A 57,116-nucleotide genomic window follows, 5' to 3' on the forward strand; every position below is an offset into this window, starting at 1 on the left:
GCGACGCCCCTTGCCTTCGTGTCGCGCGGCGGGTAGAAATACGGACGGCCTTTGAGCCGGTCATCCAACATGCCGAATACTTTTATCATCACATGGAACAATGACACCCTTTGAGCTTTTGCTGATCAAGCTCACCGTAACCCCGGTGATGATGCTCGCCGTCTCGCTGGCGGCCAGAAGATGGGGAGGATTCGTCGGCGGGATCATCTCCGGCCTCCCCCTGACGTCCGCCCCGATCATGTTTTTCCTGGCCGTCGAGCAGGGGGCTTCCTTTGCCGAGCGGGCGGCGTCGTCCGCGCTGTCCGGGCTGACGGCCGTATTGCTGACCTATCTCTTCTATCTCCACGTCACCAGAGTCGCCTCGGTGCTCATGGGCTGCCTGAGCTCGCTGGCCTTTTTCGCCGCCTGTTCCCTGCTGACGTTCCAGGCTCCCTTTTCGGGCTGGGCCATACCGGCGGACCTGCTGTTGATCGGCGCGCTCATCCGTTGCACCGGTGTGACCGGCGATAAACCGGCAGCGTCCCCCAAAACCCCTTCGTGGAGCATCCCCCTTCGCATGGGTGCGTCCACCGCCTTGCTGCTCGCGGTCACCGCCCTGGCGCATCTGATCGGCCCGCACTGGAGCGGCCTGCTCTCCCCCATCCCGGTGGTCGCCTGGCCGTTGACGGTCTTTCTGCACAAGCTGAACGGCAGGCCGGAAATGGTCGCGGCCGTGCGCGGCAACGCCATCAGCGCCCTCGGGATCATCCTGTTCTATGTGGTGGTCAGCGGGTTCATGGTCCGGTTGGGCGTATTCGCGGCGTTCTCCCTCGCCCTGCTCTCCGCCGTGGCCGCCACCCTCGCCCTGATCATGGCGCTCAGAGCCGTCCGCGCGCGAACGGCCGCGTCGCACTGACGTACGGCGTCACGGTCGGTCCCGACAGACGAAAAGCGCGGTAAACCCGCCCTCTTCACCCAAAAAACGGAATTACTGGACCAGCAGCTTCTGGCCCGGATGGATGGTCGACCGCTTGCTCAGTTTGTTCAGCTTGCACAGCTGGTACAGGCTCATGTCGTGCCTGCGGGCGATCTCGATCAGGGAATCCCCGCTCTTGACCACGTAGGTCTCGGGCTTGAGGGTCTCGCGGTACTGGGCCATGAGCGGGTGGTAGCGTTCGGCGAACTCCTCGGCCGCGCCCTCGGGCAGGAACAGGACGTGCTGGCCCGGCGGGATGACCTCGCCCAGCAGCTGCGGGTTGAGGTCGCGGATGTCCTTGTAGTAGGTGCCCGCGGCCTTGGCCACCAGGGTCAGGGGCGTGGGGTACTTGGCCCGCAGTTTGACCCGGTCGAACTTGCGCGGCTTGTAATAGTCCTCGGGGTGCAGGTCGAAGCCGTAGCGCGCCGGGTCGTTGAGGATCAGCTTGGCCGCGATGGCCCGCAGCACGTAGCGTTGGGTCTCGTCGGGCAGATGCAGTTTGTAGTAGTCCTTGACCTCCTGCTTCCCGATCTGCCTTTCCAGCCCCTGTTCGCCCATGTTGTAGGCCGCACAGGCCAGGGTCCAGGAGTCGAACCGGTCGTGCAGGTCCCTGAGGTAGGACGCGGCCGCGCCCGTGGCGAAATAGAAATTACGCCGCTCGTCCACGAAGCGGTCCACGGTCAGGTCGTAGTTGCAGGCCGTGGAGGAAATGAACTGCCAGATGCCGCGCGCCCCCCGGCTGGACCCGGCCCTGGGCTTGAGCGCGGACTCGATGACAGCGATGTACTTGAGGTCGTCGGGCATGTTCCGCCCGCGCAGCACGGTCTGGATGTGCGGGAAGTACCGGCCCGTGCGCTTGAGCCAAAGGATGACCTGGGCGCGGTCCCAGAGCATGAGCAGGAGTTCCTTTTCCAGCCGCTCGCGCACCTCGGGCAGGTGCAGGGGCACGAACTCGCCGCAGAAATAGAGCGGCCCCTTGATGCGGATGGCGGATTCCAGCGACGGGAAGGCAGCGGTCCGCATGGGCGCGAGCATCTCTATGTCCCCGGCCCGGGCAGTGCCGTGCAGGGGCGCGAGCAGCGCGAAGCAGAAGAGGATCAATCCCGCCGCCAGCGGGAGAGCGGGGTGCCGCCTGGGCATGTATGCTCCCGTCAAGGCCGGGCAGGGGAACCCCCTGCCTGTGGCCGATTACAGTTTTGATTTCAGGACGATGTCCGTGATGGGGCCGCGCGAGCGGTCGCCCTTGAGAACCATGTGCGCATAGTTCTTGTACCCCTTGAGCTTGCGGACTGTCCAGTTCAGTCCGTTGTTCGACTCGTTGAGGTACGGGTTGTCCACCTGCCGGGTGTCGCCCAGGCAGATGCACTTGACGCCTTCGCCCATGCGGGTCAGCAGGGCGCGGGTCTCGCCGCGCGACAGGTTCTGCATCTCGTCCACGATGACCACCGCGTTCTCGATGTTCATGCCGCGCAGAAAGGCCACGGGCTGGACCTCGAACTTCTTGGGGTTGAACTTGAACGAGTCGCTGGTCGGGTCCATGAAAATGCGGTTGGCGGGCCGGATGTCGTGCAGCTTGATGAGCAGGTCCTGGATGTACTTGATGTACGGCAGCATCTTCTCCTCGATGTCGCCGGGCAGGTAGCCCATCTTGGCCCCGATCTCGACCACCGGCTTGACCAGGTAGATCTTGCGGTACGGGTTGTCCTTGCGCTCCAGCATCAGGTACAGGGCCGCGGCCAGGGACAGGAAGGTCTTGCCGTAGCCCGCCTCGGACTGGATGGAGACCAGGTCGATGCCGTCGCAGAGCATCAGCTCCAGGGCCAGGTTCTGGTACACGCTGCGCGGTTTCACCCCCCATATCTCGTGGGTGTAGCTGATCTCCTTGGGCCCCTCCGGGCCGTGGAAGACCGGGGTGCCGTTCTCCCAGCGGAAACAGTTGCGCACCGGTTCCTCGCCCTCCTCCACAAATCCGGTGTAGCGCTGGGACTCGGACCTAAACGGATCGGAGTCGCGGTATTCCTCGCTGGGAATGCCGTAGCACTTGGCCTTGATCTGGAGAATGCGGTCGTTGGTGATCAGCGTCGCCTCTTCCGGCCCCACATGGAGGATCTCCTTGAGGATGCGGTCGTCCATCACGGGGTCCGTGAGGGTCTCGGCAAAGTCCGGGGGGAAGATGTTGACGGCTTCGTCTTCGAGGATGGCCCGCACCGCCTGGGAGACGATGTGGCCGATGCGCGGGTCTTTCTTCAGTCCGTCCAGCTCGCCCAGGACGGTGTAGGGAATGTAGATCTGGTTTTCCACCCCATTGCGTAGGGCGATGATGCATTTGGGGTTTTCAATAAGGACGTTGGTGTCGAGGACAAAATGCTTCTGGGCCATAATCCCCCGTCCGAGGTTGATGTTGATTCCAGGGTTTCTCACGACTTGGCACCCGTGGCCGGGAATCAGCGAATCAATTTCATTGTATGCCTCCGCTTAGGTTCAACCAGTTATGCAAACAATGACCAGTTTTCACGAGAAAGTCTAGAGACAAGATGCCCGACCGCACGCCGAAACGTCATGGCGAAACGGTGACGATCCGATGGAGCGGAGCGGCGGGCCGCTGTCCTTCAACCGTCCGCAAACCCTTGTGAACCCTGGCTTTGCCGAGCGTTCGGCGGTTTTTCTGCCCATGCTATCCAATTGGAATTGCGAACTAATATTAATTCGGGAAATCCGCTCTCCCACCCTAAGCATTCGCGCCTCGCGTCCGATAAGAGAAGCAACCCGGAACTCCCGGTCAACTCCAGGAGGCGGGCAACCAATCCGCAGGCAAGCGGGAGGACGCGGTCGCACGGATGCGGCCGGGGCTGCGCAGCGGATGAGGGGAGACCTTGGGGAAGGGCATATGCCGCCCTTCCCGCTGACTTCAATAACCCAGGGAGGGGTTAATGAAGGGTTATGACGACAGCCGCGGGCGGACCGCGGCCCATATGGAAACCGAGCGCGTGCTCGACGCCTTCGACGAAGTGGACACCGGGCGGCACCGGGATTCCGCCCAGGAGCGCGCCGACAAGATCGCCAGGCTCAAGGCCGAGGTGAACGCCGGTAGCTACGAGCCCGACGTCATGGACATCGCCAGGCTGCTGACCTCGGCCATGGACCCGACGCTCTAGGAACCAACTCAACGGCGCACGGGGCCGGGGCGGGAATAATCCCGCCCCGGCCCCGTGCGCCGTTGATTATCCACTTGTTCGAGAAAATCAGCATATGATTGCCGCTTCGCGGCGTTTATCGGGTGACTTCGCCTCCGGCGGGCAAGGGTCATAACCCTTGCATCCCATTATGCGCCTGCGGCGCGGGCTGTTTATTTTTGCCGTGACTCCGGGGAGTTGACCGGTGCGGGATAATCTGGTGAGTTGTGGGGCTCGACGAGAACCGCATCAACGCCCCCGGAGGAACGACCATGGGCTCCGCACCCCGTATGGATTGGAACAAGCTGCTCGACGCCACGCGCACGGACTGGAACAGCGAACAGAAAGGCCCGCGCAGCCCCTTCCAGCGGGACGTGGACAGGATCATCTTCAGCGACGCCTTCCGCCGCCTGTCGCGCAAGACCCAGGTCCATCCCCTGAACGAGAACGACCACATCCACTCCCGGCTGACCCACAGCCTGGAGGTGGCCACCGTGGGCAAGAGCCTCGGCGAACTGGTCGGCGGCTTCCTGGCCGAAAAGGGCGAACTGCCCGACGGCATCACCCCCATCCACCTGGGCGAGATCGTCCAGGCCGCCTGCCTGGCCCACGACATCGGCAATCCGCCCTTCGGCCACAGCGGCGAGGCGGCCATCAAGGACTGGTTCAAGACCCGCTCCAACATCGACGAGTTCCTCGCCCCCGGACTGCTGACCGACTTCACCAAGTTCGACGGCAACGCCATGGCGGTGCGGACCATGCTCAGCACCGGATTCTACAAGGAGGGCATGAACCCCACCTACGCCGTGGTCGGCGCCCTGCTCAAATATCCCTGGCCGTCCACCTTCGACGCGGGCAAGGACAAGTTCAGCATCTTCCGGACCGAGGCCGACACCGTCCGGACCGTGGCCCGGGCCCTGGGCCTGATCGACAAGGGCGAGCGGTTCGCCCGCCATCCCCTGGCCTTCCTCATGGAGGCGGCCGACGACATCTGCTACCGGATCATAGACATGGAGGACGCCACCGAACTGGGCATCCTGCCCGAGGGCTTCATGTACAAGCAGTTTGCCGGGCCGCTTGACCTGGACGCCACGCCCGAGAGGGCGCAGCGCTATCGCAAGCGGCACTTCCGACAGCGCAACAGCATCATCCGGGCGAATCTCATCGGCCGCGCCACAGACGACGCGGTCGAAGTGTTCAAGGCCCGCTACGACGCGGTCATGGACGGCTCCCTAGACCACTCGGCCAGCCTGATGGACATGTCGGACGGCATCTGCCGGACCATCCACGACGCGTACAAGGGAATCGAGGATCGGCTGTTCCTCTCCCGGCGCAAGGCCGTGCTGGAAATGGGCGCGCAAAACGCCCTCGGCCTGCTCCTGGACCGGACCATGGTCGACGTGGACAACACGAAACAGCCGCCCGTGGTCGCGATCAACCCCAAGGTCCAGGCGCTGCTGGGCAAGGAGCTCATCGACGACATCCCCGGGGACGAGCTGTACGACTACCGGCTGGTCATGGCCATCGTGGACTACATCTCCGGCATGACCGACCACTACGCCACCGACCTGTGCCGAAAGCTGCTGGGATTGGGATACTGAACACGCCTTGAAAACGAGGAAACGGCCGGGCCGGAACGATTCCGGGACCGGCCGCTTCGCGTGAGGAGGTGCAATGCCCAGCCCTTCCTTCTGCCGACCACAAACAGGACATTCACACTTGCCCACTCCATAGCACGGTGGCGATTTTCCCGCCGTTATAATCTGCTCCGGGAGGGCACGTCGGCGAGACGAACGAAGAATCCGGACGGCCGGGCCGCCCGGATTCCGGTTCACGTATCCTTTGACCGCACTCAGAAGCGGTCGAATTCCCCGCCCTCTCCCGAGGGGAGCGCGGCCGCCTTCTCCTGGACCAAACGGGTACTCGTCCGGCCCGCCGAACCGGACTGCTCCACCCGGAAGAAGCCGACCACCTGCTGCAACTGCTCGGCCTCGCCCGCCAGGGTCTCGGAGGTGGCGGCCACCTCCTCGGCGGCCGAGGCGTTCTGCTGCACCACGCCGTCCAGCTCCTGAAGCGCGCCGTTGATCTGGCTCGCCCCCTGGTTCTGCTCGGCCGAGGCGGCGGCGATCTCCTGGATCAGTTCGGCCGTGCGGCGGATATCCGGGACCATGTCGGCCAGCATCTTCCCGGCCTGCTCGGCCACATGGACGCTGGACGCCGACAGCTCGGATATTTCCCCGGCCGCCTCGCCGCTGCGTTCGGCCAGCTTGCGCACCTCGGCGGCGACCACGGCGAATCCCTTGCCGTGCTCTCCCGCCCGGGCCGCCTCGATGGCCGCATTGAGCGCCAACAGGTTGGTCTGGCGGGCAATCTCCTCGACAATGGATATCTTCTCCGCGATCTTCTTCATGGAATCCACGGTGCTGGCCACCGCCGCGCCGCCGTGCTCGGCGTCCTCTGCGGCCTTGAGCGCTATCTTCTCCGTGGTCCTGGAGTTATCGGCGTTCTGCTGGATATTCGAAGTCATCTCCTCCATGGAGGATGCGACCTCCTCCACGGCCGCGGCCTGCTGGACCGAGCCCTGCGACAGGCTGTCGGACGAGGAGGTCAGCTCCACGCCGCCCGAGGCCACGCTGTTGCTGCTCGCCTGGACGCTGACCACCACGTTCTTGAGCTGGGTGAGCATCTCGTCCATGGCCCCGGACAACTGGGCCAGTTCGTCCCTGCCCGTGTCGCCGGCCACCTGACCGAGCTCGCCGCGCGCGATCTTCTGGGCGAACTCCACGCTGGCGTGCAGGGGGCCGATGATCGACCGGGCGATGAGCATGCACACCGGGACGACGATCAGGGCCAACCCCAGAAGGACCGCCATCCCGATCCACATGACCAGGTTGCGGGTGAATCCGTTCAGCGCCTCGGCTATGGCGGCCTTCTTGCTGTTGATCTCGTCGATGTAGATGCCGGTGGCCAGCATCAGGTCGTCCGTGCCCGGCACCAATTGCACATAGGAGAGCTTGGGGGACGGTTCCTTCTCGCCCGGCTTGGGGAACCAGTAGGTCACGAAGCCGCCGCCGTTCCGGGCCTTCTCCATCATTTCCTTGATGTAGGACGTGCCCTTCACGTCCGTGTTGTTCAGGCGCATCTGCCCGATCAGGGACTTGTTCACGCCGTGGGCCACCAGGGTTCCGTCCAGCCTGTATCCGAAGTAGTAGCCGTCCTCTCCGAAACGGACCTTCTCGATCTCGCTCTGCAGCACGGCCCACCGGTCCTGGCCGGTGGCCCCGGACTTGGCCAGGGCGTCGCCCGCCTTGGTGACCATGGTCTGAACCGAATACGTCAGCGTCCGCTTGAACCCGTCCATCATGGCCTTTTCCGCCTCGGAGGTCCCTGTGGCGGACAGGTTGACCATGCCCCACCAGAACCCTCCGCTGGCCAGGGCGGTCGACAGGACCAGCAACGCCAGCAACGCGAAAATCCGCGTCTTGATCCCAAAATTCCTCAACATAGGCAGTCCTTTTATTTCAGACGTGTATTACATAAACACTTATGCATACATCATCCATACAACAAAATAACCATTATATACATTAGAACTGGCCTCTTGCTGCAACAAATTCGATACAACAGACCGGAGTGCCCTAAAACAGAGACCCCGGACAGGTGATCACCTGTCCGGGGTCTCCCCGATAATCTTGAGTGTCGAGTCTTACGGACGCGTTTCCACGTACCAGCCGCTCGACTTGGTCAGCAGGTCCTGGACCCTGCCCACCAAGGCGTGGGGGTCGGTCAGATACCCTTCGAGCAGCAGGGCGGACTCGTAAAGCTGGTTGGCGGCCTGGTCGATGAACGGATCATTCTCGTCCTTTTCCAGGATGGCCAGCATGTTGCGGATGAGCGCATGGTCCGGATTGATCTCCAGAATCTTCTTGGGGATGGAGGTGTCCTTGCTCATGACGCGCATGATCTTGTCCATGGACGAGGTCACGTTGCCGTCCGGGTTGGCCAGGCAGACCGGGGACTCGGACAGCCGGGTGGACGCCTTGACCTCGGTCACGGCGTCGCCGAGCGCGTCTTTCATGCGCGCAAGCAGCTTGTCCAACTCGCCCTTCTGCTCTTCGTTCAGCGGCTCGGGCTTGTCCTCCTTCTCCATGGACTCGAACTTGTCGAGCTTGGCCATGTCCGCGTGCTCAGCCGAGACCAGGGCACAGCCCTCGTATTCGCGCAGGGCGTCCATGACGAATTCGTCGATGGGCTCGTACAGGTACAGGACCTCGACGTGCTTGCGGCGGAAGACCTCCAGGTGCGGGGACAGGGCGAGCGCCTCGCGGCTCGGGCCGTAGGCGTAGTAGATTTCCTTCTGGTCTTCCTTGGCGCGGGAGATGTAGTCGGCGAACGAGGTCAGCGCCTTGTCGTCGTCGAGCGCCGAGGAGTTGAAGCGGACCAGCCCGGCGAACTTGTCCTTGTTCAGGAAGTCCATGTAACCCGCCTTGAACAGCTCGCCGTGGGCGCGCCAGAACTCGCTGTAGCGGTCCGCGTCGTCCTTGGCCAGCTTGGTCAGGTGGTCGAGCACCTGCTTGACCAGGGTAGAGCTGATCTTGCGCATGAGCAGGTTGTCCTGCAGGGTCTCGCGCGAGATGTTCAGGGGCAGGTCCTCGGTGTCGACCACGCCTTTGACGAAGCCCAGGTACTCGGGGAGCAGGTCCTTGTTCTGTTTCTCGATGAGCACGCGGCGCACGTACAGGTCCAGCCCCCGGTTCTCGCGGCCCAGGCCGAACGGGTCGTTGCCGTGCTTGGGGATGAACATCAGCGCGTTGAACTGCACCGGCGCGTCCACCGAGGTGTGCAGGGTGTCGAAGGGGTCCTCCGAGTCAAAGGTCAGGAACTTGTAGAACTCGGCGTACTGCTCGGCCTTGATCTGGAACTTGGGCTCCCGCCACAGGGCCTGGATGGTGTTGACCCGCTCGTCGCCCACGAAGATGGGGAAGTTGATGAAGTTGGAGTGGGTCTTGACCACATGCTTGAGGTGCGCCTCGTTGGTGAACTGCGAGGCCAGGTCCTCCTTCAGGCTGACCGTGATCTCGGTGCCGTGGGGACGGTCCTCGTCCAGCTCCTGGAGCTTGTAGTCGGTGCGGCCGTCCGAGGTCCAGGCGATGGGCTTGGCGTCGGCGTCCATGGACCGGGTGGTCACGGTGACCTCGTCGGCGACCATGTACACGGAATAGAAGCCCACGCCGAACCGGCCGATGAGCGAATCCAGCGACTCCTTGCCCTCTTCGGCGAGCCGGGCCACCTCGGCCGTGCCCGAATGCGCGATGGTGCCGATGTTGCGCATCAGCTCGTCGCGGGTCATGCCCACGCCGGTGTCGGTCACGGTCAGGGTCTTGGCCTCGGCGTCGCAGGTGATGCGGATCTCCGGGGCCAGGTCGTCGGTCTCGCCCGAGGCCTGGGTCTTGAACCGGGCCTTTTCCAGGGCGTCGGACGCGTTGGATATCAGCTCGCGGAGAAATATCTCCTTGTTGGTGTACAGCGAGTGTACAAGGATATCGAGCAGTTGGCTGACCTCAGCCTTGAACTTGTGGGTGGTTTTCTTGCCCATGAAAAGATACCTCCGTACGGGATGAGATGCGCGCCCGCCGGATGCGCGGCTATCGCGCACCCGGCGGGACTTTTTCGATAGAGAGAGTATGTTCGGGAATGGCGTCCCGGGAACAGGTCTTAAGTAGATACGGATTTGATCTTGTCAAGCAGGTATTTTTCCATTTCGCGCCGATCCTTGCGCAAACGGACCATTTCGGCCTCCATGACCGCCAGCTTCTCCTTGAGCTCCCGGTTTTCGGCCCTGAGCGCCTCTGTCTCCTGCATGGCCGTGGAGATGCGCAGGGCGGTCTCCTCCAGCCCCTCGCGGATATCGGCCACATCGGCCCCGCTCTCGGCGGCCAGCACCGAGCGGATGCCCTCGCCCACGGACTTGGCGATCTCCATGCCGATGGCCGCGGCCATGGTCATGACCTGATCCATGGACCCCACGGCCTGCACCGGCGCACCGCCGCCGCCCGTGGAAGCGGGCACGGCGTCGGCCTGGAGCGGGTATTCCTGGGAGAGCCGGTCCATGACGTCGCGGGCCGTGTGGCCCTCTTTCAGCAGCCTGGAGATGTTCGCGAAGATCTCCACCGCCTCGGGCTTGAAGCGCTTCTGGCGGCCCCGGCCCACGCTCGGCAGATGCTGGGCGAACCGGTTCTTCCAGTAATGCACCGTGGATTCGGGCAGGTCGAGCTCGCGGGCGATCTCGGCTACGGAAAGGACTTTCTTGCCAGTCATGTCACGCTCCCTTGGCTAGCTTGCGGTCTTTGTTGTTCTTCATTGGAGTACCGGAATCACCAGCTTTCGACAAGAAAAAACAGACTCCATCATACTCATTTCACAATGATTTTTCATATCCACAACAAACCGCAGCCTGTTGTGGTTGATATTCTTGAATTTTTCTAGACTTTTTCGTGGAAATTCGGCCCGACACCCCATCCCACGCGGGTTTGCACTCGGGGGCGGAACGCTTTATGGTCGCGAAGCCCACGCAAGGAGCCCAAAGGACACCGCCATGAAATCGCCGCTCGACTCCAAGATCCTCTACACCGCCGTCCGGGTGGTCCTCGGTCTGCTCTTCGTCTACGCCGGGACGCTCAAGCTCATGCATCCAGAAGGGTTTGCCGTGACCATCAACATCTACGGCCTGGTCTCCTGGAAGATGGCGGGGTTCCTGTCCTACGCCATACCCTGCGTGGAAATCCTGTCCGGGCTCGGCCTGATCCTGGACGTGCGCGGCGCGTTACTGATCGTTGTCGCACAGTTGTTGGGGTTCATGGTTGTCCTGCTCTACGCCCTGTATCTCGGCCTCGACGCCGACTGCGGCTGCTTCGGCACCCCCAAGAACACCGACAACGCCCCCACCGGCCCGCTCGTGGCCTTCCTCCGCGACGCCGTCATGCTCGCCGGCTGCGCCCTGCTCTACGTCCAACGCCGCACAGCCGGGTTCCGGCCCTGGGCTATCGGGCGGCTGTTCGGGCAAAAGAAAGACCGTTAGAGAAAGCCGCTTCGCGGCGGTTGTCGGATGATTTCGCCTCCGGCGGCCAAAGGGGCGAGCCCCCTTTGGAGTCCCTGTGTCGCCTGCGGCGAAGGGTGGGCGCTGGAGTCGGGAGTAATTGCGCGGAAGGTTTGGATGAGCGCGGTCGGGACGGTAGCCTACGCAGCCCAAAAAAAACGTAGGTTAAGCGAAATCGAGAAGGCAGCGTATCGGAACTCCCACCCTGACAACATCCGCACCATCCGCGAAGCGGCACAAAAAGTTTAGGAAGGAAGAGGGGATGGGGGTCCGGGGGAAAGGGAGAGGGAAACCCTTTTCTCAAAGGGTTTCCCTCTCCCTTTTTTACGCACTATACGAGGCGCTACTGGACGAGTTGCCAGGAGCCGTCGGGTTGGCGGTAGGCCTTGGCGTAGACGGTTTGTGTGGAGCCGTCGGCCATACGGGCCTTGATGGTCACGTCGCGTTCGACGCGGCCGTCGTTGTATGCGCGCGGCGGTTCGGGGATGGCTTCGTAGCGGGTGCGGGTATCGGGGTTGACCCACTGGGTGGTATAGCCGGACGGCGTGGTTTCGAGGGTATTGGCCAGCTGCGCGCGGTCGGCCTTTTCCATCTCGTTGCCCACGATGTAGCCGGCGAGCATGCCCACGCCCGCGCCGATGGCCGCGCCGGACACCTTGTTCTTGAAGGTCAGGGCGCCCAGGGTGGCACCGGCCAGGGTGCCGATCCCGGCGGCGTTCTGCGCACGGGTGGTCTGGCAACCGGCCAGCAGCGACAGCATCAACACCAACGATATGGCGGTCTTCATAAAAGTGGTCTTCATGGTTTCATCCTCCTTGCAGCCTCACGGCCTGTTCACGATTCCAGGCCGCTCGGGCTGTGCTCTCGTACAGACAAGAGCACAGCCCGTGCCACGCAGTAACAAACTGAAATTACTTCAGATCACGTGCGCATAGAAAGGCTCGTGCGCGCAAAATGCGCACCGGGACGCAAGAATCGTCCACGACTCGGAGGGAGATGGGGAAGGCGCGGCGGGCTCAGCGGCCGCCAAGGCCTTCCAGCAGGATGGACACGTATTCCTCGACGCCCTCTTGGCTCAGGGGGCCGAATCCGATCATCTGGCGATAGACCATGGGGGCGTAGATGAGATCGATCATCAGGTCGACGTTCACGTCGTCGCGCAATTCGCCCCGCGCCATGCCCCGGTGGAGCATGGCCGCGACCTCCTTGCGACGGACGCTGAGGAAGCAGTCCCAAAAATCCTTTTGAAAATCCGGGTCGCTCTGCCCTTCGGCCAGAAAATGGACGAGGGCCTGCCCCTGGGGGGTCTGGTGAAAACGGGTCAGGGCGGAGAGGTGTTGCAGCAGGTCGCGGCGCGTGGAGCCGGTGTCCGGGATGGGCGCGTGCCGGTACTTGCTCTCCAGAAAGGCTTCCAGCACGAGATGGGCCTTGCTTGGCCACCACTTGTAGATCGTGGCCTTGCCCACCTTGGCGCGGCGGGCAACGGCCTCGATAGAGATATCGCGGAGGGATTGTTCCCCCAACAAGTCGAGCACCGCCTGGATGATGGCCTCGCGCGACTGTTCGCTACGCGGTCGGCCCGGCCCCCGGCGCTCGGCTTTGCCTATGGTCACGAAACGGTCGCCTCCTCACCCGTTTGCGGCTCAAAACGATACAGGATCAGGGCCAGGAGGCTCAAAGCGGTGCCGCCCATGGCGACGGCGGTCCACCCGTGCACATGGTAGAGCAGGGTTCCCAGCACAGACCCGAGCGCACCGCCCGCAAACATGATGGTCATATAGATGCCGTTGGCCCGCCCGCCGATGGCGGTGGGCACGGAATACACGATGCGCTGACTCAGTATTTGGTTGGTTTGCACTCCCGCGTCAAGCAAAATGGTACAGATCAACAGCCCCGCCAACATGGCCTGCGCGGCGGCGAATCCGGAAAGGGCGAACACGGCCGCCACCAGTCCCATGGCCCCCAGGGTCGTCACGGCCGTGCGCCCCCTGTCGGCCTGACGCCCCGCCCAGGGAGCGGCCACCACGCTACCGGCTCCGGCCAGGGCGAACAGACCGATGCCGTAGGAGCCCATGCCGAACCGGTCGGCCAGCAACAGGGGAATCGCGGTCCAGAGGATGTTGAAGACGCAGAACAGCAAGGCTTGGTAGACGGCCCGGCGTCTCACCGTCGGCAGGTCGCGCAGCAGCCGGACCATGGAGGCGAGAATGCGTCCGTAATGCATGCCCCCCTGCGGCCTGCGGACCGGCATGGCGAAGGCGAGCGGCACGGTGCAGCAAAGCAGCAGGGAACCGGAAAGGTAGAAGACGCCCCGCCATCCCAACAACCCGGCCAGGAACAGGGTTGCTGGCCGTGCGAGCATGATGCCGCCGAGCAGTCCCGCCATGACGATTCCCACCACGCGGCCCCGGCGTTCAAGCGGCGTGAGGTGGGCGATGGTCAACATGAGAATCTGCCCCGCAGCCGAGCAGAGCCCGAGAATGAAGGACGACAGGAAGAACACGCCGCTGGTTTGGGCCGAGGCCACCCCGAACAATCCGGCGACCGCACCGGCCAGACACGCCAGGACCAGGGCGCGGCTCTCCACCAGATCCGCCAGGGGGACCAGCAGGAAAAGCCCCAGGCCATAGCCCACCTGAGCCACGCTGACCAGAGATCCTGCCAGTTCGGGCGTCACGCCGATGGCCGGAGCGATGGAGGCGACCAGCGGCTGCGCGTAATAGAGATTCGCCACCAGCGCGGCGATGACCAGGGTGAACAGGGAGACCGTGATCCTGGACAGCTCTTTTTCCATGCCCGGCCCACTTGATGTATTGGTTGATGACATAACATTCCTCATTGAGCGGTGTATTCGCCCGTTTGCGGCGCAACGGACGAATCGCACCCGTTTCCGCCTTATTGTAAAACTGAACGTTCAGTTTTATAATTAGCCACACAGCAGAAGTCAACGGCAAAGGATGAAATGCTTGCATCTCGTCTCTTAACCCCTTGAATGACGACTAAAAATCCATCGACAGCCATGCCGTACGGTTGGGATCGGACGCGCCCCATACCCCTGCCTACCCGTGTGAGATGCAGGCGCTTTGGGTAAACACTCCGGCACGCATCGCCCCATGAAGAAGGCCGCCCCGAAAGGCGGCCTTCTCAAGCTCTGGGAGGATCGTCGCGGGGAGGCTACGCCAACCGCAGCTCCCGGGGCATCTCGGGCATGGCGCCGGATTGCCCGCAGACGTGGGCCGCGACCTTGGCGGCGTAGCGGTTGATCTTGTCCAGGGGCCACTGCTTGAGATGGCCGAGCACCAGGGCGGCGGTGAAGGCGTCCCCGGCCCCGATGGTGTCGACCACCTTGATCGGCTCGCCGGGCAGATCGGAGACGGTGTCCGGGGACAGAAGCAGGCTGCCCTTGTCGCCCCGGGTCAGGACCGCGAGGTCGAGACCGTGGCGCTCCATGAGCGCGCGCAGGGCGGGCTGCTCGCCCGGAGGCAGGGAGAAAAGGCGGGTCACGATGTCGAGTTCCGCGTCGTTGATCTTGAGCACGTCGGCCGCGTCCAGGGATGCGGCCAGGGTCTCGGGGGAATAGAAGTCCTGGCGCAGGTTGATGTCGAAGACCTTGAGCCCTTTCCTGGCCGCTGACAGGAAGCGGTGGATGGACCGGCGGGAAATCTCCCCGCGCTGGGCCAGGGAGCCGAAGCAGATGGCGTCCGCATTGGCGGCCAGGGTCAGGGCGGATTGGTCCAGGGTCAGAAAATCCCAGGCCACATCATCCGGGAAGACGTAGGTGGCCACGCCGTCCGCGTCCACGCGGGCGTCCACCGTGCCGGTGGGATGATCCGGGTCCAGGGACACGGCGTCGATGTTCAGCCCCAGGCAGACGAGCAGGGACAGGGCTTCGCGGCCCAGGTCGTCGTCGCCCACGCGGGACACCGGCACCCCGGCCCCGCCCAGGGCGTTGACGTGATAGGCGAAATTGGCGGGCGCACCGCCCAGCAGGCGGGTCTGGGGCAGCACGTCCCAGAGGATTTCCCCCAGCCCCACGGCAAGAATCGGATGCATGGCTACCCCGCTTTTTCCACGATCAGTTTGAGCCGCTCCCGCGCCCGCCCGCGCAGGGGCGAATCCGAGGACGCGGTCCGTTCCATGAAGGACACCAGGTTGTCGAGGGCGTTTTCCATGTACGGATGATCCGGCCCGAGCGAACGCTCGTAGGCGGCGAAACCGCGCTCGAAACAGTCGAACGCCTCTTCGGTCCGCCCCCGGTTGTCCAGGAACAGGGCCAGATTGCACAGGGCCCGACCGGTCTCGGGATGGTCCTCGCCGTAAGCGCCGCCGTAAATGGACAGGCTCTTGCGGAAATGGGCCTCGGCCTCGGGGTCCTTGCCCAGCCGCTCGAAGAGCAGCCCGGCCAGGTTGTGGCTGGACGCGGTCTCCGGGTGGCGCTCGCCGTATAGCTCGGCGGCCAACTCCAGGCTTTGCAGCGCGTGTTGCAACCCCTGCCCGGGGCGGTCCAGGGCGTCCATGAGCAGAGCCAGGTTGTGCAGGCAGGAGGCGGCGGCCGGGTGGCGCTCCTGATCGGCTGCGCGGAGCACGGCCAGGCAGTCGTTCAGGGCCGCCTCGGCCCCGGCGAGGTCGCCCCGCGCCTGCCTGACCATGGCCAGCCCGTTCAGGACCGGGGCCGTGGCCAGGTTGTTCTCGGTCAAGATTTCGCGTTGCAGGTCCAGGCAGGCGTTGAACGCGGCCTCGGCTCGGGCCAGATCGTTCCCGGCCCAGTAGACCGTGGCCAGCCCCTCGAGGTCGGCGGCGATGTCCGGGTGGTTGCCGCCCTTGAGGGCCACATCCACGTTCATGGCCGCTTCCAGGAGTTCGGCGGCCTCCTGGTGGCGCTGCTGGTAGTAGAGGGAGAATCCGGTCTGGTGCAGGACCCGGTTGGCCGCTGCCGTGTGCACGCCGAGCTCGGCGACCAAGTCGCGGCAGGCCAGGACGTGGGGCATGAGCCACCGGACCATGGGCCATTGCTGCGGGTCGGCGTCGGGCAGGGCCAGGTTCAGGGCGTAGATCGCCCGCCCGGCCCATTCGGCGGCCTGTTCCGGGTCAAGGGAGCGGCGCAGGGCCTGGCGCACGTCTCCGGGCAGGGCGAATACCTGGTGGTCGGCATCGGCCATGACCAGATCGCGGCCCACCAGCGGGTCCATGAGCGCAGTGGCCGCGAAAAAGGCTGCGGCCGGGTTGACCAGGGCCGGGTTGTGCGGGGTGCCGTCCACGGACAGGGCGAAATCGTAAGGCAGGGGGGCGTCGGCCAGCATGGCGGCCATGAAAAGGGTTTCGGCCCCGCCCGGGGCCTCCCGTTCCACCTCCCGGACCAGGTCCAATACGGTCTCGGGGCTGCGGTCGTCGCGTGTATCCGTCACGGAATGCTCCTTGTTGACAAATCTTGCTCTGACTATCCGGTTTGCCGGGGGAATTCAAGGCGAGGCGTGAAAAAGGGCGCTGCCCGGACCGGCCGGACAGCGCCCTGCAAGGCGTTTATCGGGAAGCGGCTAGCGCTTGACCGAGATGAGCGTGTTCAGGACCGAGTCCGAGGTGGTGATGACCTTGGTGTTCGCCTGGTAGCCGCGCTGGGTGACGATCATGGTCGCGAACTCCTTGGCCATGTCCACGTTGCTCTCCTCCAGGGACTTCTGGCTGATGGTCCCGCGCCCCCGGTCTCCGGCCTCGCCGAGCATGGCCTCGCCCGAGGCGTCGGTGGCCAGGAAGTTGGTCCCGCCGTCGCGCTTGAGCCCCCAGGGACTGTTGAACTTGTACACGGCCACCTTGAACATCTCCTCGGTCTGGCCGTTGGAGAAATGGCCGCTCATGACCCCGTTCTGGTCCACGCTGATGGAATCGAGGTAACCCCAGGAGTAACCGTCCTGGAGGTGATACATGGTGGCGGACGGCTTGTCGTAGCTGGTGGTCACTCGGGCGTCGCGCTTCATGTTGTCCATCTCGATCAACAGGTCCGCATTGTTGCCGATGGAGGCGGCCGTGCCGCCGCCGCTGGTCCGCCAGGAGCCGTTGGCCGAGCTGATCCCGAAGTCGTAGCTGATGGTCCGGGTCTCGCCGGTGGCGCCGCCGTTGCTGCCAAAGGTATAGTTGAACTGCGCCAGGCCGTCGTCGCTGAAACTCGCCGGGACCCAGGAGGACAGGCTTTTGCCGCCCGCTCCGGAGGTGGCCGTCGGGTCCAGGGTGTAGGCCGACTGGTTGACCAGCACCCCCCGGTCGTTGAAGGTCAGGACCCCCATTCCGGCCAGCCCGGCAGCCGATGTGCCGTAGGCCGACGAGCCGTCCGACTCCCCGGGGAAGGCGATGACGTATTCCCAATAGGTGTAGCCCGGCACCGCGTTGGACAGGTTCGAGGTGGACACCGGGTCGAAATAGACGGTCATCTCGTGGCGGCCGCCGTTCTCGTCGAACACGCTGATGGACGTGGAGTACTGCGGCCGGGTATTGCCGAAAGGCGTGGCCGCGTTGCTCAGGTTGGCATTGTACGCCTGTACCATGGCGAAGAACGGATTGTCTTCATTGGAGATCTGACTGGTCGCCGTGCGGTCGAGCTGGGTGACCAACTCCACCGAAGAGGTGGCCAGCGGCTCGGACCGGACCACGCGGGCGACCTGGCCGTCCACGGTGATGTCCTCGTAGGGCAACTGGATGTCGGACACGCTCGTTCCCCACGTTTTGGTCTCCCGGTCGTAGGCGAACCCCTGCAACCGGTACCCCTGGGGGTTGACCAGGTAGGCCTCGGTGTTGAAGCGGAATCCGCCCGCCCGGGTGTAGCGCATGGTTCCCGAGGAGTCGCTGACCCCGAAGAACCCCTGACCCGAGAGAGCCAGGTCCGTGGACGCCGTGGACGAAGACAATGGCCCGTCCGTAAAGATGCCCCGTATGGCGGACACGCCCACGCCCATGCCCATCTGGCTGATGCGCGAAGCCCCGGAATCATACGTGGCGCTGCCCGAGGCCACCTGTTGGCTCATCAAATCGCCGAACAGGATGTTCGAGCGCTTGTAGCCGATGGTGTCGACGTTCGCCAAGTTGTTGGCCAGGACTTGCATGCCCTGGCTGTGGGCTATCACGCCTGTGGCGCCCACATACATGCTTCCAAAACTCATACTTCCTCCGATCCGGCGCTCGCCGGATTCGCGGGAACCACCGGGATACCCATTCCCGGCAATAAATTCCCGACGCCTTCTCGGAAGTGTAAACAGCAAGGGGTGTGCCATTAAGAAAACTTTATGTTTCCAGAGAGTAAGCGTCGGTCCGGGCGCGGCACATCCTGCCGGGACGCGTGCCGGTCCGCCCTTTTCGCGTCCCCGGCCAAAGCCCCCGGCGCGGGCGGGCGAGGGGACGGGCCAGCCGATCTTTCCCTTGCCAGATACCGGCGGCGCGCGTAGTCTTGCGCGACTTCGAACCCCGAGTGACACCAAACGAAACCATGGAGATATAGTAATGAAACGGATTCTTCCCCTGCTCGTCGTCGCCATCCTGGCCCTGGGCCTGAGCGCCTGCAACCAGGAGCAGCCGATCAAGATCGGCATCGTGGACGAGGCCGCCGCCTTCAAGGAAAACAAGCTGGCCACCGAGGCCATGGCCCACCTCCAGGAGATGGGCAAGCCGCTGCAGCAGAAGGCCGAAGCCGCCTACAAGGCCATGCAGGCCAACCAGACCGAAGAGACCGTGGCCGCCTACAAGCTGGCCATGGGCGAGCTGCAGAACACCATGAACGCCGAGCAGCAGCGCATCGTCGCCATGGTCGACGCCAAGTTCAACGAGATCCTCGAGAACTACCGCAAGGAAAAGGGGCTGGCCGTGATCCTGAGCAAGCAGGCCGTGATCGCGTCCAGCGAGACCGTGGACATCACCAAGGACATCGAAGCAGCCATGAACAACGTGACCATGGACTTCTCCCTGCCCGAAGCGCCCCAGGCCGAGGCTCCCAAGGCCGAGGCTCCGGCCGCCGAACAGGCCGCCCCGGCGGCTCCCGCCGAGGAAGCCGCTCCGGCCCCCGAGGCGAAGAAAGAAGCGGAATAACCGCCCTGCGCATGAAAAGGCCTGTCCGCCATATGGCGGACAGGCCTTTTTTTATTGCTGTCTGCAACTCAGCCGTCGTCCCGGAAGCGGACCATGAGGTCCCGGGTCCGGCCCAGGCTGTCGTTGAAGTCGTCGAACCGCTCACGCAGCGGGACCAGGTCCCCTTTGCGCCCGGCATACTCCATCTCCAGGGCCAGCCTGCCCAGCGTTTCGGCGCGAACAACCCCGCACATGCCCTTGAGCGAATGGGCCAGCTTGGTCGCCCGGCCCACGTCTTCGGCACCCAAGGCCTCGGCCAGTTCGGCCACGCGCTTCGGGCAGTCCTCAAGAAAGGCATCGATGAGTTCCACTGCCAGTTCCCGGTCATGGGCCAGGCTGGACAGGAACTGCTCGATGTCGAACAAATCCCGCGTCATTGCTCCCCCTTCGGTTCCAGTAGAAAAAGCAGCTTAGCATCCGTGAATGGGGTTGGAAAGTGGTTTTCCTGCCTGTATAGGTCAAAAACAGGGAATAACCGGCTCAAACGCAGGTACAGACCGCTCCGGAAATGCGCTTCCACCGCCCATGGTCAAAGGCGAGCAGGATCTCCTGCACGGTCCGGTAGCGGCAGTCGCGCAGGCACAAGCGGACCGGCTGACGCCGGAAGCCCTCGGCCACCCGTCGGCCGAATGAGGCGTGCGAGCGCACCCACACGTCCCTTTCCGGGGCAGCGGACCGGACCCGGCCGTACGCCTGCTCCCCGCCCAGGCCGCCCTGCTGCGGGGCAGTGACCACCGTGGGCCGGTTCAGGGACAAAATCCGCCGCCTCCCCAGAAAGGCGAGGGCGGAATTCCCACAGAGCAGCACACCGCAATCCACGTCCCCGAACCGGAAGGCCAGACCGCTGCCGGGCGCGCTCAACCGCCGGACCGCCTGGAACAGTTCCGCCGCCGACACGCTCCCCGCCGGGCCGGGCTCCCCGGTGACCGGCAGGCCGTTCAGGCACATGAACGGGTGCCGGGACACGAGATGCCCTTCCTGCCGCCCGGTCTGGCGGAACCAGCGTACCCGAACCCCGCCACGGGCCAGCAGCCCCTCGGCGGCCACGGACACGGCCAGGCTCCCGGCCACCTCGCGGGCCATGCGCTGGCGGGCCACGGACATCCCCTCGGCATAGCGATCCAGCAGCCTGCCGCAGAGCACCGCCCGCGACCCGGTCGTCTTCTTCCGCGCCAGATCGTCGAGGCAGAGCGGCAGGAATTCGCCCCCGCCCCCGGCCGCGCCACGGCCCAGAAACAATTCCGCCACCACCGCAAAGACCTCGGACGGCGTCGCCTTGCCGCTCGTTTCCGGCTGCCGTCCCAGGCAGGCGGCCGCGCCGAGCAGGGCCATCTTCGCGGCCGGGGCCAACGGGCGCACGGCGGGAACGGTCGGCAGGGTGTCGGGCAAGGGAGAGGAGACGTCCGCCTGCGCTGGCCAGCCGCAGCAGGCCAGCCAGTGCGCGATCTTGCCGTCAAACCCATGCGCAGCGCGGGCAAGGGCGCGAAGGCTTTCGGGCAGCCAGTACTCCCCCACCGGATAGTCGCTGTCCATGAGATCGAGAATCCCGCCGAGCCGGTCGAACGACGCGGATGTGCACACCACGGCCCGCAATTTGCCCACCCGCCGTTCCCTGAGCAGTCCGGGCAAATCCCCGCCCAACCCACCGCCGTCAAAGAGATAAGCCCCGCGCCGGGTGGTCAGCAGGCAGGCCTCCCCCCGGTCCACCGGAAGCACTCTGAATGTCGTTGAACCCATTTGTTTCCTTGATGAATTTCGCCACACCGCGCGCTTGTTCGAGCTTAATATATTCAAAGTGATTTTCTATATCAAGAAATAATTCAAACCGATAAAAACGACCTCCCGCAAGGGGCTGTTATTTCAGGCGTCTCCCCTGCCGCGTTCAGCCCATCGAACGGACTATAGTATAATTTTACCTTTTAATTCAATGTATTGCAGCGGCGAGGTCCGTGTCTTGCATCGAAAAGACATAGGCGTTGACAAGGTTTTGGGCGGTCATTATATGCCTCGGACCTAAAACAACAAGGAAGCAATCCTGATGCGAATACTATTCAACTACACCATCACTCCGGTCCTGTGTGCGGCCCTGGTGATCATGGCCGTGGTTGTGGTCGTCAAACAGCAGAAGATCGACGACCTGCACCACCGCCTTGAGCTGGTCCAGAAGACCGCCGAAGCACGCAAGATCATGGTCGAGGAGGCCCGCCTCCTGCAGAAGGCCAAGAATATGTCCCCGGTGCGCACGGTAACCGTGACCGCCTACAACCCCACCACCGATCAGTGCGACGACGATCCGCTCATCGCCGCCTCCATGCGCAAGGTCCGCTCCGGCACCATCGCCGTGTCCCGCGACCTCTTCGACCAGGGCTGGGTCTTCGGCCGCAAGGTCCGCATCGAGGGCCTCGGCATCTTCGAAATCAACGACCTCATGAACAAGCGCTTTCACCAGCGCATCGATATCTTCATGTGGGACGAATCGAGAGCGAGAGAGTTCGGGCGCAAGAACATCAAGGCGGCGCTACTCGATATCTAGTTCGAGTGAACTCGCAAGTAAGGGCCCCGTCACGGGGCCTTTTTTATTGCGCCCGAAGATTAAGCGGCTCGGGATAGCGGGCCTATCCATAGTGCGAAGAGCCGCTGTTCGGGGCGTGCCGCCCCGAAATCGCTCCAAAGAATGGGTAGGAGGGTGCCCCATATAGAAAGGCAAGTGCCTCGCTCGACACAATGTCGGGCGAGGCACTTGCCTTTCTATAAGGAGAACGCACCGCCAAAGATCTGGAGCGACTCGGGTGCGCAGCACCCGACAGCGGCTCAGTCCCCCGCGCTCGGAATAGGCTTTGATTCGCCCCGTCCTGGGGCTCACCCCTTCGGGCGTTGCGGAAGGACCGCAACGTCCAAATCCGCTGTCCTGCGGATTTGTCGAGAGTGGGTCAGCTGTGCATTTTCTTCCGGGGGCTTTCCCCGCAGCGTAGCCGTCTACGTGAGGGTGGAAGCCCCCGGAAAAAATGTGCAAATGGCCCGCTATCGGAAGCCGCCCCCCGCTAATCCAGCCAACTAATCTCGACAGTTCTCCTCGTGGGGATACGCTTGTAGCGATATTTCGGATATCCCAACATCAATGCAGCGTAAACGCCGTGTCCTTCGGGGATGCCCAACTCCCTGCGGATGTTGCAGCAGCCTTCGGCCACCTCCATGAGGAAACCGGCCCAGCAGGCGCCGAGGCCGTGGGCGTGGGCCGCGAGTTCGAGGTAGGCGGCGGCCAGGGCGCAGTCCTCGGCCGGGTTGAAGCCGTCCTCCGGGGCGTGGGCCACGGCCACGTGGGGCGCACCGTGCAGGATCTTGTCCACGCCGCGCGCCCAGTTCTTGACCACGCCGGGCATGATCGAGTTGGTGGCCATGTACTCCACGGTCATGCCCGCCAGACGCCGGGTGGCCTGGGGCGTGCGGGTCACGATCCATTGCGCGGGCTGGCCGTTCTTGGCGCTGGGCGCGAACGAGGACACGGAGAAGAGGTGGGACAGGACCTCCTCGGGCACGGGCTTGTCCTTGTAGGTGCGCACCGAACGCCGTCCGGCCAGGAACTGATCGGCCTGGGCCGGGGTCAGCTTGAGATCACGGTCCAGCGGGCCGCACTGGCCCGGGGCCAGCCCCGGGGTCACGGCGGGCATCTCGGGCAGGGTCACGGCCCCCACCGGGCAGACGGCCACGCAGTGGCCGCAGTTGATGCACGTCTTCCTGGCCGCGGGGCGGAGCTTGGGAAAGCCCTCGCGGTCCTCGACGACGAGGTCGAAAGGACACTCGTCACGGCACGCGCCGCAGCGCTTGCAGATATCCTTGTCGGCAAACATAGGTGCTCCTCAAAGGGGGCTGAAGGGACCCGGCGGACCGGGAAAGCGACGCGGCCTGGCTACTTCCGGGCCGCCGCGGCAATGGCCGGGATGGCCTCGTACATGACCCCGCGCAGGGCCTCGGCCAGGATGTCGGCCTCGGAGGAGTAGCCGGGAACGACCACGTCCTCGACCTCGCTGGTGTACTTCTCGGCGTGCAGTGTCGTATCGCCGCGCGAAACCACGATGCGCACCGAGACGCGGCCCTTGTAGGTGGTCACGCCGGTCTGGTTCAGGGTCAGGTCCAGGACCTGGCCGGTGACCACCAGCTCGTCGTCCGGAGACATGATGGCGGTCCGGTACTTGACCTTGCACCCGGCGTTCTCGAGCTCGTCGAACAGGGCCCAGCCCACCCACTCGGCCACGTCGGACAGGGAGGTGATGGTCTCGTTATCCGTGGTCTTGCCCAGCGCGGTGGCGGGCCGCTGGTCCTCGAAGCGGAAGACCGTGATCTCGCCCACGCACGGGGCGTCGGTGGAGATCAGGGCGTATTTCAGCTTGATGGCGTTGCCCGCCGCACAGCCGGCGGCCAGGGCCACGGCCAGGAGCAGGGCCGAAAACAGCGTCCATTTCATATATGTCTTCATCGAATCGTCTCCATCAGATTTGGTCGCCCTTGACGGGCGGTTCCTCGGTTGCCTGGGGTTTGTCGTCCAGTTCGGATTCCATCTTGTCCAGGAGTTTGCGGGTCAGCTCCATAAGCCGGTCCAGGTTCTCGCCCACAAAGGACTTGGCCTTGTCGTCCAGTTCCTTGTCCGTGGGCGCGCCGCCGGAGTCGGCCTCCCCGGACTTGTCCGAAACGCCCCCCTGTTCGAGCAGGGAGCGGATGTGCTCAAGGTTCTCGCGCACCTGGGCGAGCTCCGCGCGAAACGCCTTGTCGCGTTCCCCGGCCTCCTGGCGCAGGGCCTTGACCTCGGCCTCCAGGGCGTCGATCCGCTCGGCCTCGGGGGAGGGGCCGCCGCAGGCGAAAAGGGCCAGGACCAGGACGAATGGTGCCAATCGTTTCATGGGGCGTCTCCTTCGCATGCCATCCGATAGCACAACCGGTCGCGGGCTGACAATCGGCAGGAGCCTCCGAAGCCGGGGACCGGCGCGGGAAGACTGGAGCGGAGGTCCGGAAGGGGCGTCCTCCTCCTTGCTTTTCACCTGTAAATCCGTACAATGCGCTCAGTCTGGATGCTTCCATACCCTACTCCTGAGAGAAGATACCGGCTATGAACACACTGCGCGCCCTGACAATGCTGATCGTGTTGGCTGCCGCGGCCGTCCCGGCCATGGCCTCCGACTATGTCCAGGCCCCTCATCCCACCGGCTTCCGCGGCCTATCCTGGGGCACCTCCCTGTCCGACGCACCCGGCCTGGTCCCGGTGCAGGAGGCGGGCTTCGAAAACACCTACTTCAAACGCGACGAGCCCAAGACCTTCGGCAAGGCCGAGATCATGTCCGTTGCCTACTACTTCAACAAGGACAAGCTCTACCGCGTGGGCATCGCCTACAAGGGCAGGGTCAACCAGTTCTTCCTCAAGGACATGCTCATGCAGCGCTACGGCGCGGGCCGGGGCATCGGGTTCCGCTACGGCTGGATGTGGCCCGACTTCTCCATCGAGCTGGACTTCGACAACGACAAGGACACCGGCAGCCTCTACTACACCTTCGAGGGCGCCCTGAAATAGCCCGGCGAACGACAGGACCATGGACCGTACCGCTCCCCACAGACTGAAGGCGCGCTACAAGGCGCTGTACGCAGCGAGCATATTGGCCCTGGCCGCGCTGCTGTGCGTCTGTTTCGGGGTGGTCTACACCCTGCGCCTCAATCCGGACGGGGACCACACCCGGCTCTTGCAGCTGGCCTACCTGTGCATGGTGGCCGGATTCTTCGTCCTGGCCGCCCAGGGGCTGCTCGTGTACAAGAAGGTTCTGCCCGGCATGGGCCGGGACGCGACTCGGGCCGACGAACTGGCCGAGCAGCTGGAGCGGCTGACCGTCCTGGACTCCCTGACCCAGGCCTACAACCGGGACAAGTTCGAGGAGATCATGACCCGGGAGCTGGGCAACGTCCGGCGCTACGGCCTGGACCTGTCCGGGATCATGCTCGACCTGGACGGCTTCCGGGCCATCAACCAGGCCCACGGCTATTCGACCGGAGACCGCCTTTTGTCCAACCTGGCCCATTTCCTGAGCGCCCAGCTCAGGACCAACGACTTCCTGTTCCGCTGGCACGGCGGCAAGTTCATCATCCTCTGTCCGCACACCGACATCGACCGGGCGGCCATCGTGGCCGAGAAGCTGCGCATGCTCGTGGGCCACAAGATCTTCGGCGGCAAGATCCGCGTGTTCCTCTCCCTGGGCGTGGCCCAGGCCGGGGAGGACGACACCCAGGACAGCTTCCTGCAACGGCTCCAGTCGGGCCTGGCCGCGTCCAAGAACGGCGGCAGGAACCAGGTCACCGTGGTCCGCGCCCCGCTCCTCCCCTACTGACCTCCCCGGCCCCGGCGGGCCCATGCGGGCGGCGGTGCAAAACAACCGCTCTAACCTGTTTCCTTTTTTTCCTGTTCTAAGCTATACGGAGAGTGCGATTTTCAGACACTGCGAACAGGACGGCCCGCCATGGTGCAGGACAAGACCGCGCACTACCTCAAATACGCCCCTACCAGGGTCCTGCTGCCTTCGGCGCTGATGCTGCTGCTCTTCGCCGGTTCCATCTTCCTGTACCTGCTGCCGTCCATCGAAGAGGCCCTGCTCGACGCCCAGAAGGAAAAGGTCGTGGAGATCACGGACACCGTGGCCGGCACCCTGAACCATTTGAACGAGATGGCCGAGCGGGGCGAGATCACCCTGGACAACGCCAAGGAGCTGGGCGCGGAATTCGTCAAACAGACGCGCTACGGGCCGGACGCCAAAGACTATTTCTGGATCACGGACCTGACCCCGCGCATGATCATGCACCCCTACCGCCCCGAGCTGGACGGCCGGGACCTGACCGACTACCGGGACAAGGAGGGCAAGCGGGTCTTCATGGAGTTCGTGCGCGCGGCCCGGCTGAGCCCGGACGCCTTCGTGGACTACTACTGGCAGTGGCAGGACCGGCCCGACCGCATCGCCCGCAAGCTCTCCCACGTGCGCCTGTTCGCCCCCTGGGGCTGGATCATCGGCACCGGGCTGTACACCGACGACGTCCAGGCCGAGATCGACGTGTACCGCGACCGCGTGGCCATGATCTTCCTGGGCATCCTGCTGCTGAGCTCCCTGCTCTCCCTGTACGTCATCCGCCAGACCGGCATCACCGAGAAAAAAAGGGCCCAGATCCAGGGCCAGCGGGAAAAGCTGGTGCGCGTGCTCCAGGAGAGCGAGGAGCGCTACCGGACCATCGCGGACTTCGGCTACGACTGGGAGCTGTGGGTCGGCACGGACGGGATTATCCACTACTGCTCCCCGGCCTGCCTGCGCATCACCGGCTACCCGCCGGAACGGTTCTTCGAAGACCCCGGCCTGGTCCGCGAGATCATCATCACCGACGACCACGACGCCTGGGACGCCTACCTGGTGGAGGCCGACTCGGACCGGGGCGACTCGCTGGACTTCCGCATCCTGACCGCGGACGGCAAGACCCGCTGGCTCGGCGTTGTCGGGCGGTCCGTGGCCGGCATAGGCGGCAAGCCGCTGGGCATGCGCCTGAGCTTCCGCGACATCACCGACCGCAAGGCCATGGAGGAGCAGCTCCGCCACCAGGCCCTGCACGACCCCCTGACCAACCTGGCCAACCGCACCCTGTGCCTGGACCGACTGAGCCAAGCCATGCGGCGGGCCAAGCGGCGCGAGAACTATTTCTTCGCGGTCATCTTCCTGGACCTCGACCGCTTCAAGATCATCAACGACTCCCTGGGCCACCGCTTCGGCGACATGGTCCTGACCGAGACGGCCATCCGCCTGACCGGCGAGATGCGCCTCCTGGACACGGTCTCCCGGTTCGGCGGCGACGAGTTCGTCCTGCTCCTGGACGAGCTGTCCAGCCCGGGCGAGGCCATCCGGATCATCAAGCGCGTGCGCAAGCGGTTGTCCGAGCCCTTCCGCTTCAACGGCAACGAGGTCCAGACCACGGCCAGCTTCGGCATCGTCCTGAGCCCGGTGTTGAACGGCAAGGCCGCGGACGTGCTCCAGCACGCGAACATCGCCATGCACCGCGCCAAGGAGGCCGGGCGCAACCGCTTCAAGGTCTTCACCGAGCGCATGCTCGAAAGCGCCGTGGACCTGCTCACCCTGGAAAACGACATGCGCCGGGGGCTGGCCAACAGCGAGTTCTACGTGGTCTACCAGCCGATCATGGACCTCGCAGGGTCGGATATCATCGGTTTCGAGGCCCTGGCCCGCTGGGACCATCCGGACCGGGGGGCCATCCCGCCCGCCGAATTCATCCCCATGGCCGAGGAGTCCGGGCTGATCATCGAACTGGGCGAGTGGGTCCTGCAGCAGGCCCTGCGCACGCTGGCCGGGTGGCGCAACGAGACCGACGGCGCGGACGACATCATCATGTGCGTGAACCTGTCCAGCAAGCAGTTCGCGCGCACCGACCTGGACAAGACCGTGGTCCGGGCATTGGAGCGGTACAGGCTGCCGCCCTCCTGCCTCAAGCTGGAGATCACCGAGTCGTCCATCATGAGCAATCCCGAATCCTCCCTGCGCATCCTCAACCGGCTCAAAAAGGCCGGGGTGCGCTTCTCCATCGACGATTTCGGCACCGGCTACTCGTCCCTGTCCCAGCTCCAGCAGCTGCCCGTGGACACGCTCAAGGTAGACCGGACCTTCATCGCGCGCATGCGCACCGACCCGGAAAACATGGAGATCGTCCGGGCTGTCATCGCCCTGGGCCACTCCCTGGGCCTCAACGTGGTGGCCGAGGGCGTGGAAGATTCGGACCAGCTCTGCTCACTGCTCAACCTCTCCTGCAACTCGGTCCAGGGGTTCTATTTCCACGAGCCCATGAACGCGGCCAAGGCCAAGGACCTGCTCAGGCGGCGCACCGACAAGACCGCCGAGGACACCCGCGAGAAGCTGGAACTGGCGCGGCGCGACTGCCCGCCCGACCAATAGGGCCGGACGCCGCGCACGGCGCGAAAAAGCCCTGCCGGATACGTATCCGGCAGGGCTTTTTCGCGGGATCCGTCCAGGGCGGACCGTGTTCCGGCGGACGCTATTTCGCGCCGCCCCCGCCCTCGGGCCCGTATCTGTCCACGAACCACCGCACCTGGCGGCAGACGCCCATGAGCAGGTTGAACTCATTGCGCTTCAGGTTGATCTTGCTGAAGAAACGGCGCACCGGGAGCATCCAGTAGTCCGGGTTGTCGTCCTTGAGGAAATCGATGGCCAGCAGGGTCTCCTGGAGGTTGCCGAAAAGCGCCTCCTGCTCCTGGACCGTGGTCGGCCGCTCCTCGGGCGGGCCGTCCGGGGTGAACGGATCGGCCAGGGAGCGCTTGAAACACTCGTACAGGACCACGACCACGGCCTGGGCCAGGTTCAGGGAGGTGCCCTCGCGGCTGGTGGGGATGGTCACCAACCCGGAGCAGATGGAGGTCTCCTCATTGGTCAGCCCCTTGTCCTCCGGGCCGAAGACCACGGCCACCCGGCCGCCGGTGCGCAGCCGCTCGTCCACCACGCCCGCCAAAGTATCCGGGGCCATGATCCCCTTGCGCCAGCCGCCCGTGCGGGCCGTGGTCCCGAACACGGCGGTGCAGCCGTCCACGGCCTGCTCCAGGGTGTCCACGATGCGCGCGGACTCCAGAATGTGCCGGGCATGGGCCGTGGCCAGGGGCAGGGCCTTGTCCATGTTGAAGTTGTACGGATCGACCACCACCAGTTCGGATACGCCCATGTTCAGGCAGGCGCGGGCGACCGAACCGATGTTCTCCGGGTATTTGGGGCGGAACAGGACCACCACGAGCTTGTCCAACATGGGTACCCTCCTTGGGCGTTGACGACGAGGCATGTACCACACCGCGCGGGGATGTCAAAAGGCGTTTCGCCCCCGCCCGCAGCCCCAGGCGGCCGGGGATTTCCACAACCGGGAACATAAGAACCGGTTATATAAAAGATAATTAAATCAAGCAGTGAGAACCACATCACCGGAGAATTGCGTTGAAATATTTGTCGTTCTGTGCAACAACAGGATACCGAGTGGAATAGTCTTCCCCTCGGGGGTGTGTTTTACCGCGCATACGCATGCAGACGGTAAAAAAAGTTGCGGTCCTTATTAACTTCTGTGGTTCCTTAGGAGGAAACATGAAACGGATTTACATCCTGGTCTTTGCCCTTGCCCTAGTTTTCGGCATCTCTTTCAACGCGCAGGCAAAAAAACGCTATGTGTTCGGCGGCGGTCCGGCCGGCGGAACGTTCCAGATCGTCGCCAACGCCATCCAGGTCTTCGGCCCCATCAAGAACAACGAGAATTTCTCCATCAAGGCGCAGTCCTCCGGCGGTTCCACCGAGAACCTGCGCACGGTCAACGCGGGCCGCTCCGCCTTCGGCACCGTGTACGCGGGCGAAGTCTACCTGGGCCGCAACGGCAAGCTGACCGGCGACCCGAACAAGTACGAGAACGTCCTGACCGTGGGCTACCTCTACGGCGCGCCCGCCCAGCTGGTCATCCGCAAGGGCTCGGGCATCAAGTCCGCCAAGGACCTGGCCGGCAAGAAGGTCGGCGTGGGCAACGCCGGTTCCGGCGCGTTCGCCAACTGCGAGCGGTTCTTCACCCACCTGGGCATCTGGGACAAGATCGAGCGCAACGCCATGGGCTACAACGACGCGGCCCAGGCCTTCGGCAACGAACAACTCGACGCCTTCTGGCTGCTGACCGCCTACCCGTCCGGGGCCGTGATCATGGCCGCCCAGACCAACGACATCGACCTGGTCGACGTGGGCGCGGACGCGGCGAACTCCGGCTACTTCGAGGCCTACCCCTACTTCGGCAAGCTGACCATCCCGGCGGGCACCTACCGCGGGGTGGATCACGATACCCCCTCCTTCTTCGACTCCGCGCTGCTCGTGGCCAACGCCGACGTACCGGCCGAGGACGTCTACCAACTGCTCAAAGCCGTCTGGTCCGAAGCCGGTCTCAAGCACATGGTCGAGCAGAAGAAGACCTTCAAGGCCATGAGTGTGGCCGACGGTCTCAAGGGCGTGAATCCCGAAGCGACTCCCCTGCATCCCGGTGCGGTGAAGTTCTGGAAGGAAATGGGCGTCCTGAAGTAGGCACCCCGCTCCCGACATCGTGCACGGGCGGGCCGCACGGCCCGCCCGTTTCGCGCGTTCCCGGCCCCCCCGGTCCCGGCCGCCGGAAACGCGCGCATCGAACCGATCCGCCCCGCACGGACCCTGGTCCGGTCTCCCGTCACGGGCGTCCGGCAAACGGTCCGGCCTCACGGTGCGGCACATTTTCCAACCGCTGCCCGCCAGGGCGGCCGAGAGCGCGCAATGTACGACAAATTAAACAGATTCGAGCAATTCCTCTTTGACTTCCTGTCGGTGGCCATGGTCCTCTTCTACTCCTGGTCGGCCATCTTCGAACCGGCGGCAACCCAGTATCACCGGGGCATCTACGTCATCATCACGTATATCCTCGTGTTCCTGCTCTACAAGTCCCGGCACCTGGCCACCCGCATCCTGGACTACCTGCTCATGCTCGCCTCGCTGGTCTCGGTGGGCTACTGGATCCTGAATTTCGAGGTCATCAACTACCGCACCGGCATCGAGACCGACATGGACAAATGGATGGCCATGATCGGCGTGGTCCTCGGCATCGAGCTGGCCCGCCGTGTGGTCGGCAACGTCTTCGTCATCATCGGCGTGCTCATGCTCCTGTTCGGCATGTACGGCGCGCACATGCCCGAGCTCATCGCCCACGCGGGCGCGAGCTTCCCGGACCTGTGCACCAGCATCTTCTACCGCTCGGACGGCGTGTTCGGCATCATGGCCAACGTCCTGGCCACCTACATCATCCTGTTCGTGCTCTTCGGGGCGTTCCTGGAAAAATGCGGGGCCCAGCGGTTCTTCATCGACTTCCCCCTGGCCGCCGTGGGCCACAAGGTCGGTGGCCCGGCCAAGGTCTCGGTCATCGCCTCGGGCCTGTTCGGGTCCATCTCCGGCTCGGCCATCGCCAACACCGTGTCCACCGGCACCTTCACCATCCCGATGATGAAAAAGGCCGGGTTCAAACCGCACGTGGCGGGCGGCATCGAGCCCGCCGCCTCCATCGGCGGCATGTTCATGCCCCCGATCATGGGCGCGGGCGGGTTCATCATGGCCGAAATGACCGGCCTGCCCTACTCGCACATCATGCTCGTGGCCATCTTTCCGGCCATCATGTACTTCTTCTCGGTCTTCGTCATGGTCCACTACGAGGCCAAGAAAAACAACATCGTGGGCGAACGCTACAAGGTCGGGGCCATGGAGATCCTGCGCAAGGAATGGCTCTACACCACCCCGCTCATCCTGATCACCATCTTCATGCTCGCGGGCTACTCGCCCGGCTACTCGGCCATCGTCGGCCTGGCCGCCTGCATCGGCCTGTCCTTCAAGGACGAGGGCCAGCGCATCGACCCCACCCTGCTGGTGATCATGGCCTTCATGGTCCTGTGCCCCTGGATCGTCAAACTTATCGCCAAGACCGGCGGCCCCGAAGCCGCCGCCACCGTCAAACCGTTCCTGTCCGGGCGCATCCTGCTGCTCTACGGCCTGATGGTCTCGGCCGGGGTGTTCGCCTGGCGCAGACAGACCGTGGCCGGCATGAAGAACGAACTGGGCGGATTCGTGGCCGCCGCGCGCGAAGGCACCATCAACTCCCTCAAGATCGGCGCCACCGTGGGTGTCATCGGCATCATCATCGGCGTGCTGACCTACTCCGGCCTGGTCCTGACCTTTGCCGACATCGTCATCGAACTGGCCCACGGCAACCTCGTCCTGACCATCCTGCTCATCGCCCTGGCCTCGCTCGTGCTCGGCATGGGCGTGCCCGTCACCGCCGCCTACCTGATCACCGCCGTGGTCGCGGTCCCGGCCCTGACGCACCTGGGCGTCAACGAGGTGGCCGCGCACATGATCGTCTACTGGCTGTCCCAGGACTCCAACATCACCCCGCCGGTGTGCATCGCCGCCTTCGCCGGTGCGACCATCGCCGGGGCCAACATGTGGCGCACCGCCTTCACCTCGTTCAAGTTCGCCAAGTTCCTCTACATGGCTCCGTTCCTCTTCGCCTACGTCCCGGCCTTCTCCCTGGATGCGACCACACAGAGCATCCTCATCTCGTTCTGCGCCATCACCGTGGCTGTGTTCGCCTACGCCTGGTTCCTCAGCTTCATCTGGATCAAACCCCTCAAACGCCTCCTCGGCATGGCCCCGGCCTGAGCCTCCGGCGGCCGGGGGAAGGGGAGGAAAAACCCTTTGAAAAGGGTTCTTTCCTCCCCTTCCCCCGGACCCCCATCCCCTCCTTTTCCCAAACTTTTTATCGCCGCTTCGCGGATGGCGCGGTCTTGAGAGAGCGCCATTATTCGCCACAGCCCCAGAACGCCGCGAAGCCGTTTTTTCAAGTTCAGCCTATCCCGCCTGCGGCGTTGGCAACCGTCCCGAAGTGTTCGCGCCGGGCGGCCCTCCGAGGCCCGTGGACGCCCGGCGCGAACCCTTCGGAACACCGCCCAGCCCAGCTACCACCCCGCCTACCGCGCAACCGATACGCTCTCCTGCGCTCCCACTTCGCCGCAGGCGACACAAAAAGTTTGGGAGGGTCCAGGGAACCCTTTTCAAAGGGTTCCCTGGCGGGGCCTGGGGCAGCGCCCCAGCGGGGTCCGGGGCCGCGCCCCGGCCGCCGGAGGCATCCCCCACCACAAGGTGATCGCCACGAGCCGTTATAATAATTGCCAGCAATCGCCGAGGGCGTTGTCTTAGCAGTAGGTGCATGGCAAACAACGCCCACCCCGGACGTTGCCGCGCCGTTCGGCTCGTCCATGCCTTCGGGCCAGGAGGTTTGATGCCCCGTCTGTCCGCCATTTTGTTCACCCTGTGCTGCCTGGTTCTGGCTGCGGTTTCGGGCTGTTCTTCGGATACGCCGGACAAGGCGCGCAAGGAGACGGCTCCGGCCAAGCCCATGACCCTGACCTTCAACGGCGGGCCGCGCGGCGGTACCTTCAACCATTTCGCCAACAAGATGGCGGCGATCATCTCCGAGGACGTGCCCTATCTGGACGTCCTGACCAAGCAGTCCGACGGCTCGCTGACCAACCTGCTGGCCCTGTGCGCGGGCAAGGCGGACATGGCCATCGTCAACGCGGGCGACGCCTTTCTGGGGCGTACCGGCAAGCTGCATTGTTCGGACAAGAAATACGCCAAGGCGCGGGCCCTGGCCTTTTTGTACGGAGCCCCGGCCCAGCTGGTGGTCCGCGCGGATTCGGACATTCGCACGGTCCTGGACCTGCGGGACAAGACCATCGCGGTGGGCAACCCGGGTTCGGGCGCGGCCCTGTCCGCCGAACGCTTTTTCCGGCATCTCAAGCTGTGGACCCGATTCCGCCACCTGCCCGTGGGCTACAGCGAGGCCGCGGCCGAATTTGCGAACGGCGGGGTGGACGGATTCTGGACCCTGGCGGGCTATCCCACGGCCGCGGTCATCGAAGCGGCGGCCTCGGTCCCGGTGCGCATCCTGGACCTGCAGGAGGCGGCCACGGTGTCCGGTTTCTACCGGCTCTATCCCTTCTATTCGTACGCGAGCATCCCGGCCGGGACCTATCCGGGCCAAACCGAACCGGTGGAGACCTTCCAGGACGCGGCCCTGTGGTGCGTCCGTCCGGGCCTGGACAAGCGGACCGTGTACGACAGCCTACGCGCCGTGTTCTCTCCCCAACGGCTTGAAGAGATGCGCCGCATCCACAGCGCAGCCCGCAACATGGGCCCGGAGACCGGCATCGACAACCTGTCCATCCCCCTGCACCCCGGCGCGGTCCGCTTCTGGTCCGAACACCAGCTGGAGATCCCGCCCATCCTCATGCCGTAAGGCGGCCTCGCTTTTCCCTGCTCCCCCGACAAACAGACGCAACCCTTTGATTTGATTGACCGCTCAACCAATTGACTGCGAATCGTCCGCAATGCGTTGCCGTGCAAGGATAAATACTGCTTGACTGGAATTGAAAAACCCCCGTACCTATGAGCAATCTGTATTGCGGTCACACCAGTCTGTCGGGAGGTTGTCAGGCACGGGCCGTGCCGGTCCGCGCATCACTTTTCCGCTCTTCAACGACTGGGCCATAACTGAATCATAGGGAGGCCTGATCATGGCATTGTTCACCAAGGAAGAAGCGCTCAATTACCACTCCAGCAAACGCAAGGGCAAGCTGGAGGTCATCTCCATCAAGCCGTGCAGGAACCAGAAGGACCTGTCCATGGCCTACAGCCCCGGCGTGGCCGAGGCCTGCCGCGCCATCCACGCGGACACGGAAAAGGTCTACGACTACACCAACAAGGGCAACCTGGTGGCGGTCGTGTCCAACGGCACCGCCGTGCTCGGCCTGGGCAACATCGGGCCCGAGGCGGGCAAGCCGGTCATGGAGGGCAAGGGCGTTCTGTTCAAGATCTTCTCCGACATCGACGTCTACGACCTGAACATCGCGGCCAAGACCCCGGATGAAGTGGTCGCGTTCTGCAAGCTGCTGGAGCCCACCTTCGGCGGCATCAACCTCGAAGACATCAAGGCCCCAGAATGCTTCGAGATCGAGACCCGGCTCAAGGCCGAGATGGGCATCCCGGTCTTCCACGACGACCAGCACGGCACGGCCATCATCTCGGCGGCCGGCATCATCAACGCGCTGGAAATCTCCGGCAAGAAGATCGAGGAGATCAAGATCGTGGTCTCGGGCGCGGGCGCGGCGGCCATCGCCTGCTCCAACCTGTACGTGCACATGGGCGTCAAGCGCGAGAACATCTTCATGTTCGACTCGCGCGGCCTGATCCACGCCGGACGCGAGGGCCTCAACGAGTTCAAGGCCGCATACGCCCAGGCCGAGGACAAAGGCTCGCTCGCCGACTGCATGGTCGGGGCCGACATGTTCCTGGGGTTGTCCGTCAAGGACGCCATCAGCCAGGACATGGTCAAGACCATGGCCGACAACGCCATCATCTTCGCCTGCGCCAACCCGGACCCGGAGATCACCTACGACGCGGTCAAGGAAGTGCGCCCGGACATCATCATGGGCACCGGCCGGTCCGACTTCCCGAACCAGGTCAACAACGTGCTCGGCTTCCCGTTCATCTTCCGGGGCGCGCTCGACTGCCGGGCCAAGACCATCAACGAGGAGATGAAGATCGCCGCCGCCGACGCCTTGGCCCGCCTGGCCAAGGAGCCGGTCTCCCAGGATATCTGCGACGCCTTCGGCGTGGACAAGCTGGAATACGGCATCGACTACATCATCCCCAAACCGCTCGACCCGCGCGTGCTCACCTGGCTGGCCCCGGCCGTGGCCAAGGCCGCCATGGACACCGGCGTGGCCCAGATTCAGCTGGACCTCGACCAGTACGCCAAAGACCTCGAAGCCCGCATGGCCGCCTCCAAGGCCCGCACCAAACTCGTGGTCGACTCCTTCGGGTACGACATCTAGTCGAACCAACGATACGTTTTGAAAAAGGCCGGGCATACTGCCCGGCCTTTTTTTAGGAATTGTGGATGCCGCTGCGCGGCGTTTGTCGGGTGACTTCGCCTCCGGCGGGCAAGGGTTCGCACCCTTGCATCCCATTTGGCACCCTGTCGGGCGCATCTTTTGTCGCGCGTTGCGCTGGGAGGCGTTGTCCTCTATGCTTTGCGTATGGACGAATCCACCATCAATGAACTGCGTGCGCTGGCTGAAAAGAACGGCATCGACCCGGACCAGCTGCTGGAGATCGCCAGGGCCGACGGGCTGGACGAGGAGCTGAGCGCGGCCATGGCCGACGTGCTCGGGGACCTGACGATTTTCGGGCAGGCGCTGGACGAAAAGGACAAATAACCGTGCCCCGCCTGTTCATCGGCATAGGATTACCGGGCACTTACCGACAATCGCTCAGCCCAATCATCAAGGCACTTTCCGGACTTACCGATGCCAGTGTGAACTGGTCCAAGCCCGATACCTGGCACCTGACCCTGAAGTTCCTGGGCGAGACGGACAAGGCGCGTATTCCGGCCATAAAGGCGGCTCTGGCCGCTGTGGATTTCGCCGCCTTCCCCCTGCGCGCCGGAGGCGCGGGCGCGTTCCCGGACGCGCGACGCCCCAAGGTCCTCTGGCTCGGCCTGGCCGAGGGCGGCGAGCAGGCAGCAAGCCTGGCCCTGTCCATCGAGGACGCCTTGGCCGCCATCGACATCCCCCGCGAAAAGAAACCGTTCCGCCCGCACCTGACCCTGGGCCGGGTACGCAAGCCCGCCCCAGGCGACTGGACCCCTGTCCTCGACACGGCGGCAACCCACCCATGGCCGTCCTTTACGGTGGAGAAATTCACCCTCTGGCAAAGCACCCTCACCCCCGAGGGAGCCATCCACACGCCCCTGGCCGAATTCTTCGCCCAATAGTTCAACCACCACTTCAACAAACACCAAAAAGCACGCATCCCTGCGGACGCGCGCCCCTGCCGAAGGCACATAACAAGTTTGGGAAAGGGGAGGGATGGGGGTCCGGGGGAAGGGAGGGGAAAACCTTTTTCTCAAAAGGTTTTCCCCTCCCTTCCCCCGGCCGCCGGAGGCATTCTTAAACGTCTATCTCAATGCCGATGGGGCAGTGGTCGGAGCCCAGGACATCGGGTTCGATCCAGGCGCGCGAGACCTTGTCCTTGAGTTCCTCGGACACGAAGAAGTAGTCGATGCGCCACCCGGCGTTGTTCTTGCGGGCATTGAAGCGGTAGGACCACCAGGAGTAGTGGTGCGGCCCGTCCTCGAACAGGCGGAAGGTGTCCACGTAGCCGTGCTCGATGAACTTGTCGATCCAGGCGCGTTCCACGGGCAGAAATCCGGACCGTTCGCTATTGGCCTTGGGATTCTTGAGGTCGATTTCCTTATGCGCGGTGTTGAAATCGCCGCCGACCACAATGGGCTTGGTCTTGCGCAGGGTCTGGGCGTGTTCCAAAAAGGCGTCGTAAAAGCCCATCTTGAAATCGAGGCGCTCGTCCGACATCTGGCCGTTGGGAAAATAGATGTTGAACAGGTGGAAGTCCGGGTATTCGAGATGCAGCACCCGGCCCTCGTCGCGGAAGCGGTCGTCGGGCAGGCCGGTGTCCCAGGACAGCGGCTCCGGGTTGGCGAAGCAGGCCACGCCGGAATAGCCCTTCTTTTTCTTGGACCAGTTCCAGTAGTGGTTGGAATAGGAGTCCGGCTCGCGGTCGTCCGGGTCGAGCTGGTCCGGCTCGACCTTGGTCTCCTGAAGCATGACCACGTCGCCGCCGCAACCGTCCAGCCAGTCGCGGAAATCCTTCTTGAGCACGGCCCGGTAGCCGTTGATGTTCCAGGAATAGATGATCATGGCGTGCGTCTCCTAAGGCAGGATTGGATGCCGCTGCGCGGCGATGTCGGGTAATTTCGCCTCCGGCGGGCAAGGGTTCGCACCCTTGCATCCCACTTTTGCGCCTTCGGCGCGGCTGTTGTTCGCTTCGCGAGGGAAACCGGGAACTCCGTCTTCTCACCAAAAAACGAAGGGGAACCGGTTTTGCCGATTCCCCTTATGCCGCGTGCGCGGCGAAAACTAGTGCTCGTTCGGTGAGCTGACCTTGATCATGACCAGCGCGGCGATGGTCAGGAACAGCCCCAGAAAAAACCAGAAATAGCCTATCATAATCGCATCCTCCACGTATTTAAGCAGTTGTGTTTATGCACATAACAGAATATTTTGCGGATGGAAAGCGACGGCGGCCCGGAGAAATCCCCTGGGCCGCCTGTTTTTTTTATCTCGCGGAGAACGGCTAGGGCTCGATGGTCGAGCCGAGCACCTTGAGGAACTCGCGCATCCACTCGGGGTGGGCGGGCCAGGCCGGGGCGGTGACGATATTGCCGTCCGCGCAAGCGTTGGATGCCGTGGCGTTGACCTCGCACCAGGTCGCGCCCGCGCCGTCGATGTCCGGCTTGACCGCCGGGTAGGCGGTGCAGGTCTTGCCCTGTATGACGTTCGCGGCGGTCAGGATCTGCGGGCCGTGGCAGATGGCCGCGATGGGCTTGCCCGCGCTCGCGAAGTGCTGCACGCACTTGATGACGTCCGGGTTGAGGCGCAGGTATTCGGGGGCGCGGCCGCCGGGGATGACCAGGGCGTCGTAGTCCTCGGCCTTGATCTCCTCGAAGGTGGTGGTCACGCCGAAGTTGTGGCCCGGTTTCTCGGAGTAGGTCTGGTGCCCCTCGAAGTCGTGCACGGCGGTGGCCACGGTCTCGCCCGCCTTCTTGCCGGGGCAGACGGTGTGGACCGTGTGGCCGACCATCAGGAGCATCTGAAAGGGAACCATGGCCTCGTAGTCTTCCACGAAGTCGCCGACGAGCATCAGTATTTTCTTGGCTGCCATATCATTTTCTCCAGGCTAGGGTTTTCACAGGTTCCGAAAGCATAGCCCCACCCCGGTTTTTGTCAACACGGTTTCGTGACAATCCAGGTCCCTTGCCGTAGAACCGGCGCATGGACAAATTGGACGCCGTCATACTCGGAGCCGGGGCCTCGGGCCTGTGGTGCGCCATGACCGCCGGGGGACGCGGCCGCAAGGTGGCGGTCGTGGACCACGGGGCGAAGACCGCGCGCAAGGTCCGCGTGTCCGGCGGCGGCATGTGCAATTTCACCAACCTGGACGCCTCGCCCGAGCACTACCTGTGCTTAAACCCGCATTTCGTGAAATCCGCCCTGGCCCGCCTCTCGCCGTGGGACGTGGTCGGCTTCCTGGGCGAGCACGGCATCACCTATGAGGAGCGCGACCACGGCCAGCTCTTCACCCTGGAGGGCGCGGGCCGCGTGGCCGGCGCCCTCGTCGAGCGCTGCCAGCGGGCGGGCGTGGAAATCCTGACCGGCTGCGAGATCGGCAAGGTGTCCGGCAGCGGGCCGTTCACCGTGGAGGCGGGCGGCCGAAGCCTCACCGCCGACAACCTGGTCCTGGCCCTGGGCGGGCCGTCCTGGCCGCAGGTCGGAGCCACGGACCTCGGCTTCCGGCTGGCCGCGCAGTTCGGGCTCAAGCTGACCGCCACCCGGCCCGGCCTGGTACCCCTGGTCTTTCCCAAGAAGCGGCAACCCATGTGCGTGGAGATGGCGGGCAACGCCCTGCCCGCCACGGTCGAGACCGAAGGCGCGCGCTTCACCGATCCCCTGCTCTTCACCCACCGGGGCATCTCCGGCCCGGCCGTGCTCCAGGCGTCGAGCTACTGGCGCGAAAACCGGCCCGTGACCATCGATTTCCTGCCCGGCCAGCGGCTGGAAGACATCATAGAGGAACAACGCTCCTCCAACCAGCAGCTGCGCAACCTCCTGGCCCGCATCCTGCCCAAACGCCTCCCCCCCCTACTCCTGGACGCCCCCCTGGCCGACACCCCTGTCAGCCAGCTGTCCAAGGCTCATATCGAAACCGCCAGCCAAGCCGTCCACCGCTTCACCATCACCCCGTCCGGCACCGAAGGCTACGCCAAGGCCGAAGTCACGGTCGGCGGCGTGGACACGGCCCGCATCTCCTCCAAAACCATGGAAGCCCGCGACGTGCCGGGGCTGTTTGTGATCGGAGAAACTCTGGATGTAACCGGGCAGTTGGGAGGGTTCAATTTACATTGGGCGTTTGCTTCGGGGCAGGCGTGTGGGGGAGTGTTGTAGGGCTGCTAGTCAAAACCTTACATCGAGAAATCCACGAGCTCATCAAAACAAGGGCCTTGATTGACACATTGTCGATCAAGGCCCTTTTGCATCTTATGAGAACGCCTAGTTTCTTTTGGCTAGAGTATTATCTACATGGGTCAAGCTCACCACTATCACTAAAAATATCAACAGCTAGACGGCAGAAATCACACTAGTGACGAATGGCAAGCCTTAGGGTGAAGAGATTATTTGGATGCCAGGGGTACATTGAATAAATGTTCGAAGACTTAGTTGATAGTGGGTTTTCATTTTGACAGACATAATTGGTTACCACATGTCGATATATTTTACAGCTTGAAATCAAACTTTACAATATAGAATTTTGCACTCCATAATTTCAACATGTTATCGGCGGCTTATTTCTTGCAAATACAAAATATTAATAGATGGAGAGAATAAATGAAACTATTTTTCGTGCCACTATGGCTGTTGATATTGTCGATTCCGACCCATGCATATGTCCAATTCACCAGCCATGTTAATCCTATCGTACGCGACTACTCAAATTTTGATGGTATTGAAAACTACTCATCCACCGATTATGACGGACATAGATTCCAATTCACAGATTTTTCGATTTACAGTTCGTATTATGATAGACTTCGGCTATCAAGAACAGCCAATGGATACGGTAACGAAGGAGATTATGCTCTCACAACCTCTTTTCATTACAACAATGAAGAGCTTGAAATATATTTTAATGACAGTATTACAGATTTATTGTTTTTTATAGGAAGTAGCTTAACTCCTAGGTCTAAACTTTACGCAACCGTATATGATGGGTCTGTGTCACAATACATTGGTCCTGTTTATTATTTAGGCACAAGCAATGAATGGCGTTATCTAGAATTTTCTTCTCAACATGGAAAGTTTGATAAGATTGTATTCAAGTTCACTGGAAGCTATGACTATCCAAAAGTATCATTTGATAGTGTGCAATACGAGTTCTACATACCACTGGTAACAACCCCTGAACCGTCTACATTTATCCTTCTCTGTGCTGGATTTCTTGTTCTACTAAGCATATCGCGAGAGCCTAAAGTAAAGATTTAGTCTAAGTCACCTAAAAGAACGGATATGAAAACACCTACTTTCTCCCCCAAAAACCCGCGATTTGCGCAAGGAAAACGCCGCACCATGATTGGATCATGGCACGGCGTTTCTCGTTTTTCTTGTGCAAATCGCAAACCGGCACGGCGAGGGGCGTTCGTACGGGCCTCGCCGGAGGCGACATGGGGGTCCAGGGGGCTTTGCTCCCTGGCGGGTGCAGGGCAGCGCCCTGCCCGTCGGAGACGCCCTGCGGCGAGCAGCCGCCGGAGGCATCACATCACCACACGCCTACTTGTTGGCCTTTTCCCAAAAATCCGGCCACTGCTCCAGCAGTTTTTTCATGGCCTTGCCCCGGTGGGACTTGCCGTTCTTGACCTCGGGGTCGAGTTCGGCCACGTGGCAGCCGAAGTCGGGGTCGATGACGATGACGTCGTAACCGAAGCCGCCCCTGCCCTTGTAGCCGTGGCCGACCGTGATCTCGTAGGAGCCGTCGGCGGTGATCTCCGCGCCGTTGGGGGCGGAGGCGGCCATGACGCAGCGGTAGCGGCCGGTGCGTTTGTCCTCGGGCACGTCTTTCATTTCGGCCAGCATCTTTTCGTTGTTGTCGTGGTCGTCGTGCTGCTCGCCCGCATAGCGCGCGGAATAGACGCCGGGGCGGCCGTCCAGGGCGTCGATCTCTATGCCCGAGTCGTCGGCCACGGCCACCAGGCCGGTCAGCTCGGCCACGGTGCGCGCCTTGATGAAGGCGTTGTCCAGAAAGGTCTCGCCGGTCTCGGGAATGTCGCCGATCTCCGGGAATTCGGCCAGGCTCTTCACGGCCACGCCAAAGGGTTCGAGCATGACCGAGAGTTCCCGGATCTTGCCCTTGTTGTTGGTCGCCAGAACGATGGTGTCCATTGGATATGTCCCCCTGAGATGGTTTGTTCAGGGGGAGAACCTACTCGGAGTCGGTCGAATCTTCAACCGCCAGGATGGGCGGCAGGTACAGGGTCACCTTGGTGCCGACCCCCTGCATGGAGACCAGGTCCACCCGGCCGCCCAGCTCGCCCACGATCTTGTGGATCTGGGCCAGGCCGAGGCCGACCCCCTTGTCCTTGGTGGAAAAAAACGGGCTGAAAATCTTGTCGCGGATGTCCAGGGGGATGCCCACGCCGGTGTCCTCCACCGCGAGCATGGCCATGTCCTGGCTCATGGAGGTGGTCACATACATCTTGCCGCCCGTGTCCATGGCCTCCAGGGCGTTCTTGATCAGGTTGATCAGGCACTGCTTGATCAGGTCCGGGTTGGCGTGGACCTTGGCCATGCCTTCGTCCAGGGAGATGTGCGCGACCACGCTCTGGTTGGAGCACGGCAGCTGCATGACGTCCATGGTGGCCCGGACGACCTCGTTCAGGTCCACTTCGGCCACCTGGGCCTCGGTGGGCCGGGTGAAGTTGAGCAGGCTGCGCAGGACCTCGTCCAGCCGCCGGGATTCGTCCAGGATGATGGACAGCTTCTCGCGCGCCTTGTCGCCCACGTCCTTGTCGCGCATCAGCGAGTTGGCGAAGCCGCTGATGGAGAACAGCGGGTTGCGGATCTCGTGGGCCATGTAGGTGGACAACTCGCCGATGGAGGCCAGCCGCTCGGCCTGCTGCAGCCGGTTTTCCATGGCCCGGCGCTGGGTGATGTCCCGGCGCACGGCGACCACGTGGTTGACCGATCCGTCCTCGTCCGCCACCGGACTGGTGTAGACCCGGTAGTACTGGACCCGGCCGTCCGGGTCCACCATGCTGGTGGTCGTCTCGGCGGGCGCCCGGGTGCGCATGGTCTTGATGAAGGGATCGTCCCACTCCTCGCACTCTCCTTCATTGGACCGGGTGAAGATATCGCAGTAGTGCCTGCCGATCAGGACCCGCTTGGGCAGGCCGGAGCGGTTGAGCACGGTCTGGTTCATGCCCACCACCAGCCCCTCGCTGTCCAGAAACAGGATTTCCTGCTCCATTTGGTCGATGATGGTCTTGAGCATGGTCTGGGTGTGGAGCAGGTCCACCTTGCAGGCCACCCACATCTGGTTGGAAGTCAGCAGGTTGATGAAGAACTGGGCCGCCCCGCGCTCCACCAGGGTGATGGACGGCGGCAGGTACTTGCGCAGGTCGTAGACCAGGCCCGGACGGCCCGTGGCCTCGATGACCATGTTGATCTCCGGGTGCTCCTCGAGCATGGTCTTGTAGCCCGCATAGGTGGGAATGGCCCTCCCCTCGTCCGCGGCCTGGGGCAGCACGCTCTCGCCCGGCAGGGCCACGGCCACCACGCCGATCTCCTTGAGGACCTCGTCGTTGCTCTGGTCCTTGAACAACTCCCAGAAGGCGAGCAGGGCGGGGATGTCTCCAATGACCCCGATGACGTATCGTTTGTTGTCCACGACTGCTCCTTCGATCATTTGACCTTCCTCCCCATCCTGTGCTCATGTGGCGCGCACTCCGGCTGGACTTTGCTCCAACTGATGATTACCCCATTCAGGAAACGTTATCAAAGGAAATGACATGGCGAAACCATCAATCACTCCCGTGCGAACATACACCATAAGCCTCGGCTGCCCCAAGAACCGGGTGGATACCGAACGGCTGCTCGGCGCGCTCGGGTCGAACATGGTTCCGGCGGACTCCGTGGAGGACGCCGATCTGGTGCTGGTCAACACCTGCGGTTTCATCCAGCCCGCCATCGAAGAGTCCATCAGCACCATCCTGGACGTGGTCCGCGACGCCTCGGAAGCGGCCGAGCAGAGCGGGCGCAAACCCGTGATCTGCGTGGCCGGATGCCTGGTTTCGCGCTACGGGCTGGAGCTCGAGAACGGCCTGCCCGAGGTGGATTTGTGGCTGAACACCGAGCAGATCGAGCTGTGGCCCGCCATGGCCGCCGAGGCCCTGGCCCTGCACCTGCCCGGCGACACCCCGCGCAACCTGTCCACCGGCCCGTCATACGCCTTTCTCAAGGTCTCGGAGGGATGCTCGCACAACTGCCGGTTCTGCACCATCCCGTCCATTCGCGGCCCGCACAAGAGCTGGCCGGTCGATTTTCTCCTGGATGAGGCCCGGCTTCTGGCCGACCAGGTGCCCGAGATCATCGTGGTCGGCCAGGACTCCACGGCCTACGGCTCGGACCTCGGCCACGGCCACAACCTGCCCGCCCTGATCAAGGGGCTGGCCGCCATCCCGAGCCTGCAGTGGCTGCGCATCATGTACCTCTACCCGGCCGGGCTGACCGAGTCCCTGCTCACCCTGCTGCGCGACACGGGCGCGCCGTTTCTGCCCTATTTCGACATCCCGCTACAGCACGCCCACCCGGACGTGCTCGCGTCCATGGGCCGCCCGTTCGCCCGCGATCCGGACAAGGTCGTGGACCGGGTCCGCAAATTTTTCCCGGACGCGGCCCTGCGCACCACCTTCATCGTCGGCTACCCCGGCGAGACGGACGAACACTTCGAGGCGCTCATGGACTTCGTGCGCCGCACCCGCTTCCACCACCTCGGGGTCTTCCCCTACTGGGCCGAGGAAGGCACCCCGGCGGCGGCCATGGACAACCAGGTCCCGGACGAGGTCAAGCTGGCCCGCCGCGACGCGCTCATGGAACTCCAGGCCGAGATCAGCGCCGAAATCCTGGAAGGCTACGTGGGCGAGACCGTGCCCGTGGTCATCGAGCGGGAGTCGGACGAATGGCCCGGCCTGTACGTGGGCCGCGCCTGGTTCCAGGCCCCGGAAGTGGATGGGGTGACCTATGTCGGCGCTCCGCCCGACACCCGGTTGGAATTGGGAGACATCCTCGAGGTGGAAATCGAGAAGGCGGACACGTACGACCTTTCAGGCCTCGTGTAGGCCTTCTTTGAAAGGCAAAGAGAAGAGATATGGAAGGCCGCCTTGGGGGCGGCTTTTATGGCAGAGGATTACTATAATACAAGATCGAACGGAAGATCGGAAATATCCCGAAGTCGATTCATTTCCATCAGAATCTCGAACCAATCCATTTCGGTTTTGTCATTCCCTTTTTGTTTTAAGTCGCCATTTTTACTTATTTCCTCAAGGGATTGTTTCAGTTCCGGCAAAAAGGCATGATAGACACAATCTATCTCCGACCCAAGGGCAAGTGACCGGATTCTAGAAGGCTTTGGTTCTGCCGTAACCACAACAAAGTGTGGAGCTTTACCTCTTCGTTGTTGGGAAGCGAATGCACCTTCTGTCCTAGCATTCTGCGCCCGGTCGCTTCTGATGGTCCATTTCGCACTAACGATGGCGTGAATATTCTGGCGGTTCCCCCCTTTGCTGCCACTTATGAATAGATTCGTCTTGGTTGCAACTTCGGGCGATAGAAGCGGTAAAACTCTTTTCGGGTCAGAAGCCATCCATTCCCTATTAAATTTGTCCCGGTCCAATTTGTCCGAAACGACAAGAACATCCGGCTTGACTGCATAGGAGGAAAATGCCGCATCCAACCTGTCGCGGAGGTCTTTTGCGCTATCGGGGATATGGGTGAGCACGTCATCAAAGTCCTTCAAATGGCGATACTGTTCGAAGGCTTTTAGGTCGCAACCAGGTACTACGGAAAACTGTCCAGATCTCATAAATCCAAGATGCTGAACAAACGTCTGTTCGATGAACACTTTGATCAACTTCTCGAATTCCGCCCCACAAGTCTGTCCGGCGTAGGGCTTCTTGGCCGCCTCCCCCTTCGGAGTCACCAAAAAGCGATTCCCACTAGACACATGGTCCGTCCACTGCTTCACGCCAAGGATCTCTGACAACCTTCGTGCAACCGGACATTGTCCGTCTGCATTTGAGGCCTGGATGCCCTCTTTGGTCTTCTTGAGGAAATAGAAAGGCTTAATATCGATTTCAGACAAGGGCGAAGACGCATGACCGCCATTTTTGGTAATATACTTGAACCATTCGACATTCTCTGAAATCACACTGTTCATGCGGATCTTCCCATCATGTAAATACTTGATGCATTCAAACATTCAAAAATCTGCTCGGCAACCGCCTTTGCAACCGGGGGCGGAAACGCATTGCCCACTTGGCGATATGCGGGGGTCTTCTTACCTGTGATGTGCCATTCGTCAGGAAAGCCCTGGATGCGGGCGGCCATCTTCACGGTCAGTTTTGGCATTCCAACAAAATCCATGCAGGGCGGGTCGTTAGCAACCCCACTACCATCAACACCCAATGTGGCCCAAGCCCTCTTAGCACGGGTCGGGCCTAAATCCGGTCCACCGTGCTTCTTGGACCCCCCGACAAGGGTCGGGGCGATATCGTCAGCCTTTTTTTCCCATGTCTTCGCACCACGCCATCCGTCTTCTGCCATAAGATCATACAGCAGTTCGCCCACGGTTTTCGGTGTTGCCAACCAAGGCATAGGCCACGAAAAGAACTCCGAGTACTGCTTCTGCACAGCAACGATGGCGACACGAGGGCGCAATTGAGAAACTCCAAAATCGGATGCGTTCAACAACTTCCAGTCGACAACATACCCCAATTTTTTCAACTGCTTCTTCAGTCGCGACCGGTAATCAGAAAAAACGTCATCCAAAAAACCGCGAACGTTCTCAAGAAGAATGGCTTTCGGGCGCACCTCATCGGCGACCCGCACAGCTTCGGGAAACAAGTCCCTCTCGTCTTTCGGGCCAAGCTGTTTCCCGGCCTTTGAAAATGGCGGGCAGGGAACTCCGCCAGCCACCAAGTCGACTCCCTTGAACGGCACACCCGAGAAGTCGTGTAAATCCATATTTAGAACGTTCCAATCAGGCCGGTTATGCGAAAGTGTATTACAGGCAGGCTTTTCGATTTCAATCAAAGCCTCATGAGAAAAACCTGCCTGTTCAAGCCCGAGCGCTTGTCCGCCAGCCCCAGCGCACAGCTCAATGGACGAAAATCTATGTCCCTGATTCTTCATTGTTCCCTTTGGGTTCACATTGATAGGTAGTCGGGCAAGTTATCAATCTAAGTTGCAACATTAGCAAATCACACGAAAATCTACGACACGACCTAAAGTGGCGTCAATGGGTCGCAAAGAAAAAATCTTCAATATAAAACATCTTCAATTCTCACAGGTCCATTGCTCGGCCCTAGTCACATAGTCAGAGTTCCTTTTCCCCAACCTGAACACGGTTGAAGCAGCAACAAAGGATATCCAGGATCTTTTCCCTTCATCCTCCGGCGATACAAGGCGTATCCAAGCTAATTGCCACAGACGGAGGGCTGCAATCGGAAGTGGACCCTAGAGCCCGTCTCGGGCGGCGAAGCGCAAGCTGGATCGCGTCTGCGCAGCAGACATCTATCCAGCCAGCGAAAGCCGCCTACGGGCTCTTGGGTCCGCTTCCGCGCGTCCGCACCAAAAGCGCAGTTTTTGCTTCCTTTTTTCTGCGCCAGCAAAAAAGGAAGTCGCCGTAAAGGCGAAAAACAGTGTAATGGGGAAAGCCAATACTCCCGCCGCGGATGCGCGGCCATCCCCCCGCACCCCGCCTCTTAATGAAACGAAAGGGCCGGGAGAGCGAACGCTTTCCCGGCCCTTGTTGTTTCGATAAACGCCACGCCTGTTAAGGCGTAACCACCTCCAGCCCTCCCATGTAGGGCCTGAGCACTTCGGGGATGACCAGGGAGCCGTCGGCCTGCTGGTAGTTTTCGAGCACGGCCACCAGGCAGCGGCCCACGGCCAGGCCGGAGCCGTTCAGGGTGTGGGGGTAGAGCTTCTTCTTGGAGTCCTTGGGCTGGAACCGGATGTTGGCCCGGCGCGCCTGGAAGTCCTCGCAGTTGGAACAGGAGGAAATCTCGCGGTACTTGCCCTGGCCGGGCAGCCAGACCTCGATGTCGTAGGTCTTGGCCGCGCTGAAACCCATGTCCCCGGTGCATAGGGTGATGGTACGGTAGTGCAGGCCGAGCAACTCCAGGATGCGCTCTGCCGAGCGGGTCATGTCCTCCAGCGCCTCGTAGGAGTGGTCGGGATGGGCGAAGTTGACCATCTCCACCTTGTAGAACTGGTGCTGGCGGATGAGGCCCTTGGTGTCCTTGCCGTAGGAACCGGCCTCGGACCGGAAGCACGGGGTCTGGGCGCAGAACTTGACCGGCAGCTTCTCCTCGGGGATGACCTCGTCGGCGTAGATGTTGGTCAGGGGCACCTCGGCCGTGGGGATGAGGTAGAATTCGCGCTCGTCGGTCAGCTTGAACAGGTCTTCCTCGAACTTGGGCAGCTGGCCCGTGCCGGTCATGGTCTTCTTGTTGACGATGAGCGGCGGCAGGACTTCGGTGTAACCGTGCTGCGCGGTCTGGGTATCGAGCATGAACTGGGCCAGGGCGCGCTCAAGCCGGGCGCACCAGCCAAAGCTGACGGAGAACCGGGCACCGGCCAGCTTGGCCGCGCACTCGAAGTCCAGCCCGCCCAGGGCGGTGCCGATCTCCCAATGCTCCTTGGGCTCGAAGTCCAGGACCGGCTTCTCGCCCCAGTAGCGCAGGACCGGGTTGTCCTCCTCGCCCGCGCCCTCGGGCACGGACTCGTGCGGGATGTTGGGCACGGCCATCATCCAGTCCTGTTCGGCCTTTTCCACCTCGGCCAGCTCGCGGTCGAACTCCTTGGTCCGCTCGGCCACCCTGCCCATCTTTTCGAGCAGGTCCGAGGCGTCCTCGCCCGCCTTCTTGCGCTTGGCGATCTCCGGGCCCACGGCGTTCTTCTCAGCCTTGAGGGATTCCACCTCGCCGATGAGCCGCTTGCGCCGTTCGTCCAGTTCGGTGAATTCGGCCACGTCGATTTTCGAGTGGCGTTTCTCGAGGCTCTGCCGGACCAGGTCCGGGTTCTTCTGCATCAATTTGAGATCAAGCATGACTAAAATATCTCCTCACGTTGCTTCGACACAGGATGTATCCTAGGCAACGGCTTCTTTCAAGGCGGCCAGGACCTGATCGCGGTCCATGTCCGTGGTGTCGATGACGGCCGCATCACTCGCCGCCTTGAGCGGAGCCACGGCCCGGTTGCGGTCCTGGTCGTCCCGTTTGGCGATCTGTTCCTTGAGCGCCGCGAGATCGGCGGGCTTGCCCATCTCCTGAAGCTGCAGGAACCGGCGGTGGGCGCGTTCGTCCACCGAGGCGTCCAGGAAAAACTTGTGCGGGGCGTCCGGGAAGATCACGGTGCCCATGTCGCGGCCCTCGGCCACCAGGGAGTACTTGGCCCCCAGAGCCTGCTGGGCGCGCTTCAAGAAGGTGCGGATGACCGGCAGGGTGGCCACGTTCGAGGCCCACATGCCGACCTCCTCGGTGCGAATCTCGTCACCGATGGGCGTGCCGTTCAGGGACAGGACCGAGTCCTCGCCCACCCCGGACAGCCCGTATTCAAAGTCCGCCAGGGCCTTCTCCAGCCGCTCCTCGGGCCACTCCCAGGCGCCCTCGCCGAGCTTCCAGGCCACGGACCGGAACATGGCCCCGGTGTCCAGGTACGGGATACCCAGCAGCCGGGCCAGCCGCTTGGCCATGGTGGATTTGCCCACCCCGGCCGGGCCGTCGATGGTCACGATCAGGACGTTACCCATTGAGGATGTCCCCCACGGCCTTGATGAACAGCTCGTTCTCCCTGTCCGTGCCCGCGTTCACGCGGATGCAGTCGGGCAGACCGAAGTTGCCCAGGTGGCGGACGATGATGCCCCGCTCAAGCAGGGTCTGGAAGAGCGTCTTGGCGTCCATGGGCGGCCGGAACATGACGAAGTTGGACTGGCTGGACCAGACCTTGCACCCGAGCTTGGTCAGCTCGTTGGTGAAATACTCGCGCCCGCGCATGACCACGCTCAGGGTCTCGTTGAAAAAGGTCTCGTCCTCCAGCGCGGCCAGCCCGGCCTCCTCGGCCAGCAGATTGACCGTGAACGGGATGCGCGCGTTGCGCAGCAACGCGGCCAGGCTCGCGGGCATGATCCCGTACCCCAGACGCATGCCCGCCAACCCGTAGGCCTTGGAAAAGGTGCGCAGGCAGACCAGGTTCTCGAACTTGTCGAAGGCCTGGACCGGCGAATAGGACTCCGGCGGCCAGGCGAACTCGATGTACGCCTCGTCCACCACCAGCAGGCAGTCCTTGGGCAGCACGCCCGCCAGCACGGTCAGGTCCTCCACCCCGGCGGCCAGCCCTGTGGGGTTGTCCGGGCTGGTGACCACGACCATGGCCGTGTTCTCGTCCGCCGCCTCGGCCAGCGCGTCCAGGGGCAGGGCGCAGTCCTCGCCGCGCGGGATCACCCGGTATTCCAGGCCGCACAGCTTGGCGCACATGCCGTACATGGCGAAGCTGTGCTCGTAAAAGACCACGTTGGACTTGCCCGGCACCGCCTTCATGCGGAAGAGCATGTCGATGATCTCGTCCGAGCCGTTGCCCACCAGCACGCACTCTTCGGGCACGCCCACGTTCTCGGCAACGGCCTTGGTCAGCCTCGGCGTATGGTTCTCCGGATAGCGGAACGCCCGAGCCGCGTTGCGCTCGATGGCCTTGACGACCAGCGGCGACGTGCCCAGCGGATTCTCGTTGCTGGCCAGCTTGATGACCGACGTGAGCCCGTATTGCGCCTGGATCTGCTCGATGGTCAGACCCGGCACGTACGGCGCGAAATCCATGATCTCCGGACGAACGGTAAACTCTCTCATCACTCTCTCCTCAAAGGATGGCCTCGCCGGCGGGCGTCTCCGACGGCTGGGGCGCTGCCCCAGGCCCCGCTTAAGAACCTTTTGAAAAAGGTTCTTAAGGATCTCCAAAACTTTTTGTGTGCCTCCGGCAGGGCCGTGCGGAGGCGGGCTGTCGTGCCTTTTCGTCCCCCTCGCCCCCTCGCTTCCCTCGCCCCCGCGAAGCGCCCAAAAAGTTTAGGAGGGGAGTGGGGATGGGGGTCCGGGGGAAGGGGAGAGGGGAAGCCCTTTTCCAAAGGGTTCCCCTCTCCCCTTCCCCCGGCCGCCGGAGGCATTCCGCCAATAAAAAAGGAACGGCCGAGACCGTTCCTTTATATGGTTTAGGTCAGTCCGTAAAGGAACTAGCTGGGCCGGACGGTAAGGACCGGGGCCTTGGAGCTCTTGACCACCTTTTCGGCCACGGAGCCGAACAGGATGCGGTCGATGCCCTTGCGGCCGTGGGTGCCCATGACGACCATGTCGCACTTTTCAGCCTCGCAGATGGCCAGGATTTCCTCGGCGGGATAGCCGGTGACGACCTTGCCTTCCACGTTGAGATCGTTGAAGTTCTCCTTGACGAAGGCATTCATGGTGTCTTCGGCGCCGGTGACGATCTCACCCACGAAGCTCTCGATGGAGCTCGGCGGCACGTGGAAGCCCACGTACTGGCTCAAGGACGGCGCGACGTACAGCACCAGGACCTGCGCCCCGGAGCACTTGGCCATCATGTTCGCGTAGTCGGCCACCATGGGGCTGTAATCGGAAAAATCGACCGCGCACAGTATCTTCTTGATTTCGGGCATGGTTTGCTCCTCCTTGCGTATTGTCTATCCCTCCGTCCAATGCGGAGGGAAATTATTCCTGCCTAATTTCTATATGCCTCTCCCGCCCCCGATAGACAACCATTTTCTTCTCCAGTACAGTTGCCGGGAGCCCGGGCACCCCCTGAAACGCTCCGGCGGCAGAAATTGCCGGGCTTTTACATAAAAAGAATAAGATTTTCCAAGCAGTTGTCAATAGCCAGGCATTGGCAAGGTCTTTGCAGCATATCAGGCAAACCACAGGATAGGAGTTGAACCATGAAGATCCGTCCTGATCAGATCGAGGGCGTCCAATCGGAACAAGCGCAGCGCCGCAACAAGGCGCGGCAGTCCGACGCGGACTTCGGGGATCTTCTCAATCAGGAAGTCGCACGCGGGGAGAAGGCTGCATCGCAGCCCGTCGCGCCGCCCCTGATCGTGAATCCCCTGCTCGCCGCCGGACAGGTCGCCGCCGTGCAGCCCGTCTCCGAGGACGGCGCTCAGGTCGCGGGCCAGGTGGAATCCATCCTCGACAAGTGGGACGACTACGCCGCCACCCTCGCCGACCCCCAGGCCGGACTCAAGTCCGCCTACGGGACCCTCGACGAGATCGCAGGCGACGTGGCCGCCCTCAAGGCCGAACAACCGGACCTGGGCACCACCCACCCCGGACTCAAGTCCATTGTCGACGAACTGGAAACCCTCGCCGCCACCGAACAGTTCAAGTTCAACCGCGGCGACTACGCCTGACCCGACCCACGACCCCATTTCGCCCGGCCCGGCCCACTCACGTGGACCGGGCCGCCCTCTTTTTAAAGGCATGCCCCCCGGCGATTCTAATCAATAGGTCTGTAAAATCCTGACATCTTTTAGGCAAATTTACACAGCAGTCGTTTTAATATACTAATGTGTATATTTTTATAAGGAGGTTCTATGGAGCGATACCAAAATCTTAACGGTAACTCGGGAATTGAGGCTTTTAGAGTTGAGCCAAACGGCATTTGTGTTCAGTTCAGAGGGGGAAGAACATACACATACACCGTTGATCGCCTCGGCGTTAATCATATTGAAAATATGATTAATTTGGCCCACCAAGGAAAGGGGCTTAATGGGTACATAAGCACCCATAGGGATGTATACGACGGTTGGACCAGCCAAGGTGGCCCTGAGTTGTATCGATAACACCCTGCAATATTGACAGCTTAATCATGGAGCGAATCGGGTGCACAGCACCCGACAGCGGCTCTCTCGCTCGCGCTCGGAATAGGCTTTCGAGAGTGGGTCAGCTGTGCATTTTTCGAGGGTTCGCCTGACCGCAGCGTACCCCAGTACGTGAGGATCAGGCGAACCCTCGAAAAATGTGCAGATGGCCCGCTATCGGAAGCCGCCTCCCTGCGAAGCCGGACATACGCAAAGCCCCCCGAAGCGGCACGGCTTCCGGGGGGCCTACGATTTTACTAAAGGGGACGTCTATTCGCCCAGATACGCTTTGCGTATGTCAGGATTCGCCAATAACGCTTTAGCGTTATCTTCCATGACTACGTTGCCCGTTTCGAGGACGTAGCCCCGGGTGGCGGCCTGGAGGGCGAGGTTGGCGTTCTGCTCGACCAGGACGACCGTGACGCCCTGCTCGTTGATCATCTTGACGATGTCGAAGATCTGCTTGACCAGGAGCGGGGCCAACCCCATGGACGGCTCGTCCAGGAGCAGGACCTTGGGGCGGCTCATGAGCGCGCGGGCCATGGCCAGCATCTGCTGCTCGCCGCCGGACAGGGTGCCGCCCAGCTGCTTGCGCCGTTCGCGCAGTTTGGGGAACAGCTCGAAGACGCGCGCCACGTCCTCCTTGACCCCGGCGGCGTCGCGGCGGAAGAACGCGCCCATGTCCAGGTTTTCGAGCACGGACAGACGCGGGAAGATGCGCCGCCCTTCGGGCACCTGGCACAGTCCCATGGTCGGCAGGATGTCCGAGTTCACGGCGTTGATGCGCTCGCCCCGGTACAGAATGTCGCCCGAAACCGCCTTGACGATGTTGCAGATGGTCATCAGCGTGGTGGACTTGCCCGCGCCGTTGGCCCCGATGATGGAGACCACCTCGCCCTCATGGACTTTGAGCGAGATGCCCTTGAGCGCCTGGATGCGGCCATAGGCCGAAACCACGTTCCTCAGTTCGAGAATGGGCGTTTTTTCTGTCATGTATGGTTGCCTCCGGCGGCCGGGGGAAGGGGAGGAAAAACCCTTTGAAAAGGGTTCTTTCCTCCCCTTCCCCCGGACCCCCATCCCCCCCCTTTTCCCAAACTTTTCAGGCCGCTTCGCGGAGAGGGGTGGTTGTCGGTATTATTCTCTTCGGGCCAGGCCTGCGCCCTATGCCCATCACGCCGCCATCTCGTCTCATACTGACCCCTTCCTTCCCTGGCGGCGCGCCAAAACGTTCTGGAAGAGGTTTCCCCCGGTTCTTTTCTTATTCCGCTTCCTCGGATCGGCGGCCGACGCGCTTGGCGGGCCAGATGCCGGCCGGGCGCACGAGCATCATCAGGGTCATGGCCCCGCCGAACACGAGCATGCGGTAGAGTTCGAATTCACGGAACAGCTCGGGCAGGGCCACCAGGGCGAGCACGCCGAGGATGACGCCGGGGATGGACCCCATGCCGCCGAGGATGACCATGGCCAGGACCATGGCGGATTCCAGGAAGGTGAAGGATTCCGGGCCGACGAACTTCATGCGCGCGGCGAAGAACGCCCCGGCGAAACCGGCGAAGGTCGCGCCCATGGCGTAGGCCAGCAGCTTGAGCAGGAAGGTGTTCACGCCCATGAGCTCGGCGGCGGTCTCGTCCTCGCGGATGGCCTCCCAGGCGCGCCCGATGCGCGAATAGTTGAGCCGGAAGACCGCCAGGATGGTCACCACGGCCAGGCCGAGGATGATGTAGTACATGCTCGACAGGGAGCGAAACTCATAGCCGAACAGCTCGGGCCTCGGGATGGACAGGATGCCGTTGGGGCCGTTGGTCAGGGACATCCAGTTGTTGAGGATGAGCCGGACGATCTCGCCGAAGCCGAGAGTGACGATGGCCAGGTAGTCGCCGCGCATGCGCAGGGTCGGGTAGCCGATGATGCAGCCCGCGATGGCCGCGATGACCGCCGCGATGGGCAGGCAGAGCCAGAAGGACAGGCCGAAATTGACGCTCAGGATGGCGTAGGTGTACGCGCCCACGCCGTAGAAGGCGATGTACCCGAGGTCGAGCAGCCCGGCCAGGCCGATGACGATGTTCAGCCCCAGGCCGAGGCAGACGTAGATGAGCACGCTGATGGCCACGTCGTGGGCGTAGCGGCCGGTGACCAGGGGAAAGACGATGGCCGCGGCCAGGACGATGCCGAGCAGCAGCCAGGTGGGGGCAGCGGCATAGGCCCTGCCCAGGGCGGAGGTCGCCTGCTTGGCGGGCGTGCCCACGGCGTCGAGGTAGCCCGCTTCCTTGACCTGGTAGAAGAACATGATGAACACGGCGGCCACGGCCACGTAGCCGAAGACCTTGAAGGTCGTGGCGAATTCCAGCGTGTCGGGCTTGATGCCGAGCAGCGGCCACAGCAGCAGGAGGAACCAGCCCAGCCCGACGCCGCAGGCCAGCCACAGTCGTTTAGACTCGCGTATCGTCAACGTTCTCTCCCATGATGCCGGTGGGTTTGAAGTACAGCACGCCAATCAGAATGATGAAGGCGAACACGTCCTTGTACTCGCCGGAGATGTATCCGGCGGCGAAGATTTCGACCATGCCGATGATCAGCCCGCCGACCAGGGCGCCGGTGATGTTGCCGATGCCGCCGAGCACGGCCGCCGCGAACGCCTTGATGCCGGGCACGAACCCCATGGTGTAGTTGACCGAGCCGTAGTACAGGCCGACCATGATGCCCGCAGCGGCGGCCAGCCCCGCGCCCACGGCGAAGGTCAGGGCGATGATCCGGTTGGAGTTGATGCCGACCAGGGCGGACATGACCTTGTCCTGGGCCGTGGCGCGCATGGCCCGGCCGATCCTCGTCTTGAAGACCAGGACGTTCAGGCCCACGAGCAGGGCGGCGGTCAGGGCCACGATGAAGATCTGCATGTAGGAGACGGAGATGGCCCCGATCTCGAACCCGCCGGAGGTGATTTCCGTGGGATAGGGCCGGTCGTACACGCCCTGGGTGAGCATCAGGCCGTTTTGCAGGAAGATGGACATGCCCAGCGCGGACAGCAGCGCGGCCAGGCGCGAGGCCTGCCTGAGCGGCTTGTAGGCGAGCTGCTCCACAGCCATGGCCAGCAGGGCGCAGTAGCCCATGGACAGGACCAGGGAGATGGCCAGGCAGGCGTAGGGATGCAGCCCCTGCGAGGAAAGATAGGAGATCAGGATCACGCCCATGTAGCCGCCGGCCGCGAAGAACTCGCCGTGGGCGAAGTTGATGAGCTGGATGATGCCGTAGACCATGGTGTAGCCCAGGGCGATGAGCGCGTACAAGCCGCCCAGGGTGATGCCGTTGATCAGCTGTTGCAGAAAAAAGTCCATGTTGTTCCAGTATCCGGGACCCCGCTCGTGCGGGGTCCCGGTTGGTTAGACGGGTTGCGGTCTAGTACTTTTCGCCGGTCAGGGAGTTCCAGTAAGGCGTGAACTTGCCGTCCTGGATCTTGTACACGGTGTAGTTGGAGCCGGAGTCGCCGTTTTCCTCGTAGTTGATCTGCTTGGAAGCGCCGGTGAAGTCGAGCTTGAGCAGCTCGTCGCGGACCTTGACGGGGTCGGTGGTGCCGGCGGCCTTGACGGCCATCAGGTACGCGGTGGCGGAGTCGAACGCGTAGGCGGAGTAGGCCCCGGGCTCGTTGCCGGTCTTGGCCTTGTACTTGGTCTGGAACTCCTTGTACTTGGGAGCATCCTTGTCGATGGCGCCGAAGGTGCAGTACATGCCTTCGGCGTCACCCTTGCCGATCTCGATGAGTTTCGGGTGGTACACGGCGTCCTGGCCCATGAGGATGGCGTCGATGCCCATGCGCTTGGCCTGGATGACCATGAGCGCGCCTGTGGCCGAGTTCTGCAGGGAGATGTAGAACAGGTCCGGGTTGGCGGCTTTGACCTTGGTCAGCACGGCGGAGTAGTCCTTGTCGCCCTGGTTGACGTGGTCGTGCTCCAGGACCTGGATGCCGGCGGCCTCGGCCGCGGCGGCCACGCCCTCGGCCAGACCCTGGGAGTAGGTGGTCTTGTCGTCCACGATGAAGAGGGTCTTCACGCCTTCGACGTCCTTCATGAACTTGACCGCGGCCGGGGCCTGGTGGTCGTCACGGCCGCAGGTGCGGAACATGTACTTCAGGCCGCGCTCGGTGACCTTGGGGTTGGTGGAGGCCGGGGTCAGCATGATGATGCTTTCCTCGTCCAGGGTCTCGGAGGCGGGAATGGTCGAGCTGGAGCAGTACGCGCCGACAACGGCGGTGACCTTCTCGTTGATCAGCTTGTTGGCTGCGGCAACGGCCTGCTTCGGGTCGCAGGCGGTGTCTTCGGAAAAGATGTCGATCTTGGTGAAAC

The 57,116-nt window shown here is 62.8% G+C and carries 50 protein-coding genes (1 of these 50 cut by a window edge); 19 read left to right on the forward strand and 31 right to left on the reverse strand.

Translation table 11 applies throughout. The features are described 5' to 3' along the window. Positions 1-100: 100 nt before the first annotated feature. Complete coding sequence (locus ACR42D_RS17715; RefSeq protein ID WP_484568107.1) at positions 101-895, forward strand: hypothetical protein; 795 nt, start codon at positions 101-103, stop codon at positions 893-895. Between the two features lie 72 nt (positions 896-967). Here the strand turns inward: ACR42D_RS17715 and ACR42D_RS17720 are convergent, their stop codons facing one another. Continuing rightward, a complete protein-coding gene (locus tag ACR42D_RS17720; protein ID WP_484568108.1) occupies positions 968-2,095 on the reverse strand; it encodes a lytic transglycosylase domain-containing protein in 1,128 nt (375 codons plus the stop codon). A gap of 48 nt (positions 2,096-2,143) precedes the next feature. Further along, a complete protein-coding gene (locus ACR42D_RS17725) occupies positions 2,144-3,334 on the reverse strand; it encodes a PhoH family protein (RefSeq protein ID WP_484568109.1) in 1,191 nt (396 codons plus the stop codon). Positions 3,335-3,885: 551 nt separating this feature from the next. Between ACR42D_RS17725 and ACR42D_RS17730 the strand changes: the two genes are divergently transcribed. Continuing rightward, complete coding sequence (locus ACR42D_RS17730; RefSeq protein WP_484568110.1) at positions 3,886-4,110, forward strand: flagellar biosynthesis anti-sigma factor FlgM; 225 nt, start codon at positions 3,886-3,888, stop codon at positions 4,108-4,110. Positions 4,111-4,400: 290 nt separating this feature from the next. Then, positions 4,401-5,729, forward strand: a complete 1,329-nt coding sequence (dgt, locus tag ACR42D_RS17735) for a dGTP triphosphohydrolase (RefSeq protein ID WP_484568111.1) — start codon at positions 4,401-4,403, stop codon at positions 5,727-5,729. 251 nt (positions 5,730-5,980) lie between these two features. Here dgt and ACR42D_RS17740 read toward each other — a convergent pair whose 3' ends face one another. The 3 genes from ACR42D_RS17740 to ACR42D_RS17750 form a co-directional block, all read right to left on the reverse strand. Beyond that, positions 5,981-7,633, reverse strand: coding sequence for a methyl-accepting chemotaxis protein (locus ACR42D_RS17740; protein ID WP_484568112.1), 1,653 nt, complete (start codon positions 7,631-7,633; stop codon positions 5,981-5,983). A gap of 201 nt (positions 7,634-7,834) precedes the next feature. After that, positions 7,835-9,724, reverse strand: a complete 1,890-nt coding sequence (gene htpG, locus ACR42D_RS17745; protein WP_484568113.1) for a molecular chaperone HtpG — start codon at positions 9,722-9,724, stop codon at positions 7,835-7,837. 119 nt (positions 9,725-9,843) lie between these two features. Continuing rightward, positions 9,844-10,446 (reverse strand): MerR family transcriptional regulator, encoded by a 603-nt coding sequence (locus tag ACR42D_RS17750; RefSeq protein WP_484568114.1) that lies wholly within the window; start codon positions 10,444-10,446, stop codon positions 9,844-9,846. 277 nt (positions 10,447-10,723) lie between these two features. Here ACR42D_RS17750 and ACR42D_RS17755 point away from each other — a divergent pair, with 277 nt between their 5' ends. Beyond that, positions 10,724-11,206, forward strand: coding sequence for a DoxX family protein (locus ACR42D_RS17755; protein ID WP_484568115.1), 483 nt, complete (start codon positions 10,724-10,726; stop codon positions 11,204-11,206). 361 nt (positions 11,207-11,567) lie between these two features. Here ACR42D_RS17755 and ACR42D_RS17760 read toward each other — a convergent pair whose 3' ends face one another. From ACR42D_RS17760 to ACR42D_RS17785, 6 genes are all read right to left on the reverse strand, one after another. Continuing rightward, entirely contained in the window at positions 11,568-12,026 is a 459-nt protein-coding gene (locus ACR42D_RS17760) for a glycine zipper domain-containing protein (protein WP_484568116.1), read from the reverse strand. 214 nt (positions 12,027-12,240) lie between these two features. Continuing rightward, the gene (locus ACR42D_RS17765) at positions 12,241-12,837 is read right to left on the reverse strand and encodes a TetR/AcrR family transcriptional regulator (RefSeq protein ID WP_484568117.1); all 597 of its coding nucleotides are present in this window, start codon (positions 12,835-12,837) and stop codon (positions 12,241-12,243) included. Next, complete coding sequence (locus ACR42D_RS17770; RefSeq protein ID WP_484568118.1) at positions 12,834-14,018, reverse strand: MFS transporter; 1,185 nt, start codon at positions 14,016-14,018, stop codon at positions 12,834-12,836. The genes ACR42D_RS17765 and ACR42D_RS17770 overlap by 4 nt, the downstream gene beginning before the upstream one ends. Before the next feature lie 380 nt (positions 14,019-14,398). Next, entirely contained in the window at positions 14,399-15,277 is an 879-nt protein-coding gene (locus ACR42D_RS17775; protein WP_484568119.1) for a carbohydrate kinase family protein, read from the reverse strand. 2 nt (positions 15,278-15,279) lie between these two features. Continuing rightward, positions 15,280-16,629, reverse strand: coding sequence for a tetratricopeptide repeat protein (locus ACR42D_RS17780; RefSeq protein WP_484568120.1), 1,350 nt, complete (start codon positions 16,627-16,629; stop codon positions 15,280-15,282). Positions 16,630-16,758: 129 nt separating this feature from the next. Next, a complete protein-coding gene (locus ACR42D_RS17785; RefSeq protein ID WP_484568121.1) occupies positions 16,759-18,372 on the reverse strand; it encodes a flagellar hook protein FlgE in 1,614 nt (537 codons plus the stop codon). 337 nt (positions 18,373-18,709) lie between these two features. Here ACR42D_RS17785 and ACR42D_RS17790 point away from each other — a divergent pair, with 337 nt between their 5' ends. Then, positions 18,710-19,291 (forward strand): OmpH/Skp family outer membrane protein, encoded by a 582-nt coding sequence (locus ACR42D_RS17790; RefSeq protein WP_484568122.1) that lies wholly within the window; start codon positions 18,710-18,712, stop codon positions 19,289-19,291. Positions 19,292-19,359: 68 nt separating this feature from the next. Here ACR42D_RS17790 and ACR42D_RS17795 read toward each other — a convergent pair whose 3' ends face one another. Both ACR42D_RS17795 and ACR42D_RS17800 read right to left on the reverse strand, forming a co-directional pair. Further along, positions 19,360-19,707, reverse strand: coding sequence for an Hpt domain-containing protein (locus ACR42D_RS17795; RefSeq protein WP_484568123.1), 348 nt, complete (start codon positions 19,705-19,707; stop codon positions 19,360-19,362). 103 nt (positions 19,708-19,810) lie between these two features. Further along, positions 19,811-21,067: a hypothetical protein gene (locus ACR42D_RS17800; RefSeq protein ID WP_484568124.1), complete on the reverse strand. Its 1,257-nt coding sequence runs from the start codon at positions 21,065-21,067 to the stop codon at positions 19,811-19,813. Positions 21,068-21,368: 301 nt separating this feature from the next. Between ACR42D_RS17800 and ACR42D_RS17805 the strand changes: the two genes are divergently transcribed. After that, a complete protein-coding gene (locus tag ACR42D_RS17805) occupies positions 21,369-21,863 on the forward strand; it encodes a 3D domain-containing protein (RefSeq protein ID WP_484568125.1) in 495 nt (164 codons plus the stop codon). A gap of 508 nt (positions 21,864-22,371) precedes the next feature. Here ACR42D_RS17805 and ACR42D_RS17810 read toward each other — a convergent pair. Genes ACR42D_RS17810 through ACR42D_RS17820 form a run of 3 tightly spaced genes read right to left on the reverse strand, consistent with a single transcriptional unit; the run spans position 22,372 to position 24,225 of the window. Beyond that, complete coding sequence (locus tag ACR42D_RS17810; protein ID WP_484568126.1) at positions 22,372-23,178, reverse strand: nitroreductase family protein; 807 nt, start codon at positions 23,176-23,178, stop codon at positions 22,372-22,374. 59 nt (positions 23,179-23,237) lie between these two features. After that, positions 23,238-23,804 carry a hypothetical protein gene (locus tag ACR42D_RS17815; RefSeq protein ID WP_484568127.1) on the reverse strand — a complete coding sequence of 189 codons (567 nt, stop codon included), beginning with the start codon at positions 23,802-23,804 and terminating at the stop codon, positions 23,238-23,240. Between the two features lie 13 nt (positions 23,805-23,817). Then, positions 23,818-24,225: a hypothetical protein gene (locus ACR42D_RS17820; RefSeq protein ID WP_484568128.1), complete on the reverse strand. Its 408-nt coding sequence runs from the start codon at positions 24,223-24,225 to the stop codon at positions 23,818-23,820. Between the two features lie 206 nt (positions 24,226-24,431). Between ACR42D_RS17820 and ACR42D_RS17825 the strand changes: the two genes are divergently transcribed. The 3 genes from ACR42D_RS17825 to ACR42D_RS17835 all read left to right on the forward strand — a co-directional run bounded on the left by ACR42D_RS17825 (position 24,432) and on the right by ACR42D_RS17835 (position 28,305). Next, complete coding sequence (locus ACR42D_RS17825) at positions 24,432-24,890, forward strand: hypothetical protein (protein ID WP_484568129.1); 459 nt, start codon at positions 24,432-24,434, stop codon at positions 24,888-24,890. A gap of 19 nt (positions 24,891-24,909) precedes the next feature. After that, the gene (locus ACR42D_RS17830; protein ID WP_484568130.1) at positions 24,910-25,695 is read left to right on the forward strand and encodes a GGDEF domain-containing protein; all 786 of its coding nucleotides are present in this window, start codon (positions 24,910-24,912) and stop codon (positions 25,693-25,695) included. A gap of 129 nt (positions 25,696-25,824) precedes the next feature. Continuing rightward, positions 25,825-28,305, forward strand: a complete 2,481-nt coding sequence (locus tag ACR42D_RS17835) for an EAL domain-containing protein (protein ID WP_484568131.1) — start codon at positions 25,825-25,827, stop codon at positions 28,303-28,305. 100 nt (positions 28,306-28,405) lie between these two features. Here the strand turns inward: ACR42D_RS17835 and ACR42D_RS17840 are convergent, their stop codons facing one another. After that, positions 28,406-29,164 carry an RNA methyltransferase gene (locus ACR42D_RS17840; protein WP_484568132.1) on the reverse strand — a complete coding sequence of 253 codons (759 nt, stop codon included), beginning with the start codon at positions 29,162-29,164 and terminating at the stop codon, positions 28,406-28,408. A 326-nt stretch (positions 29,165-29,490) separates the two neighbouring features. On the opposite strand from ACR42D_RS17840, the gene ACR42D_RS17845 reads away from it, so the two are divergent. From ACR42D_RS17845 to thpR, 6 genes are all read left to right on the forward strand, one after another. Next, positions 29,491-30,459: a TAXI family TRAP transporter solute-binding subunit gene (locus ACR42D_RS17845; RefSeq protein WP_484568133.1), complete on the forward strand. Its 969-nt coding sequence runs from the start codon at positions 29,491-29,493 to the stop codon at positions 30,457-30,459. 222 nt (positions 30,460-30,681) lie between these two features. Next, positions 30,682-32,610 (forward strand): TRAP transporter permease, encoded by a 1,929-nt coding sequence (locus ACR42D_RS17850; protein ID WP_484568134.1) that lies wholly within the window; start codon positions 30,682-30,684, stop codon positions 32,608-32,610. A 619-nt stretch (positions 32,611-33,229) separates the two neighbouring features. Then, positions 33,230-34,249, forward strand: a complete 1,020-nt coding sequence (locus ACR42D_RS17855; protein WP_484568135.1) for a TAXI family TRAP transporter solute-binding subunit — start codon at positions 33,230-33,232, stop codon at positions 34,247-34,249. 277 nt (positions 34,250-34,526) lie between these two features. Continuing rightward, complete coding sequence (locus ACR42D_RS17860; protein ID WP_484568136.1) at positions 34,527-35,846, forward strand: malic enzyme-like NAD(P)-binding protein; 1,320 nt, start codon at positions 34,527-34,529, stop codon at positions 35,844-35,846. A gap of 204 nt (positions 35,847-36,050) precedes the next feature. Beyond that, positions 36,051-36,230: a hypothetical protein gene (locus ACR42D_RS17865; RefSeq protein ID WP_484568137.1), complete on the forward strand. Its 180-nt coding sequence runs from the start codon at positions 36,051-36,053 to the stop codon at positions 36,228-36,230. Between the two features lie 2 nt (positions 36,231-36,232). Then, positions 36,233-36,787, forward strand: a complete 555-nt coding sequence (gene thpR / locus ACR42D_RS17870) for an RNA 2',3'-cyclic phosphodiesterase (RefSeq protein ID WP_484568138.1) — start codon at positions 36,233-36,235, stop codon at positions 36,785-36,787. 175 nt (positions 36,788-36,962) lie between these two features. On the opposite strand, the gene ACR42D_RS17875 is transcribed toward thpR, so the two are convergent. Together ACR42D_RS17875 and ACR42D_RS17880 are read right to left on the reverse strand one after the other, a co-directional pair. Beyond that, entirely contained in the window at positions 36,963-37,730 is a 768-nt protein-coding gene (locus ACR42D_RS17875) for an exodeoxyribonuclease III (protein WP_484568139.1), read from the reverse strand. Between the two features lie 436 nt (positions 37,731-38,166). Then, positions 38,167-38,754 carry a DJ-1/PfpI family protein gene (locus tag ACR42D_RS17880; RefSeq protein ID WP_484568140.1) on the reverse strand — a complete coding sequence of 196 codons (588 nt, stop codon included), beginning with the start codon at positions 38,752-38,754 and terminating at the stop codon, positions 38,167-38,169. A gap of 110 nt (positions 38,755-38,864) precedes the next feature. Here ACR42D_RS17880 and ACR42D_RS17885 point away from each other — a divergent pair, with 110 nt between their 5' ends. After that, on the forward strand, positions 38,865-40,034 hold the full coding sequence (locus tag ACR42D_RS17885; protein ID WP_484568141.1) for a BaiN/RdsA family NAD(P)/FAD-dependent oxidoreductase: 1,170 nt from the start codon (positions 38,865-38,867) through the stop codon (positions 40,032-40,034). A gap of 441 nt (positions 40,035-40,475) precedes the next feature. Then, positions 40,476-41,129, forward strand: a complete 654-nt coding sequence (locus tag ACR42D_RS17890; RefSeq protein ID WP_484568142.1) for a hypothetical protein — start codon at positions 40,476-40,478, stop codon at positions 41,127-41,129. 285 nt (positions 41,130-41,414) lie between these two features. Here ACR42D_RS17890 and rdgB read toward each other — a convergent pair whose 3' ends face one another. After that, entirely contained in the window at positions 41,415-42,023 is a 609-nt protein-coding gene (rdgB, locus tag ACR42D_RS17895) for an RdgB/HAM1 family non-canonical purine NTP pyrophosphatase (protein ID WP_484568143.1), read from the reverse strand. 40 nt (positions 42,024-42,063) lie between these two features. Next, positions 42,064-43,545, reverse strand: a complete 1,482-nt coding sequence (locus ACR42D_RS17900) for a two-component system sensor histidine kinase NtrB (protein WP_484568144.1) — start codon at positions 43,543-43,545, stop codon at positions 42,064-42,066. A 103-nt stretch (positions 43,546-43,648) separates the two neighbouring features. On the opposite strand from ACR42D_RS17900, the gene rimO reads away from it, so the two are divergent. Next, on the forward strand, positions 43,649-44,977 hold the full coding sequence (rimO, locus tag ACR42D_RS17905) for a 30S ribosomal protein S12 methylthiotransferase RimO (protein WP_484568145.1): 1,329 nt from the start codon (positions 43,649-43,651) through the stop codon (positions 44,975-44,977). Between the two features lie 71 nt (positions 44,978-45,048). Here the strand turns inward: rimO and ACR42D_RS17910 are convergent, their stop codons facing one another. The 6 genes from ACR42D_RS17910 to ACR42D_RS17935 form a co-directional block, all read right to left on the reverse strand. Beyond that, on the reverse strand, positions 45,049-46,116 hold the full coding sequence (locus tag ACR42D_RS17910) for an NgoMIV family type II restriction endonuclease (RefSeq protein ID WP_484568146.1): 1,068 nt from the start codon (positions 46,114-46,116) through the stop codon (positions 45,049-45,051). Further along, on the reverse strand, positions 46,071-47,048 hold the full coding sequence (locus ACR42D_RS17915) for a DNA cytosine methyltransferase (protein ID WP_484568147.1): 978 nt from the start codon (positions 47,046-47,048) through the stop codon (positions 46,071-46,073). The genes ACR42D_RS17910 and ACR42D_RS17915 overlap by 46 nt, the downstream gene beginning before the upstream one ends. A 643-nt stretch (positions 47,049-47,691) precedes the next feature. Beyond that, the gene (gene serS, locus ACR42D_RS17920) at positions 47,692-48,969 is read right to left on the reverse strand and encodes a serine--tRNA ligase (RefSeq protein WP_484568148.1); all 1,278 of its coding nucleotides are present in this window, start codon (positions 48,967-48,969) and stop codon (positions 47,692-47,694) included. A 42-nt stretch (positions 48,970-49,011) separates the two neighbouring features. Beyond that, on the reverse strand, positions 49,012-49,671 hold the full coding sequence (cmk, locus tag ACR42D_RS17925) for a (d)CMP kinase (protein ID WP_484568149.1): 660 nt from the start codon (positions 49,669-49,671) through the stop codon (positions 49,012-49,014). Then, entirely contained in the window at positions 49,664-50,764 is a 1,101-nt protein-coding gene (gene hisC / locus ACR42D_RS17930; protein ID WP_484568150.1) for a histidinol-phosphate transaminase, read from the reverse strand. Before hisC ends, cmk begins: the two co-directional genes overlap by 8 nt. Positions 50,765-51,141: 377 nt before the next feature. Continuing rightward, the gene (locus tag ACR42D_RS17935; RefSeq protein ID WP_338668511.1) at positions 51,142-51,582 is read right to left on the reverse strand and encodes a universal stress protein; all 441 of its coding nucleotides are present in this window, start codon (positions 51,580-51,582) and stop codon (positions 51,142-51,144) included. A 276-nt stretch (positions 51,583-51,858) separates the two neighbouring features. On the opposite strand from ACR42D_RS17935, the gene ACR42D_RS17940 reads away from it, so the two are divergent. Next, entirely contained in the window at positions 51,859-52,329 is a 471-nt protein-coding gene (locus ACR42D_RS17940; RefSeq protein WP_484568151.1) for a hypothetical protein, read from the forward strand. A gap of 720 nt (positions 52,330-53,049) precedes the next feature. On the opposite strand, the gene ACR42D_RS17945 is transcribed toward ACR42D_RS17940, so the two are convergent. From ACR42D_RS17945 to ACR42D_RS17960, 4 genes are all read right to left on the reverse strand, one after another. Next, positions 53,050-53,772 (reverse strand): ABC transporter ATP-binding protein, encoded by a 723-nt coding sequence (locus ACR42D_RS17945; protein ID WP_484568152.1) that lies wholly within the window; start codon positions 53,770-53,772, stop codon positions 53,050-53,052. A 265-nt stretch (positions 53,773-54,037) separates the two neighbouring features. Beyond that, positions 54,038-55,228, reverse strand: coding sequence for an ABC transporter permease subunit (locus ACR42D_RS17950; RefSeq protein WP_484568153.1), 1,191 nt, complete (start codon positions 55,226-55,228; stop codon positions 54,038-54,040). Beyond that, positions 55,209-56,111, reverse strand: coding sequence for a branched-chain amino acid ABC transporter permease (locus ACR42D_RS17955; protein ID WP_484568154.1), 903 nt, complete (start codon positions 56,109-56,111; stop codon positions 55,209-55,211). The genes ACR42D_RS17950 and ACR42D_RS17955 overlap by 20 nt, the downstream gene beginning before the upstream one ends. A gap of 61 nt (positions 56,112-56,172) precedes the next feature. Then, positions 56,173-57,116 carry the 3' portion of a branched-chain amino acid ABC transporter substrate-binding protein gene (locus ACR42D_RS17960; RefSeq protein WP_484568155.1) on the reverse strand. Its footprint extends 208 nt past the window's final position, so the window shows 944 of its 1,152 coding nt (coding positions 209-1,152); its start codon lies off the right edge, out of view; its stop codon occupies positions 56,173-56,175.

It is taken from the genome of Pseudodesulfovibrio sp. lm2024, assembly GCF_051175575.1.
Lineage (GTDB): Bacteria > Desulfobacterota > Desulfovibrionia > Desulfovibrionales > Desulfovibrionaceae > Pseudodesulfovibrio > Pseudodesulfovibrio caledoniensis.

Excerpts from the sequence above, each read along its gene's own strand:
- ACR42D_RS17875 (WP_484568139.1), bottom strand. The coding sequence starts at position 37,730 with ATGATCATCTATTCCTGGAACATCAACGGCTACCGGGCCGTGCTCAAG.
- ACR42D_RS17750 (WP_484568114.1), bottom strand. The coding sequence starts at position 10,446 with ATGACTGGCAAGAAAGTCCTTTCCGTAGCCGAGATCGCCCGCGAGCTC.
- ACR42D_RS17790 (WP_484568122.1), top strand. The coding sequence starts at position 18,710 with ATGAAACGGATTCTTCCCCTGCTCGTCGTCGCCATCCTGGCCCTGGGC.
- ACR42D_RS17800 (WP_484568124.1), bottom strand. The coding sequence starts at position 21,067 with ATGGGTTCAACGACATTCAGAGTGCTTCCGGTGGACCGGGGGGAGGCC.
- ACR42D_RS17815 (WP_484568127.1), bottom strand. The coding sequence starts at position 23,804 with ATGAAGACATATATGAAATGGACGCTGTTTTCGGCCCTGCTCCTGGCC.
- ACR42D_RS17860 (WP_484568136.1), top strand. The coding sequence starts at position 34,527 with ATGGCATTGTTCACCAAGGAAGAAGCGCTCAATTACCACTCCAGCAAA.
- ACR42D_RS17915 (WP_484568147.1), bottom strand. The coding sequence starts at position 47,048 with ATGAAGAATCAGGGACATAGATTTTCGTCCATTGAGCTGTGCGCTGGG.
- ACR42D_RS17835 (WP_484568131.1), top strand. The coding sequence starts at position 25,825 with ATGGTGCAGGACAAGACCGCGCACTACCTCAAATACGCCCCTACCAGG.
- cmk (WP_484568149.1), bottom strand. The coding sequence starts at position 49,671 with ATGGGTAACGTCCTGATCGTGACCATCGACGGCCCGGCCGGGGTGGGC.
- ACR42D_RS17740 (WP_484568112.1), bottom strand. The coding sequence starts at position 7,633 with ATGTTGAGGAATTTTGGGATCAAGACGCGGATTTTCGCGTTGCTGGCG.
- ACR42D_RS17900 (WP_484568144.1), bottom strand. The coding sequence starts at position 43,545 with ATGATCGAAGGAGCAGTCGTGGACAACAAACGATACGTCATCGGGGTC.
- ACR42D_RS17810 (WP_484568126.1), bottom strand. The coding sequence starts at position 23,178 with ATGTTTGCCGACAAGGATATCTGCAAGCGCTGCGGCGCGTGCCGTGAC.
- ACR42D_RS17865 (WP_484568137.1), top strand. The coding sequence starts at position 36,051 with ATGGACGAATCCACCATCAATGAACTGCGTGCGCTGGCTGAAAAGAAC.
- ACR42D_RS17885 (WP_484568141.1), top strand. The coding sequence starts at position 38,865 with ATGGACAAATTGGACGCCGTCATACTCGGAGCCGGGGCCTCGGGCCTG.
- ACR42D_RS17825 (WP_484568129.1), top strand. The coding sequence starts at position 24,432 with ATGAACACACTGCGCGCCCTGACAATGCTGATCGTGTTGGCTGCCGCG.
- ACR42D_RS17845 (WP_484568133.1), top strand. The coding sequence starts at position 29,491 with ATGAAACGGATTTACATCCTGGTCTTTGCCCTTGCCCTAGTTTTCGGC.
- hisC (WP_484568150.1), bottom strand. The coding sequence starts at position 50,764 with ATGAGAGAGTTTACCGTTCGTCCGGAGATCATGGATTTCGCGCCGTAC.
- ACR42D_RS17760 (WP_484568116.1), bottom strand. The coding sequence starts at position 12,026 with ATGAAGACCACTTTTATGAAGACCGCCATATCGTTGGTGTTGATGCTG.
- ACR42D_RS17805 (WP_484568125.1), top strand. The coding sequence starts at position 21,369 with ATGCGAATACTATTCAACTACACCATCACTCCGGTCCTGTGTGCGGCC.
- dgt (WP_484568111.1), top strand. The coding sequence starts at position 4,401 with ATGGGCTCCGCACCCCGTATGGATTGGAACAAGCTGCTCGACGCCACG.
- ACR42D_RS17795 (WP_484568123.1), bottom strand. The coding sequence starts at position 19,707 with ATGACGCGGGATTTGTTCGACATCGAGCAGTTCCTGTCCAGCCTGGCC.
- rimO (WP_484568145.1), top strand. The coding sequence starts at position 43,649 with ATGGCGAAACCATCAATCACTCCCGTGCGAACATACACCATAAGCCTC.
- ACR42D_RS17775 (WP_484568119.1), bottom strand. The coding sequence starts at position 15,277 with ATGCATCCGATTCTTGCCGTGGGGCTGGGGGAAATCCTCTGGGACGTG.
- ACR42D_RS17785 (WP_484568121.1), bottom strand. The coding sequence starts at position 18,372 with ATGAGTTTTGGAAGCATGTATGTGGGCGCCACAGGCGTGATAGCCCAC.
- ACR42D_RS17755 (WP_484568115.1), top strand. The coding sequence starts at position 10,724 with ATGAAATCGCCGCTCGACTCCAAGATCCTCTACACCGCCGTCCGGGTG.
- ACR42D_RS17855 (WP_484568135.1), top strand. The coding sequence starts at position 33,230 with ATGCCCCGTCTGTCCGCCATTTTGTTCACCCTGTGCTGCCTGGTTCTG.
- ACR42D_RS17890 (WP_484568142.1), top strand. The coding sequence starts at position 40,476 with ATGAAACTATTTTTCGTGCCACTATGGCTGTTGATATTGTCGATTCCG.
- ACR42D_RS17725 (WP_484568109.1), bottom strand. The coding sequence starts at position 3,334 with ATGGCCCAGAAGCATTTTGTCCTCGACACCAACGTCCTTATTGAAAAC.
- ACR42D_RS17730 (WP_484568110.1), top strand. The coding sequence starts at position 3,886 with ATGAAGGGTTATGACGACAGCCGCGGGCGGACCGCGGCCCATATGGAA.
- ACR42D_RS17830 (WP_484568130.1), top strand. The coding sequence starts at position 24,910 with ATGGACCGTACCGCTCCCCACAGACTGAAGGCGCGCTACAAGGCGCTG.
- serS (WP_484568148.1), bottom strand. The coding sequence starts at position 48,969 with ATGCTTGATCTCAAATTGATGCAGAAGAACCCGGACCTGGTCCGGCAG.
- ACR42D_RS17910 (WP_484568146.1), bottom strand. The coding sequence starts at position 46,116 with ATGTTTGAATGCATCAAGTATTTACATGATGGGAAGATCCGCATGAAC.
- htpG (WP_484568113.1), bottom strand. The coding sequence starts at position 9,724 with ATGGGCAAGAAAACCACCCACAAGTTCAAGGCTGAGGTCAGCCAACTG.
- ACR42D_RS17840 (WP_484568132.1), bottom strand. The coding sequence starts at position 29,164 with ATGTTGGACAAGCTCGTGGTGGTCCTGTTCCGCCCCAAATACCCGGAG.
- ACR42D_RS17940 (WP_484568151.1), top strand. The coding sequence starts at position 51,859 with ATGAAGATCCGTCCTGATCAGATCGAGGGCGTCCAATCGGAACAAGCG.
- ACR42D_RS17935 (WP_338668511.1), bottom strand. The coding sequence starts at position 51,582 with ATGCCCGAAATCAAGAAGATACTGTGCGCGGTCGATTTTTCCGATTAC.
- ACR42D_RS17850 (WP_484568134.1), top strand. The coding sequence starts at position 30,682 with ATGTACGACAAATTAAACAGATTCGAGCAATTCCTCTTTGACTTCCTG.
- ACR42D_RS17820 (WP_484568128.1), bottom strand. The coding sequence starts at position 24,225 with ATGAAACGATTGGCACCATTCGTCCTGGTCCTGGCCCTTTTCGCCTGC.
- ACR42D_RS17880 (WP_484568140.1), bottom strand. The coding sequence starts at position 38,754 with ATGGCAGCCAAGAAAATACTGATGCTCGTCGGCGACTTCGTGGAAGAC.
- ACR42D_RS17720 (WP_484568108.1), bottom strand. The coding sequence starts at position 2,095 with ATGCCCAGGCGGCACCCCGCTCTCCCGCTGGCGGCGGGATTGATCCTC.
- ACR42D_RS17715 (WP_484568107.1), top strand. The coding sequence starts at position 101 with ATGACACCCTTTGAGCTTTTGCTGATCAAGCTCACCGTAACCCCGGTG.
- ACR42D_RS17945 (WP_484568152.1), bottom strand. The coding sequence starts at position 53,772 with ATGACAGAAAAAACGCCCATTCTCGAACTGAGGAACGTGGTTTCGGCC.
- ACR42D_RS17955 (WP_484568154.1), bottom strand. The coding sequence starts at position 56,111 with ATGGACTTTTTTCTGCAACAGCTGATCAACGGCATCACCCTGGGCGGC.
- ACR42D_RS17770 (WP_484568118.1), bottom strand. The coding sequence starts at position 14,018 with ATGGAAAAAGAGCTGTCCAGGATCACGGTCTCCCTGTTCACCCTGGTC.
- rdgB (WP_484568143.1), bottom strand. The coding sequence starts at position 42,023 with ATGGACACCATCGTTCTGGCGACCAACAACAAGGGCAAGATCCGGGAA.